This window comes from Candidatus Manganitrophaceae bacterium, assembly GCA_016200325.1.
Lineage (GTDB): Bacteria > Nitrospirota > Nitrospiria > SBBL01 > Manganitrophaceae > Manganitrophus.
This window is the reverse complement of record JACQEZ010000011.1, coordinates 403,298-458,246: the sequence shown is the minus strand read 5'-3', so window position 1 is coordinate 458,246 and position 54,949 is coordinate 403,298. Positions and strand designations below refer to the sequence as shown.

The following is a 54,949-nucleotide window of genomic DNA, read 5'->3' as shown; positions in this document are numbered from 1 at the left end:
CTTTTCTATAAAGAAACATAGAAATCGTGCCGAGAGCATTACCATCCCCTCTTTATCGACTTCTGACATCCATCCGATCCCGCAGCGCCTCCCCCAACAGATTCAACCCCAACACCACGAAGAGAATCGCCAGCCCCGGCACCGCGGTCAGGTGGGGAGCGAGCAGCAGAAAAGATCGGCCGTCGCTCAACATCGCCCCCCAGCTCGGCGTCGGCGGCGCCACACCCAGCCCTAAAAAAGAGAGGCTCGCCTCGGTTACGATCGCGCCGGCGATTCCGAACGTCGCTTCGATTAAAAGCGGGGCGGCGATATTCGGGAAAAGGTGCCGTAAGATAATCCGGAGGGACCCCGCCCCCAACGCCCGCGCCGCCGAGACATAATCGGTCTCACGGACCACCAGGATCTGTCCGCGGACCAGCCGCGCATAGCCGACCCACCCCATCGCGGCCAGCGCAATCACAACATTCCGAAGGCTCGGCCCCAAGATCGCCGCCAACGCGATGGCGAGGAGAATCCCGGGAAAGGCGAGGAAAACATCGACCAGCCGCATGAGCAGCTCATCGACCCAGCCGCCGAAGAAACCGGCGAGCGCCCCGACCAGCGCGCCGATCGAAAGCGAGAGGACGACGGTTGTCATCCCGACAATGAGCGAAATGCGCGCACCGTAAAGAAGGCGGCTGAGAAGATCCCGACCGAGTTTGTCTTGCCCGAGCAGGTGGGCCGCGGAGGGAGGGGCCAGCCCCTCTTTTAACTGCAGCTCGAACGGGTCATTCGGCGCCAGCAGAGAGGCGAAGAGGGCGGCGTTCAAGAAGAGGATCAGAATGCCGACGCCGATTGCAATCCGTTTGTCTCTCATCCCATCCCCTTAGGATTCATACTGGACCCTCGGATCGACCGCGGCATAGAGAAGATCGATGAGGAGATTCACCGCAATGTAGGAGAGGGTAATTGCCAAAATGCATCCTTGGACCAGCGGATAATCCCGGCTCTGGATCGCTTGAATTGTCAGCCGCCCGAGGCCGGGCCAAGAAAAGATCGTCTCGGTGATGATCGAGCCGGTCAACAGTGCGCCGATTTGGAGACCGACGACGGTCAAAAGCGGAATCAGCGCATTTCGAAAGGCATGCTTCACGATCACACGATGCTCCGGAAGCCCCTTCGCCCGAGCCGCCAAGACAAACTCTTTGCGAATCACCTCCAGCAGCGTGGCACGGGTCATTCGGAGCAGGATCGCCGACATGCCGATCCCAAGGGTAAGGGCGGGCAAAACCAAGGAGGAGAGGCCATGACGACCGGAAACGGGAAGCCAATCGAGCTTCAGCGAGAAGAGCAGGATCAACAGCGGACCGAGCCAAAAGGTCGGCAATGAGATTCCGATCAAAGCAAGAAGAAGACCCCCCGTGTCGACGGCGGAGCGGGGACGCAGGGCGGAGAGTATTCCCAGAGGAAGCGCAATCGTCAACGCAAGGGCCAGGGCGGCGGCGGCAAGCTGAAGGGTGGCAGGGTAGCGGGCGAGGATCATCCCGGCGACCGGCCGGTGGGTGGTGAGGGATTGGCCGAAATCACCCTGAGCCACCCCGCCGAGAAAACGGCCGTACTGGGTGAGGATCGGCTCGTCTAAGTGGAGGGCGGTTCGCAACGCGGCGCGGTCGGCCTCCGCCGCGCGCTCCCCCAACAGCACGTCGATCGGGTCTCCCGGGATGAAATGGATTAGAAAAAAGACGAGCGTGAGAACCCCAAGAACAACCGGACAGGCCCAGAGAAGTCGGCGTATCAGGAAATGAGCCATCGTCTTCTCATGAGGGAAGGGGCAAAGCGGCTCGGAGTGCGTTTAAAAAGCGGGACGATCAGTCGCCCTCGGTCCCGATCAGCCGGAAGCCGAAGAAAATCACGATCCCGGTCAGGACGATGATATAGGCGCTGAAAATCCAAAAGATCTTTACCCGCGTCTGAAAAAGCTGATATCCGACGAAAAGGGCTGCGATCGCACCGATGATGCAGGCCATCGTAAAGAAGGCCAGAACAATTTTTCTCCGCTGCGGGGTCATCCCTCCGACTCCGATCCGTTTTTTGAAGGAATTATTCCACAAAGCCTCGGACGTTTCAAGCTCAAAAAATCGTCGCCCTTCCTGCGTCGTACAAATACCAGATCGACATGAGACTTTCTTGACAAAGTGGGATTAAATGATAAATTTTGATCAGTTCAAAACCCTTTTGTTATCCGTAAGGAACGATGTTTCGAAGAGCATTTCTTTTTGCCTCTTTTATTCCCTTCCTTTTGCTTTTTTTCGTCCGTTTTGGATGGGCCAAGGGACCGAGCGATGCGGTCTCTTGGTCGGCATTGGAGGGGGAGACGCTCCAGATACTCAAGCGCTACTCCTCTGATCCGGCGCTGGCCCCTGCCGCTTCCCTGGAACAGCGGATCGGCTTTTATCTCGATGCCGGCCTCTGGTCGTCGGCCGAACAGCTCCTCTCCGGCGCGCCGCAGCGAGAAGCACGGCCGCTGATAATGAAGCTGTATGCCAGACAGGGACGTTTCGGCCTCGTCTATGCCGCCTATAAGAAAGACCCCTCCCCCTTCCTCAATGACCCGGCGCTTTTAGTGATCGCCGGCGAAGGCGCCCTTCAGCAAAAAGCATACGTCGATGTCCTGACGCTGCTGGAGCCGATTCCCGCGTCAAGCCGATATGCCCCTCACCGCTTTTATCTCTCGGCCCTCGCTCTTTTCGCCCTCGGCGACAAAGCAGGCTTTCAAGCGGTGATGGAACGATGGGTTCGATGGGGAGAGGCCCACCCGGAATCCCCCTGGTCGGCCCGCGCCCATCTATTAAATGGATACCATCAGCTCGCTCAGAAATCGTACGACCTCTCCTTCGCCAGCCTCGGCCAGCTTTTTAGCGAGAATGCATACGCCGACCTGGCGATGCTCGGAATCGGCTGGGCCTATTTCGAAATGGGCTCGCCTGAAAATCTTCTCAGCATTTTGGAAGGGGTGGAAGAGGGCGGGACCGAGAGCCGCCACTCCGATCAGATTTTTGAGATCCTCAGCCGCTATCAGCTCCATCAAGGAGATCTCCCCGGAGCGATTGAGACCGGCGAGCGGGCCAAAGCGGGACTGCGACGGCGGATCGCGCAGCTGGAGAACAAGGCCGACCGGATTCGCCGGGATGAGATCCTCCCCTCCCCCGTCTTTCCCCCCGGATCTCTTTTGAAGGCGGCGCTGCTCCGCCTAAAACAGCAAATCGAGCGAGAGCAGCAGGTCGGGGAGCGGCAGGAGGTGACACCGCTTCTGCAGCGGATCAATCTCTCGCTCCGCCAGACGGCCCTCTTTCTCCTACAGGAAGAGGCGCGAGCCGCGCGCAAGCAGGAAGAGAAGCTGACGGCGGAATTGGCCCGCCGCTGCATGGCCCTTCAAAGTGCGGCGAACGCCGAATCCCAGAACCCCGATCCGCTTTATTTGCAGGCCCGTGCCGCTGCCCTTCAAGGGAAAAAACAGGAAGCGGAGGCGGCCTTGAAACAACTTCTTGACGCCGCCCCGACCGGTCCGACCGCTGAAGAGGCGACGTATCGGCTTGGCGAATTTTCTTTTGAGCGGGGAAAGTATGCCGAGGCGATCGCCTATTATCGGCCCCTGGTCGACCGGCCGGGATCCTCTCTTCACCTCCGGTCTCTCTACAAAACCGCCTGGAGCCACTACCGCCTGGGACATCCGAAGGAGGTCATCCCGCTGGCGCTCCAACTCTGGCTCCCCTCCCAATCCCCGGTAGAGTTGGGAGAGACCCCCTGTCGATCGGCGACGACGCCCGAAGAGCGGCAGGAATACCTCCGGCTCCTGGCACTGGCCCTTCGGTCGGACGGCGGCGCGGCCCGGCTGATCCACTGGCTCCGGGGAAACGCGTCCTCCAACGCCTTCTCGCTCGTCTCGGACATGGCGATATATCAGAAAACGGAAGGGGAGAAAAAGGAAGCGCTTCAATTGATCCAGGCCTGGGTGTCGGCCTATCCCCTCTATGCAGAAACCCCGCTTCTTCATCGCACCTTGATCGACCTTTACAATGAGCCGTCGCTTGCTTCAAGCCCTGAAGCGCTCCAGGCCCGCATCTCGTTCATCGAGAATTACCGGCCTGACGCCGCGTGGGCCAAGGAGAACAGCCCGGAGAGAATCGAAGCGGTCAAGCCGCTCCTCAAAGAGCAGATCCGATTTCTAATGACCCACTTCCATGGGGAGGCGAAGAAAGCGCAACGGGCGGCGCTCTATCAAAAGGTCCTCCCCTGGTATGACCTCTATCTGCAACTCTTTCCCGCGGAAAAGGAGACCGGGGAGATCGACTTTCTCTATGCGGAGCTCCTCGGCGAGATGAAAGAAGAGCGGCGCGCGGCGGCGCGCTATCGGGCAAGCGCCTACGTCGATCCGCCGCATCCGCTGGCGGCCGAGGCGGCCTATCGAGAGGTCTTGATCCTAGAGCGGCTCTTTCACTCCACCGATCCCGATCTCTGGGAGGGGTATGCCCGCTTCATCCAGGGCTTTCCATCCGACAGCCGAATATCCCAGATTTACCTGAAACAGGCGGAACGCGCATTTCAGGAAAGGGATTACGACAAAAGCCGGCAGTTCGCGGAGGCGGTCGCGATGGAGGAAGGGGCACACGACTGTGCGAAGGAGACGCAGCGAGACTGCATCGTCTGGATTGCGGCACAAAAGCTGATTGTGCAGGGATATCTCAATGCGAAAGAATATCCTAAAGCGATTAAACAGATCAAAGAGCTGCTCTATCGCTCCACAGAGAAAGAATTGCCGCTCCCCGAAAAGGAGACGACGGCGCTCCAAAACCTCTTGGTCCTCTCGTATTACCAACAGGGAGAGTCGCTCAAACAACAGGGTCGTCTCCTGGAAGCGGCCGGTTCCTTCTCCGACTCCTACCGCGAGAACAATCAAAACGAGCTCTCACCGCTGGCGCTCTTCGAGGCGGCTTCGCTCTGGAAGGCCGGCGGGGAGCAGGCCAAGGCGGAGAAAGCGTTTGCTGCTTTCACGGCCGATTATCCCAAGTCGGCCCTCTATCATCCGGCGCTGCTGCAACTCGCCTCCCTTTACGAAGAGACCGAGCGGCCGGAGGAGGCCGCCGAAATTTATGAGGCGGCGGGGCGGCAGCGCAACGATCCGGCCTTCTCCCTTCAAGCGCTCGATCAAGCGTTGGCCCTCTATGAAAGAATGGAAGCGTGGGAGAAGGTCGCCCTCGTCGCCTCCGAGTGGGTCGAGCGCTCTCAGGGAAATAAAGAGCGGCAGATCGACGGGATGGTGCGCGGGGCCGAGGCCAAATTGAACCTCGGAGACGAAAAGGCCGCCGAGAAGATGTTGGGCGACGCCATCCGGCTCTCCGCACAACGGACCCCCCCGAAGAAGTCGGCCCGCCCGGGTCAAGACGCCCCCTCTTTCTATCTGGCGAAGGCGCACCTTCTCCTCGCCGACATCGAGATCAAGCGCTACGAAGAGATCAACCTCGTCGCCCCGCTTGAGAAAAACCTTCACCGGAAAAAAGTGCTCTTCGACCGGCTGCTCCATGACTACGGCGAGGCCTCCGGCTATCCATCTCCGGTATTGGCCCTGGCGGCGACCCACCGTCTCGGGGAGGTCTTCGAGGAGTTCAGCCGGGCGCTCCTGCAGTCGGAGCGCCCGCGAAAGCTCTCACAAGAAGAGCGGCAGGCCTATGACCGTCTTTTAACCGAACAGGCGCTTCCTTATCTTCAGAAGGCGGAGGAGGCCTATCGGCAAAATATCGATTGGGCGAAAAAGGCGGGGATCGAGAGCGAGTGGGTAGAGAAGAGCCGGGAGCGGTTCCAGCAGATTCACCAGCAGATCGAGTCGTCCCGCTCCGGGGCGCAGGAGGCCCTGTTTCGATGAGAAAGGATCGCTTCCTCCAAAAAATAGTTCCGGTCCTCGTCTCCTGCGTCACTCTCTGGTCCCAGGGGCTCGCGTGGGCGGCCGACCCGCCGCCCGAGAAGACGATTGTTCTCGATGAATCGCGGATCAAGGGGGAGAGCGCTCCGGGCAAAGAAAGCGGCGGGGGAGGCCCCGCCGATGCGCGTCCGGCCCTCTCGACCCATCTGGCATGGGAGGGAGAAGAGGGAGAGGAGACCGACCTCTCCCAAGAGATCCTCCGACAATTAACCCAGCCCGATTCGTTGTTCCTCAGTGGAGAAGGGCTGGAAGAAGGCGACTTGAACAAAGGAGATTGAAATGGAAATCATCGACATGCTGACGGCGATCGCGCGCGGGGGAGGGGTCTTTATCTATCTCATCCTTTTTATTTTGGTCTTCGGAACGGCGATCGTCATCGAACGGACCCTCTTCATCAAACGCTCCAAGGTCAATGGGACCGCCCTCCTCGCCACGGTCCGGGAGGCGCTACAGACCGACCATCGGGAGCAAGCTCTCCTCGCCTGCCGCAACGCAAAAGGGCCGCTCGGCGTCGTCTTCGCGCGGGGCCTCTCTGAGGCGGTCTCGCCGGTTCGAAAGGAGACGGTGCAAGGGGCGGTCGATGAAGCGTTGTTGGAAGTGCTTCCCCAGATTGAAAAGCGGGTCGACTACCTTCCCACCCTCGCAAACATCGCCAACCTCCTTGGGCTGCTCGGAACGATCTTGGGCCTGATCAAATCATTTCAGGCGATCGCGGTCGCCGACCCCGCCCAAAAAGGGGCGCTGCTGGCGCAAGGGATCTCCACCGCCATGTATGCCACCGCCTTCGGATTGATGGTCGCCATCCCGCTGATGTTTTTTTATACCTTAATTCAATCCCAGACCAACCAACTGCTCGATCACCTCGAGGAGTACAGTTACAAATTCGTCAAAGCGGTTTCCGAGCAGGGGTAATCGATGCGTCGTTCGCTCTTCAAGAGGAAAAAAAAGGAGCGCGCCGAGGGGGCGCTCCTGTCGTTCAAGCTCGGGTATATTAACCTGATGATCACACTGGTGCCGTTTTTGTTGAGCATCGCCGTCTTCTCCCGTCTGGCGATCCTTCAGCTGAATCTTCCCAAATTGGATGTTCCCGCGGACGAGGTCTCCCTCCAGGCGCCGGGTGCGCCCCGCTCGACCCCCTTCGCCCCGACCGTCGCAATTGAAGAAGAGGGGATCGTCGTCTCGAATGGAGCGGAGCGGATCGCCTTCGTGAAACATCGGCCGCCCGGCCCCGCCGACGGAGCCGGCGCGCCCGACGTGGCGGCCCTCTCGGCGGTGATGCAGGAGTTGAAGAGAGCCCATCCCGAGGCGAAAGAGGTCGTTCTCTTAAGCCTGCCGAAGACCCTTTATGCCGATCTGGTCGCGGTGATGGATGCCTGCCGGTCGATCAAACCTGGCAAACTTGGCAAACCTAGCAACCCTGGCACAACGGACAACACCGACGCGGGACGGGCGAAGGGCTTTGAGCCGCTCTTCCCCGACGTTTCGCTGGGGGAGGTCTCCTGATGGTTCAGCGGCGGATCCGACGGCGGGAGGTGAAGGTCCCCTATCTCAATCTGATTTCGCTGATGGACATGTTCACCATCTTGGTGATCTTTCTTCTCTTCCAGGCGTCGAGCGACGGAGAGGTCCTCACGATCGCCCAGGGGGTGCTTCTTCCGATTTCCACCGCCTCGCAGTCCCCGCAGCGCTCCCTTACGGTCACCGTGACGCTGAAGGAGATCTTGATCGACGGCCTCCCGATCGCAGATGCGCAGACCGTGCTGCAGGCAAAAGGTCCCCTCATCGAGCCGCTCCGCGCCCGGATTGCGGCAGCGAACGGGAAGAAAGCGACGATCCTGGGGGATCGGACGATTCCATTCTCCCTTCTGAAGAAAGTGATGGTCACCTGCACCGAGGCGGGGATCGAGCAGATCTCGCTCGCCGTCTTGAGCCGGGAGTCATGACGATGACCAACGAGACGCTCCTCTTCGACAGCGATCGCTCCTTCCGGCGCATTTTTGCCGCCTCGCTGGCATTCTATCTTCTGCTGGCAATCTCAATCCATTTTCAAGGGGAAGCGCTCCCGGTGATACTCTCGGCCCCTCGGACGGAGGAGTCCCCTCGGATCGCCCGCCTTCTCGTCGAGCCGCAGAAAGCGGTTCCCCCTCCCAAAATCGAACCGGTCAAGATCGCACCGCCGAAGGTCGATCTACCGAAAGTGGCGAAAGTGGAAAAACCGCTCCCCCCGGTCGAGAGAGCGGAGAAAGGCTCCCCGGCATCGGCCGATATAAAAACATCCGCTTCCGCGGCGCCGCACGAAGAAGCGATGAAGAAGACCGGCTTGCTCGGATTGCTGGGGGGAAGCAAAGGGACCGGATCGGCGATCGGGAAGGGATTTTCGTCATTGAAAGAGATTCCGCCCCCTTCCGGGGAGAAAAAAGTCGCCTCCGCGGCGCCGTCCACTTCTCTTCCGTCGTTTGCTCAAGAGCAGATCGAACAGATCCGACAGCGGACCCTCGCCGATCAGGAGAAAAAGATGACGCAGACGCGGCAGGCGGTCGTCGCCGAAGACCTCTCCCAGGCAAAGATCACGCAGGAGGGGGGCGCGCACAATCAGGAAGCTCTTTCGGAGGTCGTCCATCAGAACCGGGGAAAGCTGCTGGCGCTCTACAACAAACAGCTTCAAAGGAAACCCGATCTGCAGGGATTCCTGACCGTGGAATTCGTCATCTCCGCCCAGGGACAGGTGACGCAGTGTCGCATCGTGACCTCTTCCCTCTCCGACCCGACCTTTGAGCAGTCGGTCCTCCAGGAGATCCTCCGTTGGAAGTTCCCATCGATCGATCGGGGAACGACCACCGTCCTCTATCCCCTCTCTTTCTCCCCCGTCGGATAGGACCGCGCCCGGCGCTTTTATCCCGCGGCGGGTGAATTGACACGAAAAAAAATTAATGGCAGAATAAAACGGCTTTGGGATATCCATGATCGATTTAGATCCGCTCCAGAAAATCTTAAAAGAGACCCTCGGTTTCTCGGTTGACAAACTGATCGCAACCCGGCTCACCGGGGATGCTTCGAATCGAAGTTACTACCGGCTCTCCGGTCTGGCGGGCGGGTCGGCCCCTTCGCTGATCTTGATGGTGCTGGCCGAGCCGGAAGGCTTCAAGGCTTCCGAAGAGGCGGTGAGCGGCACCGGCACCCCGATCACGGAGCTTCCCTTCATCAACATTCAGCGCTACCTGCATGCCCGCAAGGTGGCGGTTCCGGAGATTCTCTTTTACGACACCGCGCGCGGGTGGCTCTTCCTTGAAGATCTCGGCGATATCACCCTGGCCGAAACCATTCAGAATCAGGACGAATCGGTCGTTCGATCCTATTATCAAAAAGCGATCGACACCCTGCTCGACATTCATTTGGAAACGTCGACCGGCGGGGAGGGCTGCATCGCGCACCACCGCGCATTCGACCCGGCGCTCTTCGTCTGGGAGTTCGATCACTTTATTGAATATGGCATCGAAGCCCGGAACAACGGCCCGATTCCGGAGAAGCGGAAAAAAGAGATCCGCGCTTATTTTTCCGACATCGCCCTTCGGCTCGCCTCCCTCCCGCAGGTCTTCACCCATCGCGACTATCACAGCCGAAATTTAATGGTCCAGCCCGATCCCGCCGGCGCCCGGATCCGCGTGATCGATTTTCAGGACGCGTTGATGGGCCCTCCGCAGTACGACCTCGCCTCGTTGCTGCGCGATTCCTACATCGACCTGCCGGAAGCGTCGATCGATGCGCTGGTCCGCTATTACCTGCAGCAACGGGAGGCACGTTCGGGAGAAAAAACGCAGGAAGAGATGTTCCGAGAGTATTTCGACCTGGTCAGCATTCAGCGCAATCTCAAGGCGGCCGGCCGGTTCGTCTACATCGATCGGGTCAAGAAAAACGACCGGTTTCTGCAGTACGTTCCGCCCACCCTCCGCAAGGTCAAACGCAATCTCCAGAAGTACCGTCGGTTGACCCCCCTCCATGAACTTCTTTCCGAATATGTAGAGGAGTTGCAATTGCAATGAAGGCCATGATTTTGGCCGCCGGCTATGGCACGCGGCTTCGCCCTCTGACCGACGACACCCCCAAACCGCTTCTTCCGATCGCACAACGCCCCCTGATCTATTACAGTCTCTTGCTCTTAAAAAAATATGGAATCACCGATGTCTTTATCAATGTCCACTACCTCGGCGATAAGATCATCAAAGAGATCGGAAATGGATCCCGGCTTGGAATGAACATCACCTATTCCGAAGAGTCGCAGATCTTGGGGACCGGCGGCGGAATCAAAAACATCCAGGCGGCGATCGCGCGGGGGACCTTCATCGTCCTGAATGCCGATATCCTCATCGACATCAACCTCGACAAGCTGGTCGAATTCCACCATCGAAAAAAAGGGGGGGCGACGTTGGTTCTTCGTGAAGATCCCGCGGTCGATCAATACGGTCCGATCGACCTCGACCCGAAGGACCAGATTCGAAACATTCTGGGCAAACTCCCCTGGAAGGGGGAGAAGGCGAGACGGATGATGTTTACCGGCGTCCATGTCCTGGAGCCGCGGGTCATGGATTACATTCCCGCACGGACCTTTTATTCGATCACCGATGCCTACGTCGAAATGCTCCGTCGGGATGAAAAACTCTTCGGCTATGTGACGCGGGGATACTGGAATGACATCGGCGAGATCGAGCGCTACAAAAAGGCCGACCGCGATCTGAAACAGGGGAAGGTCCGCCTCGGCCACATCCGATCGGAGACCGCGGTATAAAAGAAGACGATATCCAGAAGTCAGGCGTCAGATTGATCGCTTCCGGATGCGGATGCCCGGCTTCTTCACTGGACGGAACCGATGATTCTCGAAGAAATCGAAGAAAACCCGAATTGCCCGCCGGCCGACATGATGCGCTTTCGGGAGACCGGCCCGGCAAAACGGGTTCTCCAGGTCCGCCTCTATCACGAAGACCCCGACGGCCGGTGGTATCGGGTCACCGGATGGACCGACCATACGGCGGAGCCGACCGCCGAGGCTTTCATCCAGCCGGTCGAAGACTCCGGCAGCGGCGTCGCCTACCTTTTATATAGCGCCGGCAACTGGGGGCTTCGCTTCAAACGCGACCCCGAGGCTCCCTGGAGCCTAACCGACGCAAGCCAATGGGGGGAGCCGTTTTTGTTGTTGGGTGAGATGCAGGATGTGATCGCGGCGCCCTCTTAAATCCTCTCCGGACATTAAAGCGCGTTCAATTGGGTCAGCGGCTTCGCTTTGAGGCGGGTCCGAAGGACAATCTGGACCCCCTTCGCCGACATCGCTTCGTCGGCCCAGACATACCCGATCGCCCCCTCCGACTCCCGCACCGCTTGGAGGACCTCTGGACCGTCTTTTCTTAAGATCGGCCCCTCGGTGCCCCCCATAAAAATCAGATGCATCCAATGCCTCGAATAGTCGGCCTTCGAGATATGGAGCACCTCATGGAGGAACTGCCGCCGAATTTCTTGGTCTTCACTCTGATCGATCGGCTTAAGCCGCCGTCTTCCGACAAATTCCACGTCGCCGAGGTAGATTCTTCTCACCTCTTCCAACGAAAGGACCTCCCCCGCCAGACCGGGATGAACAATGATGGCAATCTCCCGGCTGTTTTCGGCGCCGGCCGGTCTGAAGAAAAGGCTCAACAAAATAATCGATAGGCAAAGCGAAACCCATCGGAGGGCGGGGGTTTTGATCCTCTTTACAATGAAGCGGTTCATTGTAGGACGCATTCCCGAAGGGGGCTCTCATTTTCTTACTTAGTATGTCCGCTGCTCGGTCCGAAAGGCCGCTTCATCTTCGGGGGTATAGCCGAAGAGGCCCGGTGCAAGGGAGGCGACATAGTAGACCGGACGGACGATCAGATAGTCCAGCGCCACCCCGACGGGGTGGAGAACGAAGGCGACCAATCGGAACGGATGGCCATACGAGGTCGCATTGGCCGGCGTGTCCGACGCTTGCGCGACCGGCGCGGTATGAAGGTCGACCGTTCTCTGTTTTCCGGCACATCCGGCCAATAAGAGCGCGCTCAAGAGCCCTCCCACCAAAACCAAGCGAATTCCGAGAGTCCAGTTCAATGTCTTCACCGAAAACCTCCTTAGTCAGAAAAGATCGATCAACGCCCAAAGAACGACCCACGGCGGCCACCGCCACACTATTTGAAAACGATTTTGTTGAAGACAAGCGTGCAAAGCTCAGGCCCGGCTGTAGCAGGAGCACGATCGCTGCCTGGAAATTCATTTTGGGAAAAGCGGCACCCTACTTCACAAAAGTCATTTTATTTTGCATGACCGCCCCTTGTGTTCGTCGAAATGATCTGGTTATAATCCGGTTAACTTTAATCAACGGAGGGATTGCCATGGAACTCTATCAGCGATCGCAAACGGAAACGAATATTCAGGATGATCCAGCGGCCAGGGAGCTGCTTCGGAGCGCATTTGAGAAAACCTCCCGCTGGGGGAAAGACTTTCCCGGTTTCTCAGCCGATCTGGTCGTGAACCAGAACGGAAAGACGACGAAGGGAAAGGTCAAAATCAAATCGCCCAAAGAGACGGAGGTCACCCTCGAAGGCCTTCCCGCCGAGGATGGGCTGGTGAAATGGGCCCAGAACCAGATCGGCATGATGGCGGTTCATCGGGCCCACCGCTCCTTCGACGAATCCGACGGGAAATATACCCTGAGCTTTGCGGAAGCCACAGCGGACCATCCGCTCGGCCGCCAGATCGCCATCAATGGCGATGGAATGAGCTCCCGCTATCGGATTAAAGACGATCGGATCCAGCAGATCTCCCGCGGCATGGGAAAGATGAAGTTTACGATCAATATCGAGGAGGCGATGACCACCTCCGACGGGAAATTCCTCACGACCCATTATGTCGTCTTCTACTTTTCGCCCGAGGGCGCGGTGACCCAGGTCGAGAGCTTTACCGATCGGCCGTTCGAGCTGAAGGGGACCTATCTTCCGGGATACCGCCGAATCATCTCCAACGACGGCGGGGAGGTGGTCGTCCGGGAGCTGCTCTTCAAAAATCATCAGCTTCTATAAGGAAGGACGTTTTCTCGTGACCCGCCTGGAGCGGATGAGGAAGCTGGTCGAGCTCGATCCGAAGAGCGAGATTACCCACTTCGGATTGGGACAGGCCTGTTATGACGAGGGGCTCTTCGAGGAGGGGGCCGCTTCGATGGGCCGGGCGATCGCAATCAAGCCCGACTACACCGCGGCGTATGAAATTTTAGGGCGCTGCCTGGAGAAGATCGGAAAGCTGGAAGAGGCGAGAGCCATTTACGAGAAGGGGATCGAAATCGGAGGTCAAAAAGGGGATATGATTCCGACGGAGAAGATGAAGGCGCGGCTCAATCGGGTCCAGGGGAAGCTGGCCTCGCCCGACGCGCCGACCGGAACATCCTAGGCGCGGGTCTCCCGCTCCATCAGCGCCTTGAGCTCTTCGACATAGGTCCCCTCCTCCAGCGGTCCGCCGCGGCGAACGGAGGTGAAATAAAGCTGCCCCCAAAGGCCGGCGATATGATGGATCGCCTCATGGCGCGGGAGCCCTTTTTCGAGGAGCGCTTTGAAGACCTGCTCCACCTCCTCCGGCTCCTGGTGGAAGAGCTGCTTCTCCACCGACACATGAAGTCCGGTGTGGACCAGCGGATTGACGATGTAATCATCGATCTCTTGGGGTTGGAAAGCGGCCTCTCCCTGGGGCCAGAAGCGGTCGAATTCGGGATGAAGCCGCATCACATCGGCAATCATCTCCGCGTCCCCCGAGAGCTCTTCCCCTTTTTTCGTCCGCTCCCAGATCCGAAAATACATTGAAAGGGCTTCCTTTGAAAAAAGATAATCCATGTCCGTCCCCGTTAAAGAGTAAAGAGAGCCAAATCTTAGCAGAGTCTTCCTCGGATGATCAAGATCGATTTCAAACGACACAACGCCAGGGAATAGACGGAGGAGAGGGATGACGCAGCAGGAGAGGGAAGATTTCGAGCAGTTTGTCTTCCGGCATGCCAACAAGACCTTAATCGACTATGCGCTGGGCCATGACATCTTCGATAAGGTGATTGAGCAGCGGCTGAACCGAATAGAGAAAAAGTATTTTCTCAACCTGGCCGAGGAGGAAGAGGCCGAGCTTCTCGATGCCCGCCCCACCGCCCCAAGCGACGCCACGCGGAGGAAGATCGATCGGCTGCTCGACAACGCAAGAAAAGCCAAGGAGATCCTCGTGAGAGAGATCGCATCGCTCACGGAAAGCGGCGCTCGGTAATGATCCCTTTTCCGGTCCCTTTTGTAAATAGAAGGGGGGCGGAAAAGATCGCTCGGCGATTGAATGAGGGCGTTCTAGGAAAGGAGCATAATGAAACGATTTGGGTTTTTGTGGCCGCTTGGCTTCCTCGCCGGCCTGGCATTGGGAAGCGTTGCAACCCGTTTTGATGGAATCCGCCCGCTTGATGCAGAGGCCGCGGCGCCGGTCAAGGCGGTGCGCGCCGAAGCTTTTGAATTGGTCAACCAACAAGGTCAGCTCCGTGCGAAGCTCCAGGTGGGAGCCGACGGGGAGCCGACCCTGGTCGTTTATGATAAAAATGAGAAGCCGACCGCGGCATACGGTCTGAACGGCGACAACCCCGTGCAAAACTTCCTCGGCGGAATCCTAAAGCGATAGCCCCGCCTCCTCCACCTTCGGTGACCGAAACCGTGACCATTCAAATCAGAAAAGCGCTTCCGGATGAGGCCAACCCGATCGCCTCAATGGTGAAAGCACTCACCGATGAAATCACCGAGGCGATCGGCGAGCAGCAGTTTCATATCGACCGCTCGGAGACCGCGGCGCGATGCCGACGATTCTTGGAGCAGGAGATCTATACGATCTACCAGGCCGTTCAGATCGATTCGACCGATCAGGAAGCGCCGATCGGATTCATCACCCTTTGTGAGAGCCATGCGCTGTATACGGAAGGGGCCTTCGGAATCATCCAAGAGCTCTACGTCAATCCCGCCCACCGCGCCAAAGGAATCGGGAAAGCGCTGTTAGCGGCCGCCGTCCATCACGGCAAGAAAAAGGGATGGACCCGGCTCGAAGTCTGCACCCCGCCCCTTCCCGCCTTTGAGGGAAGCGTCCGGTTTTATGAACGCCAACAGTTCGAGATCACCGGCGGCCGGAAAATGAAGGTGCGGTTGTAAACGTCTTTGACATGGATCGCGGGGCCGTCTGCGCCCCCCTGATCAGCCAACGCAACCGGCGCCTTCACGCTCGTTAACCTCGGGCCGGCGCTCCGTGCATCGGCCGATGGGTCCCATAGACCCGGCTAAAACCGAAATAGAGAAACGCCGCCGCAAGGATCAGGTGAAGCCAATCATCCGCTCTATTCATCACCATAAATCCGAGAGAATGGATTCTCGGCATAAAGAACCCGACCAGGGCGAGCAGGCCGTAGATCACACCAAACACCTTGGAAAATTGTCTCGCCTGGACTTCACCACTCGATGCGAAAACAATGGCCAGGATACCTGAGATCAGATGAATCCAATTGTGCGGAGTATTGACCAGGAACAGCCCCAAGATGGGATTCTGAAAGAATCCCCAAATTCCGATAATGACAAAAATGATTCCGAGCGTCAACACGCTCTTCGATAGGGTTGACATCATTTCCTCCCTCTTTAATGACCGGCCTTTTCCTTTCACAGGAATGAGCCGCATTTACTACCTCATTTTTATTTTATTGCGGATGCAACTCGCATACAATTCCCCCGATCGGGGAAGGCCTTCCTCCTCGGATCGGATAAGGGGGCCGACCGAGGCACAACCGCATCGAAACGTTTGACCCCCTGCGCGATTCGGACTATCATAAATGGAGCCATCGAAGCAGAAAGGAAAGGAGTCGATTGATGAAAAAGAAAGTGACCAAAACCGAAGCAGAGTGGAAAAAGGAGCTCACCCCGGAGCAATACCGGGTGACACGAGAGAAGGGGACCGAGCGGGCGTTTACCGGAGAGTACTACAACAGCAAGGAAGAAGGCGTTTTTCGCTGCGTCTGCTGCGGGAACGCCCTCTTCAGCGCCGAGAAAAAGTATGAATCGGGAACCGGCTGGCCAAGCTTTTGGGAGCCGATTTCGGCGGAAGGAATCCAAACCGAGGAAGACCGCAGCCACGGCATGCGGCGCGTGGAAGTGATGTGCGCCTCCTGCGAAGCGCATCTGGGCCACCTCTTTCCGGACGGTCCTGCGCCGACCGGGCTGCGCTACTGTATTAACTCCGCCGCGTTGAAGCTTGAGAAAGAAGAGAAGAAATGATCGAAGACCTTCTGATTCGGCCCGCAACCGAGCGGGATGCGCCGTCGCTCGTCGCATTTAACCATGCGATGGCGAAGGAGACGGAGGGACGCGAGCTGACGATTGAAGTGCTCTGCGCCGGGGTCGCCTCCCTCTTGAAGCAGCCGCAGTACGGCTTCTACCTCGTCGTCGAAACAGACGGCGTCGTGATCGGCGGCCTGCTGGTGACGTATGAATGGAGTGATTGGAGGAACGGCCTCTTCTGGTGGATCCAGAGCGTCTACGTCTCGCCGCCCCACCGGGGGAAAGGGGTCTACAAAAGGCTCTATGCGGAGGTCCGGCGTCGGGCCGCGGCGCAGGGGAATGTCTGCGGCTTCCGGCTCTATGTCGAGAAGGAAAATCATCGCGCACAGCAGACCTATCGCACGCTTGGGATGAGAGAGACCGATTACCGGATTTTCGAGGCGACGATCGGCGAGGCGGGAGAGGCGCGGGCGCGGTGCGAGGTGGAGGTGATAGACCGGTGATGTCCGGCTTAAAGGGAAAAACCATCGTCATTACCGGCGGGAGCCGCGGGATCGGAAAGGCGATCGGTCTGCGGGCGGCGCGCGATGGTGCAAACATTATCCTTCTGGCGAAAACAGTTGCATCGACCGAGCGGCTTCCCGGCACAGTCTTCAGCGCCGCGGAGGAGATGATCGCCGCCGGCGGACGAGCGCTCGCCTGTCCCACCGACATTCGGTCCGAAGAGCAAGTCGCCTCGGCCATTAAAAAAGGGGTGGAGACTTTCGGCGGAATCGACATCTTGGTCAATAACGCGAGCGCCTTGGGGCTGACCGGGACGTTGCAGACTCCGATGAAGCGTTTCGATCTGATGCAACAGGTGAACGTCCGCGGGACATTTCTCTGCGCACAGGCGGCCCTGCCGCATCTGGTCCGATCGGCCAATCCGCATATCCTCACCCTCGCCCCGCCGTTGAATTTAGATCCGAAATGGTTTGCGCCGCACCTTGCTTACTCCCTCTCTAAATTCGGGATGAGTCTCTGCACCCTGGGGCTGGCCGAGGAGTTCAAAGCAAACGGGGTCGCCGTCAATGCCCTTTGGCCGCGCACCGCCATTGCGACCGCCGCGGTCAAAAACCTGCTGGGAGGGGACGCCGCGCTCCGGGGCTGCCGCTCCCCCGAAATCATGGCCGATGCCGCTCACGTTGTTCTGACGCGACCCAGCCGCGACTACAGCGGGAACTTCTTTGTCGATGAGGATCTGCTCCGTGTGACCGGGATCACCGATTTCGACCGCTATGCAATCTCCCCGGGCGCCCCGCTCCTTCCCGATTTCTTCGTTTAGCTTTCACCCGAGAGATTCGCCGAAGCGCTGCATCGAGGAAAAGGTCGGCATGGTTTCACAGCCTGTCTGTATATTGCCATTATATTGATTGACCTATTTTTTAGTGTTATGATGGCCTCCTTCCATAGAATCATTTACCGTAAGCTATGTCCAGTATATTAGGGTGCTCTGACGATTCATCGGGCACAAGAAACAGGAGAGGCGCTGGGAAGGAATGGACGAGTCGGAACGGCGGGTCAAGGAACGGCCGGAAGAGCTGGTCGACATCACTCAGACACTCCGAGAGAAAAATGCCGAGCGGAGAGCGTCGGAGGAGACGCGCCGACGGTTCGAGTTCTCGATGGAGCATGCGCCGGATGCCGTCTTTTTTATGACCCGCGAGGCCGGCTTTTCCTATGTCAATCGGCAGGCGTGCCGCTCGCTCGGCTATACCCGCGACGAACTGCTCCGTCTAAAGGTCTGGGACATCGATCCGATCTATCCGAGAGAGCGGTGGGAGCGGGTTTGGAAACAAGAACAACAAGAGGAGGTCGATACGGTCCTCCTCGAAACGTTGCATCGCCGAAAAGATGGAACCCTCTTCCCGGTGGAGGTCTCCGCAGAGCACCTCCGTCTTGGAGAATATGAGTTTCATGTCGCTTTCGCCCGCGATATCACGGCACGAAAGCGGGCCGAAGAGGCGTTGCGGGAAGCCGAGACACGGCTTCGGCTGGCCCTCCAGGCGGGGCGAATCGGAATATGGGATTGGAGTATCGCAACCGGTCAGCTCGTCTGGTCCCGCGGCCACGAGGAGTTATGGGGTTTTCCGGCCGGAGCCTTCAAGGGGACCTATGCGGAATTCGAGGAACGCTTACACCCGGAAGACCGCGCGGAGCTGAATCGAGTTCTGGCGGAGGCGATTGCGGCGCGCCGGATGTTTCGTCACGAATTTCGGATCGTCTGGCCCGACGGCAGCGTGCATTGGATCGCCGGCCAAGGAGAACCGTTCTTCGACGACACCGGAAATCCGGTGCGAATGATCGGCGTCGCAAGAGACATCACCGAGCAGCGGCGGGCCGAAGAGGAGGTCCATCTCCTTCGGACCATCTCCCTGGCGGTCAGCGAATCGCCGAACCTCGCCACCGCCCTCTGCGTGATGATGGAGAAAATTTGCGAGGCGACCGGATGGGAGATCGGACAGGCCTGGATCCCGCAGCCCGACGGAAACGCGCTCGCCTGCAGCCCCGTTTGGTATCGGCGGGAGCGAACCGGTCGATTCGAAAAGCTCCGGATCACCAGCAAGGAGACGATTCTTCACCCGGGAGAGGGGCTCCCGGGGGCCGCTTTCTCCTCAAAACAGCCGATCTGGGTGCGGGACCTGTCGAAGGCGGAGCGCTGCCTCCGGGCGCAGATCGCCGGCGAGGCCGGGCTCAAATCGGGATTTGCCGTTCCGGTCTTGGCCGGCGATCAGGTGATGGCGGTCCTGGAATGGTATGTCTCGGCGTCACGCGAAGAAGATGAGCGGCTGATCCGACTCGTCTCCACGCTCGCCTCCCAGTTAGGGGTGGTGATCGGACGAAAGCGATCGGAAGAGGCGCTGGCGGCGGAGAAGACCCGGTTGACGGTGACCCTCCGCTCGATCTGCGACGGGGTCATCACGACCGATACGGCGGGAAAGATCGTTTTAATGAACCAGGTCGCCGAAGGACTCACCGGAACGGCTCAAGAAGAGGCGTTCGGTCAACCGCTCCATCAGGTCTTTTCCACCATCGACGAAAAGAGCAGACAGCCGCTGGAAAATCCGGTGACCCGGGCGCTGGAGACCGGCGCCACGGTCACCCCGCCGAACCCGACGATTTTAATCTCCCGGGACGGAACGGAGCGGATCATTTCCGACAGCGCCGCCCCGATTCGGGATCAACAAGGAGAGATCATCGGCGTGGTGCTGGTCTTCCGGAACATCACCGATGAGAAAAAGAAGGAAGAGGACCTCCTCCGGATCAGCAAGCTCGAGGCGGTCGGTCTGCTCGCCGGCGGCATCGCGCACGACTTCAACAATATTCTGACCGCCATCTTGGGGAATCTCTCCTTAATCAAGATGGAGCTCGATCCGGTCCATCCCCTCTATCGGCGCGTCGAAGATGCCGAGACCGCCTCTTTGCGGGCGCGCGATCTCTCCTACCAGCTGCTGACCTTTTCAAAGGGCGGGACCCCGATCAAGAAGACCCTCGCGATAAAACCCCTTCTGGAACACTCGATTCAATTTGCACTCCGGGGATCGAATGTCCGTCCGGAGTTTTTCATATCAGAAGCGCTCTGGCCGGTCGATATCGATGAAGGGCAGATCAGCCAGGTCCTCAACAATTTGGCCATCAATGCGCAACAGGCGATGCCGGAGGGGGGGCCGCTCCATATTAGAGCCGAGAACTATGTCGCAACCAAAACCCAGAAGCGGCTTCCGATCCCGGCCGGGCGATATATCCATCTCTCCATCCAAGACTTCGGGGTGGGGATTAAGCGCGAGCACCTCGACAAAATCTTCGATCCTTATTTTACAACCAAGCAGCAGGGAAACGGATTCGGCCTCTCCACCTCTTGCTCGATCGTCAAAAAGCATCATGGGCATATGACGGTCCACTCCAAAGTGGGAAAGGGATCGACCTTTTCAATCTATCTGCCGGCCTCCTCAAAAAAGATGGAAGCATCGGCGACGGCGGAGATACCGCGTCGGGGGAAAGGAAAAATCTTGGTCATGGACGATGATGAGGCGATCCGAAAGGTGGCGGGGGAGATGCTGGGATTCCTCGGATATGACGCCGGCTTCGCCGAAGACGAAAAAGAGGCGAACCTTCGCTACCGGGAGGCGATGGAGTCGGGTCGGCCGTTTGATCTGGTCATCATGGATTTGACGATTCCGGGAAAAACGGGAGGGAGAGAGGCGCTTCAGAAGTTACTCGAAATCGACCCCGAGGTCAAAGCGATTGTCTCGAGCGGCTACTCCAACGATCCGATTATGGCCGCCTATACCCGATATGGGTTTAAAGGGGTCATCGCAAAACCGTACAAAATGGAAGATTTGAGCAAAACGCTTCAAAAAGTGATTGCCAATCAATCCAAATAAGATCGCTTTTCTTTAAACATGCCGCGTTGCGCATTTACCGGTTTCAAAAGCAGGAAGCACGTTGGCCAAAAATAAGGCTGGCCCCTTGGACCAAGGGATGCCGTCTGATTCACCCTGGCGGGTCTATATCGTGGAATGCAGCGACGGCTCGCTCTATACCGGAATCACCAACAACCTCGACCGCCGTCTCCGCCAGCACAATACAGGCCGCGCCTCCCGCTACACCCGCAGCCGACTGCCGGTGACCCTTCTTTATGAAGCCTCTTGCACAAGCCGATCCGATGCGTTGATTCAAGAGGGAAAGATCAAAGCGCTGTCTCGGGCCGAAAAAAAAGCGTTGATCGTCGAGAGGAAGCGCCGACGTCCCCTTCGGAAGCCGGAGAGGTAGTTTCGGGACATGGCCGCGTTTCGGATCTTCTTCGCCCGATCTGGTCAGAAACCGGGGCTTCCGAGGGTCACGTCATTCATTTATAATGAGACGGAGCGTCCTTTTCACTCGGCCCAATCCTTTTCCCCCTGGGGTGATTGATGAACCTCTATAGCATCATCATTTTTTTAACCCTTTTGATCGATTATGGGTTAAACCTCCTCGCCGATTTCCTGAACCTCAGGGCGATGCAGACCGAATTGCCGCGGGAGTTTCAAGGGACCTACGATCCGGAGGCCTATCGTCGATCGCAGGAATACACCCGGGTGACGACGCGGTTCGGAATCATCACCGCCACGGTGAACCTGATTGCACTGCTCGCCTTCTGGTTCATCGGCGGGTTCAATCTCCTCGACCGGGCGGTCCGGGCTGCCGGATTCGGCCCGATCTTCACCGGTCTGATCTACATTGGGTTGTTGATTTTGCTGCGCGGACTCCTCTCCCTTCCCTTCCGGGTCTACGGGACCTTTGTGATCGAGGAGCGATTCGGCTTCAATAAGATGACGCCGGCCCTCTTTTTCAAAGATCTCCTGAAGGGGCTGGCGTTGGGGATTGTTTTGGGCGCGCCGCTGCTGGCGGGGCTCCTCGCCTTCTTTCAATATGCGGGAGCGGCCGCCTGGATGTATGCCTGGATTGCAACGACCCTCTTTCTCCTCTTCGTCCAATTTATCGCCCCCACCTGGATCATGCCGATCTTTAACAAGTTCACGCCGCTCGGTGAGGGGGAGCTGCGGGAGCAGATTCTCTCCTACGCCCGGTCGGTTCATTTTCCGGTTGAGCAGATCTTCGTGATCGACGGCTCGCGCCGCTCCAGCAAGGCAAACGCCTTCTTCAGCGGTTTTGGCCGGCATCAGCGAATCGCCCTCTTCGATACCTTGATTGCAAAGCAGACGGTTCCGGAGCTGGTTGCGGTCCTCGCGCATGAGATCGGCCACTACAAGAAACGTCACATCGTTCAGGGGATGGCGCTCGGCATCCTCCAGACGGGGGTGATGCTCTTCCTGCTGTCGATCTTTATCAGCCACACCGGCCTCTATGATGCGTTTTATATGCAGGCGCGGTCGGTCTATGCAGGGCTGGTCTTCTTCGGCCTCCTCTTCACCCCGATCGAGTCGATCCTCTCGGTCTTCGTCCAGGCGTTCTCCCGGAAAAATGAGTATGAGGCCGACCGGTTTGCCGCCGAGACCTTTGAGCAGCCGGAGGCGATGGTCAGCGCGTTAAAGAAGCTTGCGGTCAATCACCTCTCCAACCTGACCCCCCATCCGCTCCATGTGATCCTCAACGACTCTCACCCGCCCATTCTCGATCGGATCAAGGCGATCCGGCAGGCGACGACGTCCCCGGCCGCGGAGAGGCTCACCCGACGCGCCGAGACCTAGCAAGATCGAATGCAACAATCCCCTTCGCACCCCTTCTCCTCTACGGATCGGAATCGCCTAAAAAAGCTTGATCTCCTCCGCCGCTTTCTTTATCCTTAGGCTTTTTTAAAGGAGTCTTATGTTGAAAGCGATTATTTTTGACTGCGACGGGGTGATCGTCGACAGCGAGCCGCACCATATGAGAGCGCTCCAGCAGATCCTGCAGGAAGAGGGGATCTCCCTTTCCCAGGAAGAGTATTATTCAAAATACCTCGCGATGGATGACAAAGGCTGCTTTGAGACCGCCTTCTCCGCGCACCAACGTCCGATCGACAACAAAATCCTCAAAGGTTTAATCATCCGAAAGATGGCCCTCTACCGGACCCTCTCGCAGCAGGCGCTCTATCTCTATCCGGGGGTGGTGGAGTTTGTGAGGAAGGCGGAGGGGGCCTATCGGCTGGCGATCGCCTCCGGGGCGTTTCGCGGCGAGATCAAATTTGCGCTTGATAAAGGCGGAATGCGGTCGGCTTTTCCGGTTATTGTGAGCGCCCAGGATGTCAAAAACGGCAAGCCGCATCCGGAGGCCTTCCTCACCGCCCTGGCAAAACTGAATGAGCGGCCGCCGGTGCCGAATCCGCCGATCGCACCGAGCGAGTGTGTGGTGATCGAAGATTCCTTACATGGGGTGGCGGCGGCCCGCTTGGCCGGGATGCGATGCCTTGCGGTCACCAACTCTTATTCCCGGGAGAAGCTGGAGGGAAAAGCGGATCGGATTGTAATGAGCCTTACAGAGATTGAGCCGAAGGAGCTCGAAAAGTTCTGCCAGGAGTAGTGGCCACTGGTTTTCTTAATACACAGCCGTACGGCGGGCTTATTTTCGTTTCGTTTTGGTATTATGGTTCTGGTTCGGCGGGCGGATCGGGATGACGTCGGCCTGGGTATCGCCCTCGATGTCGAAGCTGAGCCGGACCAGCGGAAAGGGGCGCATCTCTTTCCACTCACGCGCCCTCAGCTTGTTCTCTTCCAGAGCCATCATAAAGCAGGCACGCTTATTTTGATAGTCGATGTCTTTCGTCACCTTCGCAGGAAGCCGCTGCTCTAGTTCGAGAAAAGAGGTAAAGAGGCGGAATGCGTCATTCAGCGAGAGCTCTGCTTTCGCCTGATGGTAGAGATCATCCATTTTGTAATCTCTGAGCAGATCTTTCATCGAAATCTGTCCCATCCGATAATGAAAATCGTCTTTTTTGATTTCCAACTCGAAATTATTGATCGATTCGTGAAGCTCCGGATCGCCGGCCCATTTTTCCTTGATCTCTTCAAAAAATGAATACATATCAATGACGGCGCTGAGAGGGAATTCCACCTTCACATCGCTTGGAGCAGCCCCCTTTTTCTCCATTTTTCTTCCTTTCAAGGTGAACGTCAATAATCGTTTCATACGCGACAGATCCGTTGATGTGTTTTTTATTCTACTTGATATCACACATAAAATACTAGCCCCTCGGTCAAATTCGTTGAGTCGGAGTAGCCCCCCGCCGCCTCATTTCTGTATATTTGATCTTTACAATGTTTTTTCATCTTTTTGGGCTTTAACTAAACCGAGATCTGCGCGTTTCGGTCGCCATCTTATATCTTCCAGTCTCGGCCCCATTGGATCTCTTGCAGCAGCCCTCTCCCTAGGGTTCTTCATTGAACACGCAATGCCCGCGGCGAGGGGCCCCTCTCTACATCGAGCGCTCGGCATCAGGGCCGGACTTGATTTCTCTCGGCTTGCCCTTGACTCCCCTCGGCTTGCCAACGACGCCGAGTTATATTAAGATCACCCGATTATTCACGCTGACACAAGGAGGTTTGAATGCAGCTGCTTCTCTGGACATTTGGTTTTGTCATTATCGGTCTTTCCCTGATTCCCTCCGCTTCCGCCGAGGAGAAGAAGCTCCCTGCTGGCGTTTATGCCGTGGTGGAGACATCGCAAGGAACGATGACGATACAGCTCTTCGAGAAGGAGGCGCCGAAGACGGTCGCCAATTTCGTCGGGCTGGCCGAGGGGACGAAAGAGTGGACCGATCCGAAGACGAAGCAAAAGGTCAAACGGCCGCTCTATGACGGCCTTGTTTTCCATCGGGTGATTCCCGGCTTCATGATCCAGGGAGGCGATCCGCTGGGGAATGGAACAGGCGGCCCCGGCTATAAATTTGAGGACGAATTCTCGCCGAATTTAAAATTCGATCAGCCGGGCCGGCTGGCGATGGCGAATTCCGGACCGAGCACCAACGGAAGTCAGTTCTTCATTACCGATGGGACAACCGATTGGCTCAACAACCGCCATACGATCTTCGGCCAAGTGATTGAAGGGCAGGATGTGGTCAAGAAGATCGCCAACACCGCGCGCGATGAGCGGGACCGCCCCAAAACCGACGTCGTCATCAAGAAAATTCAGATCGTCCGATCGAAATAATGAAAGCGGCCGGGGAGGCACGGGATCGAACCTGTGATTTCTCCCCGGCTCCCTCTTTTTCACCGTTCTAGAATTGATATTCCTTTGGAACCACGACGATCCCCCCTTCCGAGAGGGTGAAGCCTCGGCTGCGGTCACGATCCTGGTCGCAGCCGATCGTTTCTCCCGATGGAATCCGGACCCCTTTGTCGATGATACAGCGCCTCAGCCGCGCCCCTTCTCCGACATGGACCCCTTCAAAGAGGATTGCATCCTCAATGATCGTCCGTGATTCCACCCAGACGTTCGGCGAGAGGATGGAGTGGATCACCTTGGCGCCGATGATGACATCCCCGCCGCCGAGCATGGTGTTGACAACCGAGCCGACCTCCCCGGACGAACCGGGGGCCATCCGGGCGGCGGGGTACTGACCATGATAGGTTCGAATCCCCCAGTCTTGCTGATAAAGGTCGATCGGGGGGACCGGATCGAGCAGATCCATGTTGGCCTGGTAGTAGGCATCGAGCGTTCCGACATCGCGCCAGTAGCCGTCGCGGGTCACCCGCCCCTCCTTGCCACCGAAGCCGTAGGCGCCGACGGTGAGCGTATTGATGATCCGCGGCAGGATGTTTTTTCCGAAGTCATGGCCCGAGGAGACATCTCCGTTATCTTGGGCCAAGACCTTGAGAAGAACGGGGAGACTAAAAACGTAAACGCCCATGGAAGCGAGCGCCCGCTGGGAATCGCCCGGCATGGTGGGGGGGGCCGCCGATTTTTCGACAAAATGCCGGATGCGCAGGTCGTCATCGACCTCCATCACTCCGAACGCGTGCGCTTCGGAGATCGGCACCGGCATGCAGGCGACGGTCACATCTAATTTACGGCGCACATGCTCTTCGAGCATCCAGGCGTAATCCATTCGATAAATATGATCGCCGGCGAGTACTAGGACATATTCGGCGCCGCTTCGCTCCAATAAAAAGCGATTTTGATTGATCGCGTCGGCCGTTCCGGCATACCATCCCTCTCCCATCCGCATCTGAGCCGGGACGGCGGTGATGAACTCGCCGATCTCCGGAATAAAGATCGACCAGCCGTCCCGCAGATGCTTATGGAGCGAGTGCGATTTGTACTGGGTGAGGATCAAGATCCGGCGCAGGCCGGCGTGAAGACAATTTGAGAGGGTAAAATCGATAATCCGGTAGATTCCGCCGAACGGAACCGCCGGTTTTGCCCGGTCGGCGGTAAGTGGGTGAAGACGCGAGCCAACCCCGCCGGCCAGGACGATCGACAATGTCTTGTTGACAATCTGCATGGCGCCTCAATCTGCGTTTGAGGAGAAGTAGGGGTTACCGCCAGAGTCTATGCGAAATGAATGAAAATTTCAATCGGAAAAAGAAATTCACCGCCGCTCGCTTGGATCATTGACACCACCGGACCACCTCCTGTATGTTCAAGGCGAGGAGAAGTGATGCTGGAAGATACCTTCGCCGACATTATCGGCAAAGCCCGTTTTGGGAAGGAGAGGTCTCTTGCAGTCGTGGCCCGGCAAGCGGCACTTTCCGAGGAGCGCTTGACTGCGTTGGAAGGAGGGGCTTCGCCGACGGAAGAGGAGGTCGCGCAGCTCTCTTCCGCGTTGTCGCTCGATTCCCGAAAGCTCGGCGTCCTCGCCCGGTCCGAGTGGGAGCCGCAGCCGCAGCCGCCGATCCCGATGATCCGATGGATCGACGGACGGATCGGTAATTATCCTGTAAACGGTTATCTTTTTGTCGATCCGGTCCGGCGTGAGGCCGCTCTTTTCGACACCGGCTACAGCCCGGATCAGCTCCTTGCCCTTTTGGAGCGGGAAGGGGTGCGCCTGGTCGCCCTCTGTATTACGCATACCCATGCCGACCATATCGGCGGCGCCGATGTCATCCACGAAGCGACGGGGGCGCCGATCTATCTTCATCCGGATGAATTTCCTGCGGGGAAACGCCCGCCGAAAGGCGTTCTCTTTCTGGAGGAGAAGAGGGAGATCCCGGTCGGCCGATTCCAGATCGGCCATCGAAGCAGCCCGGGGCATACCCCGGGAGGAACCACCTTTTTCATCGAAGGGGGGGAAGGACTAAACGGACCGATTGCGTTTGTCGGCGACGCCCTCTTTGCCGGATCGCTCGGCCGCGCAGAATCTCCCCGAACCTATCCACTCTTGCTTCAATCGGTTCAGAAGGCGATTCTCTCGCTCCCGAAGGAGACCCGCCTCTTTCCCGGCCATGGACCGGCGACCACGGTGGAAGAGGAGCGGCAGCACAACCCGTTCTTCTCTTAAGACGGATGATTCGAAATGAAAATATGGGGAGTTCTACCGGGTTGTTCAAGCGTCGGGATCAGACCCCATCGCAACCGTCTTTCTTTCAGGGGAATGAATCAGTTACAATTAGCTTGATTATTATGAACTTTTTTCTTAGAATCCATCCGACGTCCCGAATCTCCATCCTGGTATCACTCGTCGTGCCACATGTCACTTAGGAGAATTCTCAAATGGATGCGAAAAGTATCGAGCGGGCTTATACTGTCTTTTCCGGCTTCTATGATCTTGTCTTTGGAAAATGGTTTCACCAATCGCGTGCGGACGCCATTCAGCTTTTAAATATCCGGGGAAGCGATGCCATTCTGGAAGTCGGCGTCGGGACCGGACTCTCCCTTCCTTTTTATCCGAGGAACTGCAGGGTCACCGGGATCGACTTCTGCGAGCCGATGCTGGAGAAAGGGCGCCAGCGCGTGCGCCAATACCAGCTGAACCACATTCAACTGCTGAAAATGGACGCGATGAAGATGTCCTTTCCGGACAATTCGTTCGACGCCGTCTTCGCCGCCTATGTAATCACGGCGGTCCCCGATCCGCACCAGGTCATCTCCGAGATGATCCGCGTCTGCAAAGCGGGCGGAAAGATCGTTCTCCTCAACCACTTTAAGAACGGAAATCCGTTCATCTCCACCTGCGAAAAGGTGATTTCCCCCCTGACGAAAAAACTCGGTTTTCAGGCCGATCTGGACCTCACCACCCTGTTGAATGGGAAGCCTCTGGCAGTGGACAAAAAAAGAAGTGTCAAACCGCTGAACTACTGGAAGGTGGTTCAGTGCACCAACCGGAAGAGCGTCAACGGAAACGGAAACGGCAATGGGAATGTAAACGGAAACGGCGTCCACCCACCGGCTTATTCGGTGCTGAAAAGAGGATAGCTGAGGAGAGATTACTTATCGGAGAACTCTTGAAATAGAGCTGTTATAGAGAAGTCCTACTTCCTTCTGGTCAAAAATTCCATAGGCAAAAAGTTCGAATAAAAATGCCGCTTGGAAACTATAGGCCCCCTCCGGACCGTCGTCGCAGGCAGGCTCTTCTTCCAAATCGAGATCCGGCTGCGTCGCTGAAATCGTCCTAAACCCCTTCGGACATTTGACATGCGGATATCCCTTTCCATCGGAATGCCGCGCCTCATGGATTAGAAGATAGAGCCGCTCCAATGTGCCGAGCTTCGTAAAGAAGATATCACCAACCATGAAATCTCCCCCTCTCTGGTTCACGGCGACGGTCCAGCTATTGCCATACGAAACTTTTCGCATTCGGGTCAATAACCACTCTGCGATTTCTCTGCCGTGAAAGGAGATCCCAAATAATTCCTTGAAACGACTCAGCCGCCGATAGACCTTTTTATCAATCTTCAACTCGGACGACTCTAATGTTTTTAATTGATTAATAGTTAACTCCAGCGTCTGCTGTTGCTCCTCCGTGAGGTCCGATAATGTGATATGATGCTCCTCCCAATACGACTCTTTCGCATCGATAGAATTTGAATTGAGACAGAAGAATACGATCAGTAACAAAAGGGACCGGCTTAACATTTGGCTCTCACTAAATGAAGAGAACTTCTCGTTGCAAATATCATGAACTAGAAATAATAACTCACCATCACCACCCCCTCCCTCCAGCCGCTTGTCAGATTGAATTCAGCCCTGAGCTCTAAATTCTGGTTCAGCGCATATCTTTGGTTGACCGAAACAGCATAATAATCCGATCGGTCTCCCAGCGGGAAATTTAGATAGCTTCCGCTGATCTGAGCCCTCCAAGCTTCGGTGATGTCAATTAATGTCCCGACCGTCGGACCACCACCAAACCGGTAATCTTGATCGAGATGTCTCGATAGTTCCAATTCGACATCAATGAATGAATAGAGAAGAATCGACGAGAAAGGATTGGGACGATAAGTGATTCCGAGCCCATACTTCCCTTCGTATGTATTACAGTAACCGCAATGAAGGTCTTTGGGGGTATCCACTCCGAGACTCAGTCGCCATGAGATCTTTTTGAACAATGGATCATAAGGGGTTAATGAAACAATATCCAGCAGCTTAAAGCGCTCGAGCTTGGTTTTGTCTGATTCATTGTAATATCGAACCGTTGTCTCCAAGAACAAGATTTGAGAATCTTTACCAAAACCGACATCTTTGGCCAGAAGGTCATGATAAGCGGGTCTGATTGAGATCTCCTCGAACGTCTCTTTTTTATTCGCACCCTCTCCAAATCGAACCTGAGCGCTTCCATGTCCGAGCTCGGGCGGAGTAGAAAACGGAACGAGCTCGGGGGGATCGGTCCGGCGATAATCCAGTTTACTTCGTTCCAATAAGATCTTTCTTGTCTCTTTGTCGATCGATTCAGCCGTCCTTGTCTTTTTCATATTCTGGTATTGTGCATAATCTAAATAGGCGTCCAAGACCAAGGCCTTCGATGACACGCTGAGATTCCGGTAGTCTTCCTTATCAATCTGAGACGGATCTTTCGCCAGTCGATAAAACACCTCTTTCTCTTGTTCGGTCATTTGGAGACGCTTGTTATTCATTTGACTCAAGAGAGAAGGCCGGTATACCCTCTTTGCAATCAATGTATCGTAGGGGATCAATGCCTTGACCGTATCTCCTGGAATGACCTGGAAAAGGAACTGATCCGTTAAATGAAGATCGGGGTTTGCTACCTCTAATAATGAAAGAAGGTGATAGGAGCAGTTCTCTTGAAAATAATAATAATTGAAATAATTCCCGCCCAACTCCCAGAGATGGAGCAAAAGTGAGTTTATCTGATCTTCCGTGAAATTCAATTCATATTCCCAGAGGTCTCGACTCTCCAAATTGCTGTACTGCTGAACCTTGTAGTAGTAGGGAAAGACGGAGAAGGTCCCCTTGAATCCGCCGAAGACCCCTTTCAGCATATACATTAAAGCGTTCGTCGTGTCTGCGTTTGCGGCATAATTCACGCCGTAATTGAGGAGTTTCTGGTCCGCACCGATCCGTTTCCGATCGATTCGGAGGAGCGTATGGCCAAACATGGATGCCGGGTTGTTCATAAAATAGGTGGAGAAGACCAGGGTGATTCTTTCCGGATTGAGGTCTTTGAGCCACGTCTCCAATTGTTCGCATCGCTGTTCCGGAAGTTTCGCGGGATCAAATGAGAGTTGGGACTTCAGCCATTTGTAACGGGCGGCGAAATCACACTGAGGGTGTGACTGATTTGACCCGATTGTTTCCGACGTTTTAAAGAACGATTCCAAAGTCGCAATAAGCTCCGCCTGGGGATCGGATTTGCCGTACGGCGAATTGAAAAAGGCCGGAGCATCTTCTTGACTTTCAATCTTTCCGAAAGTGGTCTTTTTATAGTGGAGTAAAAGATGCCAGTATCGGTCTTGAGGGAGATTTTTTTGGAGGGCTTCTTTAATCAGAGTATTGAGATACGCATTTTGATCAGGACTCGCGCCGAAGATATTGGAGGCGAAGAGCCAGACGAGAATCATCAGCTGAATCACGATTATCTGTTTTGACATGCGCTTGCGCTATCTCCGAATCATGCAACGTGTAAAGGGATATCTTCTGATCGGAAATGGACAAAAAAAGGGATACGATCTCTCTTGGACATACCAAACAAAGCGATCGTATCCCCCTTTGAAGATAATAGCGGCTTAGTGGCTGCTACATGCAGTGGACAGTTCCTGATCCCGTGCGACCACCGCTTTTACAGCCGTTAACATTTCAGTCGGGCTGGTCGTGTCGCTGGCGTAAATTGCCCCATAATTTCGTTGTGCAGTGGCGTTAAATTGAGTCTGCTTGACGGAAGGACAACCGAGCATTCCCGCAAGGGTAGCGAGTTGTTCTCCCTCTCCCGTCGCCATTTCTTTGGCCAGACCAGAGAAATTGTGCGCCACAAACTTCTCCTGCTCTACCTGTGATACGTCAAACCCCTTTGCGTCACAGTTCGAAGTACCTGATGTAATTCCGAACCCTTGCGAATAAGTAGAGGCATTTGTCGTGGCGGCAAAAATCTGAACAAAACCAGGTGTGCTCCCGAAAATTAACGAGCCAAGCCCACAACCGGCCTCACCATATCCAGCGGCAAACACAGTCGGAGAAAACATTAAAATACCAACAATAGCCAACATCAACTTTTTCATTTGACACTCCTATACGATTCGGTTGTCAGACCAATTATGAAATCCAGGATGCTGAAGAGGCTTTCCTAGGATATTCCCCCTCATATATTTCAAATTTTTTGACAAGATGTGGCAAGTACCGGATCGTTGGACAAACCTTCTTTTAAGGAGGCCAACATTTCGGAAGGGGTATTTTGTTCACTCTTAAAAATAGAGTCGTAATTCTGCTTGGTAAAAGAGGCAAAGTTTTTTGTCTGCTCTGCCGAGCAACCCAACAATCCTGCCAGTGTATAGATATTTTCTCCCTCGCCGGACGCCATTTCTTTTGCGAGACCCTGATAATTGCTTTCTACGAACTGGGTCTGTTCCGCTTCAGCCATCACGATCCCAAGTTTCGAACATCCGGAAGTGCCCGAGGTCATTGCGAAGGTTTGATTCGAAGAGACGCCATTAAGAAGCCAGGCACCGAGCTGAGACAACTGATCATTCTGCTTAATTACTTTTCCACCCCATCCGCACCCTGCCGCTCCATAGCCAGCAGCAAGGGCAGAGGAAACAACTGTCAACGCAAGGACCATTGCAACCGCTATTACGGGAAGCTTTCTCATCAGTAACCTCCTCGATTATTATTCATCTTTGTGTCGCCAGATTTTTCGATCTTGGTCTCTGTATTCTGTAGGAAAGGTGGTTCCACCGGTATATACAGTAGGTGTCAATAGTTGTCAATATAAATCCATCATTATCAATGCATTCAGCAACGTTACTGCATCGGAAACGTAGTTCTATACGCCGTGCGCGAAATCGAAATATCATTCATCTAGAAGTAGCTCAGTAGAAATAAACGCGGCTTGGACTAAAAATCTGTTTTTGGAGAAGATGACCAAACACTAATCTCGCCGAACGCATTGCAATACGGCATTAGACGGTAAATTCTAAAAGAAGATATCCCTTTAATCGTTTAGCTATGGCAGTTTTGCTGGCTATCTTGACACTGCCAATAAGCAAATGCTAGCCTTTTTAAGTGAACCTATTGCGAGCACGGATCGTTTGTTCCCGATCCAGATCTGACCAATACCAAATCGTAACATTCACCAAACTTAATAAGGAGAATCGATAATGAAGAAATTGATCTATGCGGCAGTTGTGTTCGCTTTGATTCCTGTTTCTCACAGCTTCGCTTCGGATACGGGGCCTGGCTGCGGCTTTGGGACCATGATCTTCAAGGGGCAGAAAGGTATTGTTCCGCAAGTGTTGGCTTCAACCACAAATGCGTCATTCGGGAGCCAAACGTTTGGGATTTCAACTGGAACCTTGGGCTGTATGCAAGATGGTGTTGTAAAAAATGATCAGAAATTAGATGCTTTCGCCAGCGCCAATATGGAGAACCTTTCACAAGAAATGGCGCAGGGTCGGGGAGAGCATCTTACCTCGCTGGCCTCCTTGCTCGGCGTTCCGGCAGAACACCGGAGTGAATTTTACACGCTGACCCAAGAGAAATATACGGCAATCTTCCCCACCGCACAGACCACCTCTGGGGAGATGCTGGTCGCGCTTAATCAGGAAATGTCGGCACACCCGGCACTCTCTGACTTCGTTTCCAGCCACTAATCTGTTCCTGCCCCCCCGGGCCGCCGCGGCCGGGGGTCTTTTTGCCTATGTCGGTCTTTTTTCAATTCTCTTTTTTGACTGCGGAAAACACCATTTTAGAACTAATGGTTTTCATTATATGCTGAGATGGAGTACGATCTTTCTCCTTCTATGGCTTCTTCTCGGTGCAACACCACTTCTCGCAGCGGAAAACCCTGATTATCTCCAGGAATTGATTAACGTCGCCCGCCAAAAAGGACTCTCCCAGAATCGCTACTGGCTTTTATTGATCCACTATCACACCACCTTTTTCGGCGGCTTTACCAGTGATGCAAGTGACAACAGCTTCTTTTTAGCGCCCGATGGGAAGACAAACCCTGAATCGGAATTAGAAACGACATTGGCAAAGTTCTTTTCCGATGAACTCGTCGGCACGTCAAAGCAGCCGGCTCAATGCGCTTTTATCGCGCGCTATCATTGGCTGAAGGAGGCCCTCGGCTTTGACCCGAAGCGTCTTCCTGAACAAACATGCGAGCGCTTTAAGGCCTGGTATGCCGCGCTAAATGCAAAATCGATTAGTTTGATCTTTCCATCAGCTTACATGAATAATCCTTCATCGATGTTTGGCCATACCCTTTTTCGAATCAATCAGAAAGACCAGACCGAACAAACTGAAATTCTTGATTATACAATTAACTATGCGGCCACCGTCACGACCGACAATGGCGTTCTCTTTGCGGTTTGGGGGATTACCGGTGGCTTTAAGGGAAACTTCTCCACCGTCCCTTATTATCTTCAGGTGCGAAGGTACAGCGACATGGAGAGTCGCGATATCTGGGAATACCGGTTGAACCTCTCCGAGGAGGAGATCACCCGGATGTTGATGCATGCCTGGGAGCTAGGGAACACCACCTTCACCTACTATTTCTTTACCCAAAACTGCTCGTATCAGCTTCTGCCGCTGCTGGAGGTGGCCCGGCCGACGCTCCACCTCGCCGACGCTTTTCGATATTGGACGATCCCCGCCGACACGGTCCGCAGCATCGCGTCGGTTTCGGGGTTGGTGGAAGAGATGACCTATCGCCCCTCCCGCGGGACTCAAATTCGTCAAAAACGGGCCCTCCTCTCACCCGAGGAGCGGCGGGTTCTCTCGGAGATCGACCGGGGGACAACGATGACCCCGGAGCTCTTCGACGGCCTTCCGGTCGATCGCCAGGCGCTGCTTCTCGACATTGCTTACGATTACACCCGCTATCGAACGGCCAAGGAAGAGGTCGATTTGGATGAGATTAAAAGAAAGCAGCGGCTGCTCCTTCAGCAGCGAAGCGCGCTGCGGGTGCAGAGCCCTCCGGTCACATTTACGCCGGTGACGGCCCCTCCAGAAACGGGACACGACACGGCGCGCGTCGGCCTCGGGCTCGGCTGGCGGGAGGGAGATCCGTTTGAAGAACTTGCGATCCGTCCCGCCTACCAGGACCTGCTTGATGACGACATCGGATATACCTCCGGCGCGCAGATCGAGCTGATGAATGCCCGGATTCGATATTACAACCAGCAGGAGCGGGTCACCCTCCACTCCCTCGCATTCGCCGATATCATTTCGCTCGTTCCGCTCGATCCGCTCTTTAAAAAACCCTCTTGGAAGATCAGCGCGAGTCTGGAGACACTTCCAAGTAACCGCTGCCACGACTGCCGCTATTTCGATCTCAATATGGGGACGGGAAGTGCGCTCGAGGGGCATCTGCTTCGGCGGGAGCTGATCTATTTTTTAATTGAGCTCGACGGGAACTACGGCGGATTTTTCGATCCCGACTACCGGGCCGGCGTCGGCGGAACCGTCGGGCTGCTGGCCGACCTCGCGGCGCGGTGGAAGCTCCACCTTTTTTCAACTTATCTGACCTATCCGCTGGGAGAACATTCTCACGATTTAAAGATGTCGCTGCAGCAGCGGGTAACGCTGCTGCAAGATCTGTCGTTGCGGCTGGAATTAAACCGGCGGCAGGAGCTCAACCGACGGGATTTTCAAAACGAGGGGTTGGTCACCCTCCAGGTTTATTTTTAAAATGATTAAAAGTGATAGATAAAATCGACCTCAAGTGAGGTTGTGTCTCCCGAGATTTTCGGGCTGAGATTCGCCTTTCTTCCCAGGAAGTCAATTTTTCTGTATTCGATAAACCTTCGGCTGACGCCGGCGCCGATCGAGAAGTGAGGAGCGACATAATAATCGACCCCTCCGCCGAGATCGAACCCCGATCCGGTCAGCTTTAAATCCCCCCGCGGATCTTTGACGATGAAGGCATATCCTCCAATACCGGCCCGCAGGAACGGCTGAAGCGGTTGGTGAGAGAGAAAGTTGTATTTTAATGCGAGAATGAACGCCCCCAGCCCCGCATCGGAAGGGGTTGCCCCGCGGACGACCTCGGCGGTATGGACAGACGCATTCCAATCAATTTCAAGTGAGAATCCCGGGGTCAAGCCATAGCCAAGGATGAGGCCGATTCCGCCGCCGTTGTCGGAGTCCGGTCCCTTCGTTCCATCGAAGTCCCCGTCAATGCTGTTGTAGAGAAGCTCCCCGCCGAGATAAAATCCCTCTTTTGCCTCCGCCAGGTTCACCCCGGCGAGCAACGCAATAACTAAAAGGACGCATACCGTTCCAACGATCGGTCGTCTTCGCATCTTCCCTCCTGTTTTGGCTCGCATCGGCGCACCGAATTCAGAATCGGTATTCGGTATCATACCGGATCGGTAGATGTCAAGAAATTTTCAGGAGAGCAAAGCGTATCGGATCAGATCTTCTGTGGGGAAAGAAATAAGGGCGATCGATCTTATAGCGGGAGCGATTCGTTGGTTTTGGCGAGCTCGGCCGGCTCGTCGGACGTTCGGGCGGAGAGAGTGACTTTACGGCCGCTGCCGGCCCAGAAGATCAACACCGCCAGCAACCAGAAGATGGCGACATTCAGCAGCACCATGCCGACGGCGTAGGTAATGCTGGGGGTCTGGGCCCAGGGGGTGACATCTTGCATCACTTCGGTGATGTGCCAGTTGAGTCGGACCGAAGAGCGGATATACCCCATCAACGACATCGTCATGGTGATGAAGACGGCCAGGAAAAAGAGGGCCAAGGCGCCTCCCAGGGGAAGCCGGCCCCACCGGATCGGTCCGAGCGATTCGGCTCCCCGGAGCATCGCCAGGTTGAGAAAATACCCGCCGATCAATCCGGTCATCGCCGCCATGAATTGTGGAAAGGCGAGACCGACCCGAACACTCGCCGGAACATAGAAGCCATAGATACCAAGATAGAGAACGATCACCTCAGCCGCGCCGAAGAGGACGATCAGCGCGGCATTCCCCCAGCGGCTCCAAGCGACGGTGATCCGTTTGTTGCAGCGTTGGAAGAGGATAAAACAGAGGCCGAAGGTTAAGATCATCGTGTTGATCGCGGTATTCTTCGCCGCCATCGTTCCATAATAGCCGACGATCGGGTGCTGTGACCCTCCCATCTCTTTAAATTCGCTCTGGCTGGCCGGAAGGGTGTGAGGGGTCGTCCAGATCAAGAAGGAGATCGTCAGGATGACCAGGAGATATTTGACGTAAGGGGTATACCGGTCGGCGCCGTTCATCCGGGCGGTTCCCTTCCAGAGATAGAAGGTAACCGTCATAAAAATCAGACCGATCAGCATCGCCTGGATCACGAACGGCCAGCTCAACTGCCCCCCCATCAAAGTCACCCCCATCCGCTGACGGAAGATAAAAATGACCTTGGCAAACCAGTAGCCGGCGAAGGGGAGGAGGAAGAGGTTGACGATCGCAATCATCATCGTCACATGCCCCATCCAGTCATAATGGGCCCGCTTGGCCGGATCACGCGTGGTGAGTGTTCGATAGGCGGCATAAGCGGCGATGACCGCCCCGCTGAACATGATGCTCGCCAAAATGCGATGGACATTAAGCGGGTTCCAGAGCGGGGTGTGAATGATCTTCCAGACATCGCCGAGGTAGCGCCCCTCGGCATCAATCCCCGCCGGGGACATCATAAAGGCCATCCAGGCGTTGGCCAAACAGACGATGATCACCCCGTTGGTGCAGGTCAGCGCCCCGAGGCTGAGGTGAAACCATTTCTTGTCCCCGCGCGTCCAACGGCCCCAGGTCAGGGTATAACTATAAAGGAGCAGGCTCTCCAGGACGAAGCAGATCGCATAAAGGTAGACGACCGGCCGGAAGAGCCCCGCCATGTATTTAAAAAATTGATTGTAAAGAAAAAGAAAGGCGCCCAGAAGGGCGACGCCGAAGAAGATCGAGATCGGATAAAACGGCATCCCGATCTCCATAATGTCCCGGGCCAAGCGATCTTGTTTTTCCGATTGCTCCGGATAACGCCGTCGCCGCAGGTGACTGAAGAGCTCAATCATCCAGGCGATCATCGGAACGCCGAGGATGAAGCTGCCGAGAAAGAAGTGCTGTTGGATGAAAATCCAGAGGAGCGACCGGCTATCGATCAGCCCTTCCCGACCGTAGGTTTCAGGATAGGACATTTTGGGGGCCGGCGGTCCGGAGACCGGCCCATCGGTTTGATAATAAATATCTTTTGAAACCTCCGGCGAGGCCGCTGAGGAGGAATCGCTCTCTATCGCGAAAGCCGGTGGGGTGTTGAAGTGGAAGAGGTTCAGAAGGATGAAAAAGAGGAAAAAAGTCTGTAAAAAACGGGTCCCATTCATGGCTTGCCTTTGCCTTGAGAATGAGGGGATCATACCGATCCAAGGGGGAGGTGTCAAGCGTTTATTCTACAAGGTTAATCGACGGACCTTCCGAGAATCTTTACTCCAAAGGGATTAGTCCTTTCGGAGAATCGACAGCCAGCCCTTCCAAAAGATATCTTGAATAGGTAAGGCATCGCTCGATGGAGAAGATCCAAGAGATAGGAGGCATTCATGAAGAAACAACGAGACAAGGTTGAGGGAATTAAAGTAGAAAAGAGTATTATCATTCGAAAGCCCCCAACCGTCCTGTATCATTTCTGGAGGAACTTCGAGAATTTGCCCCAAATTATGAATCACCTCAAATCGGTCACTGTGCTCAATGCAAGCAAGTCGCGCTGGGTTGCAAAGGCCCCGGCGGGAACCAGCGTCGAATGGGATGCGGAGATCATTAAAGACAAGGTCAACGAGTTGATTTCGTGGCGTTCGGTAGAGGGAGATGTCGACCACACCGGGTCGGTTCATTTTGATCCCGTCCCCGAAGGAACGCAGGTTCGGGTCATGGTTCAATACCATCCTCCCGGCGGCAAGATTGGTGCAGCAGTGGCAAAGCTCTTTGGAGAAGAGCCCTCGCAGCAGATCGAAGACGATTTAAATCGCTTCAAAGCCTTTATGGAGGGGACGGAGACCCCCCCAGCCGAACAGCAGATCTTGGAGCCGAGGGTCGCTTAAGCCCCTCCTCTCAGTCATATTCAAAGAAAAGGGGCGGTCATCGCCCCTTTTTAATTTCTTGACACCACCTTCGGAAGGTGATATTTGACCCGAAGGACCTTCTTCTCTATTTTTATTCTTCTTATTCTTCTCGAATCAAGGAGCCATTGACCCTCCGATGGATCAATCCCCTTCCCTGACACCGGACGAGCAGCGCCTGATTCAAGACACCCACTTCTATCCAGCCAAGGCGGTCATCACCCTCAAGGTGAAAAGGATGCTGGAAGAGCTCCACGCAGCCCTCAAAGAAGAGATAGACGGGACCTCTTTCGTGGCGCCGGAAGGGGTCGATGTGACGGTCGGCCAGTTTGTGAAGGGAGAACACCTCCACGATTTTCCCTATCAATATCTCGATTTCCCAAAATATTTCACCAACGACGAAAAATTTACCTTCCGCTCCCTCTTTTGGTGGGGGCATCATTTTATCTTTGCCTGGATCCTGGAAGGGCTTCATCTTAATCGGTACAAACAAAACCTGCTGTACGCTTATGATCACCTCTCCGATCGAAACCTTTTTCTCTCGATGGCACCCACCCTCTGGGCCTGGGAGAAGCGGCCGGAGTTGATTCTGGAAATTCGAAAGGATACCCGCCGTCAGGTAGAAATGGCGCTGCCGACCCGGCCCTTTCTTAAAATTCAGCGGTTTGTTGATTTGAACGATCCGATCTTCGAGAAAGGCGAGCTGGCGCAAGCCGGTGGAGAGACCTTCCGACTGCTTAAGCCGCTGGTGACGAAGTGAGCAGGATGATTGCAGGATATATCGAATGACCGAAAAATCGGCTTGGCAGACGCTCGCTCCGCTTCAGACGGTCCGCTCTCATTGCGGCGCCGCCGCAATCGGCGGAAAGATTTACATTTTCGGCGGGGGAGGACCGGAATTTAAAAGCCTGCAGACGGTTGAGGTCTACGATCCAAAAGAGGATCGATGGATGTTCGGTCCGGAGATGCCGACGCTCCGCTCCGGCGTGGTCGCCGTGAATGTAAAGGATCGGGCTTATGTGATGGGGGGAGGGTTTCGGCGCCCGGATGGAACATTCAACTTTCTCACCGTGGTCGAATTATTTGATCCGGCGCGCGGTTGGACGAAAGGGCCCGACCTGCTGCAGCGGCACGATGCGCCGGCCGCGACCGTTTTGGACGAGACGGTTTATCTCTTCGGCGGACATCATCCGGAGGCGACCGGCGGTCCGATGACCGATCCGGCCTTTTCGTTCTCGGAGCGGCTCGATTCCAGCGACGGGCCGTGGCGGGAGATCGCCCCGATGCCGACCCCTCGGTTCTCATTGGCAGTGGCGCCGTTTGAAGGGACCATTCTTGCGATGGGGGGAGCCGGGTTTCGAGCGGGAACTTTCTACAATTACGATCTGGTCGAGCGGTATGATCCGATCAAAAACCGCTGGTCGGTCGATCCGAAACTCCATTTGCCCTGGCGCGCAGCCGGGGTGGGGAGTCTGGTCGTGGAAGGACAGCTCTATCTCTTCGGCGGGCACAGCGGCGATCGGGTTCAGGATCGGGCCGCTTTTTTTGATGTTAAAACAAACAGGTGGGTTGAGCTTCCGCCGATGCCCGATGCACGGGTGGCGATGGCAACCGTTTACCTCGATGGGAAGATCTATCTGATCGGCGGGCGGGGCCCCGACGGACGAACGCCGACGAACCGCGTGACGGCCCTCTTCCTTTAGAGCGCGGGACTGTTGATGTAGCGCCCCTCGGCGAAGCTCCGTTCGTAATATTTCTCGTCGTAGGTAAAGGTGTGGGTCGCCTCGTCGTACGCTTTGATCTTCGGCAACGGCAGATGCCGGTCTTTCAGACAGCCGTACTCCAGATGCTCGACGATATCGTCCGGAAAGTTATAAAAGATGCTGCTGACGTCGATTCCGGTTTCAGTCACCAGGTAACATCGCCCGGAACCTTTGGTGTGAAGACAGTCTTCGAGGATCGCGAAGACATCCTCCTCCGTCGCCTTTCCCTCCTCCAACAACCCCAGCCGATAGGCAATCCGACCGGTTCCGGTTTTACACGACGCACACTGCCCGCACGATTCAATTGCCAGAAAGCGGGCGAAATTCAGCCCCGCTTTTACGATACAGGCGGTATCGTCGTAGACGATGAAGCCGCCGGAGCCGATGCCGGAAGGGATCTTCCGCATTGAGCCGAAATCGAGCGGGGTGTCGAGCTTGTCGGCCGGGATGACGGCGTTGGTCGGGCCGGAGAAGACCGCTTTGATGTGGCGGTCGATTTTAGCCCCACCGCCGTAGACTTCAATCAGGGTCCGAAGCGGGGTCCCCATCGGCAGCTCATAGAGGCCGGGTCGATTCACATCCCCGGTTAACGTAAAGATCATCGTTCCGGCGGTATCGGCCGTCCCGATCGATTTGAACCAGTCGGCCCCTCGAAGGAGGATGTGCGGAACGGTCGAAAGGGTCTCGACGTTGTTCACGGCGGTCGGCTGGCCGAAGAGCCCATATTCGACCGGGATCATCCCCTTCGCGCGCGGCCAAGCCGGTTTTCCTTCGAGGACCTCTAATTGGGCCCGGTCTTCTCCCAAAAGATAAGAATCGGGTCCATAACCGAGCTCGAGCGGAAGGTTTCGTCCCGTTCCCATGACATTGTCGCCGATATATCCGGCATCGGCGCACTCTTTGAGCGCGCGCTGCAGGATGGCGATCTCTTTCGTAAAAATCTCTTTAATACAGATGATCGCCTTGTAAGTGCCGATCGCATACGAGGCGATCATCATCCCTTCGATCAGGCTATAAGGATTCTTCTGGATGAGGAAGCGGTCTTTGTAGGTCCCCGGCTCCCCTTCGGAGCCGTTGCAAACGAGGTATTTGGTCGGAACCATCCCGAGGATGTCTGCCTGTTTCTTGTAGACCCCTTCCCACTTGATTCCGGTTGGAAACCCGGCGCCGCCGCGGCCCCGAAGGCTCGACCGTTTGATCTCGTCGATCACCTGCATCTGCGTCATGCCGAGCGCCTTTTTGAGCGCCTGAAACCCGCTCCGGGCGAGATAATCATCGAGCGTTTTAAGCGGCTCGTCGTGTGCCAGAAGGATCCGCTGCTGCTCTATCGTTTTCTGTGCCGACATGGTTCCACTCCCCCAAAGAAAGTTCACCGAATTATATCCAAACGAAAGAAGAAAGGCAACCGGTTTGTCGGCGGCCGAACAAGACCGGATCGCCATGAGGCTCGGCCGACCTTACCACGACACACGGATGAATGACCTGTTCTTTTCTCAGGACGATCGGCCGACGAAGGCGGCTACATTTTTCTTGACAGAATTGAATTTTTCTTGACAGGAGGACCGCGATTCTGTTACCAAACTCGATACGTCTCTGCGCGCGGGAGCGATCCCTTTAAGCTCGGTGATGGAAAGGCATTCTCGATCTTCTCACAATACATTAAGGACGGCACTGCACCCAGAGGAGCATCCCTCTCTGTGAGGCGAACTTCTTGCCGGCGTCGTGCGGCGCACGCTCTTTCAGCCAAGGAAGATCTGTCCTTGACCTGATGTAATCACCAAAGCGGCTGGGCCAACTGCAATCATTTTACAAACATGGAGGTTTAGTTATGAACCGATGGAATCGGGTATTCGTTGCATCGACTTTCGTTTTTTCGCTCTTGGGTTCGGCCACACATGTCCTGGCCGAAGGAAGCCATCCCCCTCACTGGGAATACATTGGAAAAGAGGGGCCGGAGCATTGGGGAGAGATCGATCCTCAGTTTGAGAAGTGTAAAACGGGACACAATCAATCCCCTATCGATATCACCTCCGCCAAACCGGAGAAGCTCAGCCCGATTCAGTTCGACTATAAAGCGGCTCCCGTCGCCCTCATCAACAACGGCCATACCATTCAGGTGAATGTTCCCAAAGGGAATACGATCACAGTCAACGGCAAGAAATACGAGCTGCTTCAATTCCATTTCCACAGCCCCAGCGAGCACAAGATCAGCGGCAAATCAGGTGAGATGGAAGTCCATCTGGTCCATAAGAGCGCGGAGGGAGAGCTGGCGGTCGTCGGCGTCTTCATCAATTCCGGAAAAGAAAATGGGGTGGTGAAGACCCTGTGGGAGAACCTCCCCGCGGAGGTCGGCAAGGAAAAGCCGCTCGCCCAAGCGAACATTAATCCGGCCGATTTCCTCCCTGCAAAGCGGACCTATTCGAACTACCCCGGCTCCTTGACGACGCCTCCCTGCTCCGAAGGGGTCAACTGGCTGGTCATGAAAGACTCCATCGAGGTCTCCAAGCCCCAGGTGGAAAAGTTTACCTCGATCTTCCCGATGACCGCCCGACCGGTTCAACCGCTGCATGAACGGACCGTCAAAGCGGCCGAATAGTCAGAATCGACACCCTAAGAAACAAAAAAGCCTCCCGCTGGAGATCCATCAAGGGGAGGCTCTTTTGTTTAGGCTTGCGTTGCGATTCTATGTCCGGACCGGCCGCGCCGAGCGCTCGCCCGGGGAAGAACGATCAGTGAGGGCGCGCTCTAGGACTGAACGGCCAGAAGGGTGAGGGCGTTCACGATCGCCGCCGCCACGGGGCTCCCCCCCTTCGGTCCGCGACACGCAATAAAAGGGGTCGAGAGTCCGAGCAGCGCCTCTTTTGAATCGGCGGCATCGATAAATCCGACCGGCACGCCGATGATCAATGACGGCTTCGCCTTTCCCTCTTTCACGAGGCGAATCAGTTCAAGAAGGGCGGTCGGGGCATTCCCGATCACATAAATCGATCCGTCGCTTGTCTCCGCCGCCTTCTGCATGGAGACAGCGGCGCGGGGGAGACTTTCACTTTTTGCTTTTTTAACCACATCGTCGTCGGTGATAAAACACCAGACCGTCCCGCCGTATTTTCTCAGACGGTCTTTCACGATCCCCACCTCCACCGTCGGCGCATCGGCGACAATGTCGGCGCCGAACCGGATCGCCGCCAATCCCGCTTCGACCGCCGCGGGATGGAAGACCATCTCCCGGGCAAAATCGAAATCGGCGGTCGCGTGGATGACCTGCCGGACGACGGCCCACTGCCCCGGAGTAAAAGAGTGCGCTCCAACGTTTTGATCAATAAAGGTAAGTCCCGCCTCTTCAACCGCCTGAGAATTTTGCAGCATCGACAACTCCTTGTTTGAAGTTGGGAACCGACCGGGCCGGCGGAAAAACAGTTCTTGCCCAACCCTCTCCCGGCCTTCGCTTTTGTTTAATGATGCGGTTTCGGCGCCATGAAGACCAGGACGACCAGCCGCTCGGAGGAGCGATTGGTGACCCCATGGTCGACGCCGGCCGGCGCCAAGACCGCCGAGTAGGCTTTCACCGTCTGCTCCTCCGTGCCGATACGGAAAGCGCCTTCCCCCTCCAGCACAAAGTAGACCTTGTCCTCTCCCTCATGCGCATGCGGCTTCTGGGCCTGTCCCGCCTCAAAACAGTAAAGATCGAAAAAGAGATTCTTCGTATCAAAGAGGTTGGTTTTTTTCATCTTCTCCGGCGAGAAAGCCTTCATTTTTTCAACACTCACCACCTGCATTCATTTCCTCCGTTGTAAGGTGGGGTCCGGCAGAGGAGTGGAGACCGCGCAGACCCTCACAAAAACGCCACATTGACCAGCAGAAAGAATCGGGAGAAGATCTCCCCGATGATCACCATCATCATTGCGATATAGAGCAGGCCGGTCGCCGACATCGTCGCCCGCTCCTTCACCGTTTGAAGAATCATCGGAGCGATAATCATCGGGCCGCCGATGCCGATCAGCAATCGAATCCAAAGATAGAGCCCTTCAAATGTATTGAGTAAAAGGGCGTTGCGCAGCCGTTCCGACTCGGAGGTCACCAAAAGACTCAGCAACGCCACCCCTCCTTCTACGAAAACAAGCCACATAAAGAGCCGTGCCAGCTGCCGGAGGGGAACGATGGAGAGGGACGGCCGTGTGAGATAACCATGCCCCAACAGCATGGCCAAAACCCCCGCCCCCAACAATACGCTGGAGACAAGAAAATAGAGGAGAAGGGAGAGGGCGCGTATCGCTCCCGCCGCGGGAAGGTAGTAGCCGACGCTGGTGACGATGGCCGCGACGCCGGCGCCGGTCGCGGCCCAAAGAAGCGGCCGGCTATGGTGTGGATGGCGAAACCAGAGCCGAAGATTGTAAATAAAGAGAAGCAACGCAAAGAGGGAGAAGAAGAGGTAAACCACGCTGCTTCCTCCAAAGCCCATGGCTGAAAAAGGAATTGGAAAGAGAAAAAGGCCGAGGAGGACGATCACGAGAAAGACCATCCCATTGGTCCGAAAGAAACCGAGCCCGACCGTTTCCAAGGAGGGAAGCAAGAGGAGGAACGCCCCGCCGACGGCGAGCTGCCCGAAAACCAAAAATGCAATTTCCTGAATGCGTCCCATTTGATTTTATTTGCGTGACTTTAATAATGTCAAAATAAAAGAGGCAGGCGTTCGGAAAAAGTCCGGCGCGCTGCCGCTGAGCTCATTCTAAAAAGCGCCTAGCCCATCTCCTCCGGAGGGGTCTCTTCATCAATCATCGGCAGCCCCGGATTCTCACTCTCCTCTTGCTCCTCATCCTCGTCCTCTTCGCGCTCCTCGACCGCCAAGAGGGGAGAGCCGTGATGATGGATCAGGAGCCAGCGTCCCTCCCGCTTCTCGAAGATGTTGGTCGAGAGCACCCGCCCTTCAACCCACCTTCCTTGGTCCTGCGTTGAGATGAGCTCGAGACAGACGACCCAGGCCCAATCCGACCGGATCACAATGTCGATCAGATTAACTGAAAATTTAATCTCATAGGTGTGATTGAAAATCAGGACCCAGCTGTCACGCACTTCTTGCCAGCCGATGCGGACCTCCCAGCCGGGATGAATGCATTTAATATAATCCTCTTTAATCCAGAGGGCATCCATCTCCTGAATGTCCAATTTCTCGAATGCCTGATAGAAGGTCTCGTTCGCCCTTCGAACCGCTTCGATCTCGCTTTCCACCTACTCCACCTCCGCCTGATAGTCTTCGATCTCTTTCTGAACGCGGTCCTGATTCCAACGAAGCTCTTGTCCCATTTGTTCCGCAACCTGCCTGATCAGCGTCGCATCCCGCTTGTAAGCGCCGAGCGCCAGGGGGGTCCGGCGCCGCATGAAGTCTGAGAGCCGCTTCGCCATTTCCACCCGGACGGCATAGACAACCTCTGCCGCAAAAGGATATCCCAATGGGGTGAGCGGCTTGAGCAGTCCTTTGTCGGAGCGTCCGACGGCCAAGACGGCATGGAATTTTGTTCCATAGGCGCCGATTAAATAACGAAGCCCCTCTTCGCTGATTCGGTAACGGTCCCGCGCTTCGGGGAGTTGCTCCTTTATATATTCCACCAGCGACGTCATCTCCCCCCCATGGAGCGACGGCTCACCGGGCGGCTGCGGCTGTGCCTTCAGGCTCGGCACTTGGGTCATAATCGCATTCATCGCCTTCCGGGCCGTCGCGCGAAAAAGGGTGTACTTTCCGCCCACAAGGACCAACATTCCGCCGGCGGTCCACTCCATCCGCCCTTCCCGGGAGAGATCGGAGGCGGTCCCCGCCGGATCATAGACCAACGGCCGGACCCCCGCATATTTAGCGATGATCGCCGCTGCCGTGAGTCGGCCTTTCGGAAAGAGACGGGCCGTCTCGCGCAGGAGCCAGCCGACCTCTTCTTCATCGGCCCGGACATCGTCCAGATCGCCGGTGAAATCGGTGTCGGTGGTGCCGATGAGACTCTTCCCCATCCATGGGATTACGAAAAAAATGCGCCGCTTCTGCTCACTGGAGACCACCACCGCATGGGCCTTCGTCAGCCTGGGAAAGAGCAGATGAATTCCCTTTGTCGGTCGAATCCGTTGGGCCGTGTCTCCTTCCATCCGGCAGATCCGATCGACCCAGGGCCCGGCGGCGTTCACCACAACGCGTGCATAGATGTCATATCGCGCCCCGGTGAGAACCTCTTGGACCTGAACTCCCGACACCCGCTCCCCATCGCGGAGCAGACCGACGACAGAGACATAATTAAAAAGCGACGCCCCCCACTCCTGCGCCGAGAGCAGAACAGCGAGGCAGAGCCGCGCATCATTCATTCGGCAGTCGTAAAAACGGGCGGCTCCGATCAAGCCCTCCGATCCGAGCTGAGGCTCCTCCGCAAGGGTCTCGGCGGCGCTCAACATTCGATGCGGGCCGATTCTTTTCGATCCGGCGAGAAAATCGTAGAGCATCATCCCGGCCCGGATTTTCCACCGTCCCCGCTCTCCCCCGCGATAGATTGGAAAAAGAAACGGAAGGGGTCGGACGAGATGAGGCGCAAGTCGAGAGAGGGTGTGGCGCTCCTGCACCGCTTCGCGAACCAGGCTGAGCGCTCCTTGCTCAAGATATCGGATGCCGCCGTGGATGAGGTGGGAGGTCCGGCTGGAGGTTCCTCCTGCGAAATCTCCCTTTTCGAAAAGAGCGACCGACAGCCCCCGCAGGGCGGCTTCCCGAGCAAGTCCCGCCCCTTGGATGCCGCCGCCGATAATCGCCAGATCGACCGGAGCCGTCTGTAATCGGTCGAGACCGGATGCCATCCGCATATTTATATCCTACTTTCTAAAAGAGGTCAAATTGAGGGTTGACGATGAAAGGGTGACCCGTTTATGATGAGTCCTGAAAAGATAATTTCTACTTTATGGAAGAGAAAATGAGCTACCAAATTTCTCCGGAAGAGTTAAAACAGCGACAGGGAACCGGGGATTCTTTATTGCTTCTCGATGTTCGGGAGCCGATGGAATTTGAATTCGCACGGATCCCGGACTCGGTCTTGATTCCCTTAGCGCAGCTCCCTTCCCGGTTGGGAGAGCTCGACCCCGAGGCGGAGATCATCACCATCTGTCACCACGGGGTTCGAAGCTTAACCGCGCTGAACATTTTAATTAAAAACGGATTCGCCAACGTCAAAAACCTCACCGGCGGAATCGACGCCTATTCTCGGATGGCCGATCCGACGATTCCGAGATATCGGTAAGTGAACACCCTCTTTCCTCCCTCAGTCCTTTAATTCGGTACTGCCCAAACGGTCCGGCACATGCGTATCCCATATACCGCTGATCTTCTGCTTGACAGCCTGGCCGCCTTTTTTCGATGATGACATAAGGAGGTAAGGCCATGAACCCTAAAAAATCAACCACGAACAGGACGACGGCCGCGCGGCAGGTTGGAAAAGAGGATCCGGATGAGGTCGGGGCGCTGATCCACCTTTTAGAAGAGGTCAATCATCACCTTTCCACATTGAACCGGGCCTATGAGCAATCGAAACAGGCATTTCAAGAAGCGATCGAGCGCGTGAGCCATTTGGAAGACCGTTTCAGCCGGCTCGACGCGGTGCTTTCCCGATTGGAGCTTCTCGAATCAGAGGTCCATGATTTGACCCGGGGGTATCTGGAGCGGCTGGAAGCGATGGAGCGGAGACAGGCTGCGATTGAGTCGACGGGGCAAGACCGCGCGGCTTGACGGCCCGGAGAAATCTTTTCCTCCCTGATTTTGCTCGTTGACTTTCTCTTTCTGCTTTTATTACAATCCGGTATCCGACCGATTTTTCATCAATCATCAATAAGGTTTATTTCAATATCAGGCAGGAGGGGGGATGGGCTCGGAGAAAGAAATTACCTCTGTTTTGAACGAGCGTCGCCTTTTTAAACCGAAGAAGGAGTTTAGCGCCCAGGCGCAGATCTCCAGCCTGGAGGCGTACAAACGTCTTTATCGAAAAGCGGAGAAAGATCCGGAAGCCTTTTGGGCCGGGCTGGCGAAGGAGCTCACCTGGTTTAAGCCGTGGAAGAAAGTCCTCGAATGGAAACCCCCCTTCGCGAAATGGTTCGTCGGCGGAAAAATCAACATCGCTTATAATTGCCTCGACCGCCATCTGGAAACGTGGCGAAAGAACAAAGCGGCGATTATCTGGGAGGGAGAGCCGGGCGATTCGCGTGTTTTAACCTACCAAGATCTCCACCGGGAAGTCTGCCGGTTTGCCAATGTTCTAAAGGGGCAAGGGGTTGTCAAGGGAGATCGGGTGGCAATCTACATGCCGATGATTCCGGAGTTGGCGATTGCGATGCTCGCCTGCGCCCGGATCGGCGCCACCCACTCCATCATCTTCGGCGGCTTCTCGGCCACGGCGCTGCGGGATCGGATCAATGACGCCGAGGCAAAATGGGTCGTCACTGCCGACGGCGGCTACCGAAAAGGGGAAGTCGTCACGCTGAAAGAGAAGGTCGATGAGGCGCTGAAGGAGACCCCGGGCGTCGAGAAAACCATCGTCGTCCGGCGAACCCAGACCCCGGTCCAGATGCAGGCCGACCGCGACTTCTGGTGGCATGACCTCATGAAGGGCGCCTCCGATCAGTGCCCCGCCGAGGCGCTCGATTCGGAGCACCCCCTTTTTATCCTCTACACCAGCGGAACAACCGGTAAGCCGAAGGGGGTGGTCCACACGACCGCCGGGTACCTTCTCGGGACCACCGTCACCGCGCGCTGGATCTTCGACCTCAAGGAGACCGACACCTACTGGTGCACCGCCGATATCGGTTGGGTCACCGGCCACTCCTATGTCATTTACGGCATCCTCTCGAACGGCGTTACGACGGTGATGTACGAAGGGACGCCGACCTATCCGCAGCCCGACCGGCTCTGGGAAATTATCGATAAATATAAGGTGAACATTCTCTACACCGCGCCGACGGCGATCCGTGCCCTGATCAAGATGGGGGAGTCGTGGCCGAAGCGCCATGACCTCGGCAGCCTTCGACTGCTCGGAACTGTCGGAGAGCCGATCAATCCGGAGGCCTGGATGTGGTACCACCAGGTCATCGGCAAGGGACGCTGCCCCATCGTCGACACCTGGTGGCAGACGGAGACCGGCGCCATCATGATTACGCCGCTGCCGGGGGCCATTCCGACCAAGCCCGGCTCCGCAACCCTTCCGTTCCCCGGAATTGCCGTGGATGTCGTCAACCGTGAAGGGGAGTCGGTCCCAGCCAATGTCGGCGGCTATCTCGTCATTAAACGTCCCTGGCCGTCGATGCTTCGGACCGTCTGGAAAGATCCGGAGCGGTACAAAAAACAATACTGGTCCGACATTCCGGGGGTCTACTTCACCGGAGACGGCGCCCGGCGGGACAAAGACGGCTATTTCTGGGTGATGGGACGGGTCGATGACGTTATCAATGTCGCCGGGCATCGCCTCGGCACGATGGAGATCGAATCAGCGCTCGTCTCCCATACCGCGGTGGCCGAGGCGGCTGTGGTCGGTCGGCCCGATGATTTAAAGGGCACTGCGATCGCCGCCTTCGTCACCCTCGAAAACGGCAATGCGCCGACCGACAAGCTCAAAGAGGCGTTGCGCGCCCATGTGGTGAAAGAAATCGGCGCCATCGCCCGGCCGGATGAGATCCGGTTTACTGAAAACCTCCCTAAAACACGAAGCGGCAAGATCATGCGGCGACTGCTTCGGGATATTGCGGCGAGGCGGGAGACGGTGGGCGATACGACCACGCTGGAAGATTACACCGTGCTCGCCAAGCTGCGCCAGGAAGAAGAGTAATTGAGACGGTGGCCGCAGAAACCTCAGATTTCTCAGGGAAAACCGGAAAAAAGCTTGACCTTTTAATTTATTCCTGATACAATTTTTAATACCTATAAAGGATATATCCATGAAGCGCATATGGCAGCCTCTCTTTATTTTCGCCCTTTTGATTTCGATGCCGGCCTGCACAGGCATCCTCTCCGAACAGGTCCGCTCGACCGCCGACGAAGAAACTCTCTTTGAAGAAATCTTTGAAGATCCCACCCAACATAAAGGGAAAATCTTTATCCTCGGCGGTGAGATCATCCATCTGCAGTATGTCGGTCAAAAAACCGAAGTGGAGTTTGCAGAAATCCCGCTTTATCGGGGGGGGCATCCCGCCCTCGGTTTTGATCCGGGCGAGCACTTCTTTGTCGTCTTTCCCGACCGTGTCGATGAAACCCTCCTCAAAAGAGGAAAGGTGATGACGATCGCCGGACGGGTTATCGGGACGCGTCAGGTCCGCGGCTTTGACTATCCGCTTTTTTCCTATGAGGAGTCGTATGTTTGGGACAAGCTTCATCAAGATCGCTTCCCCTCCTACGGCGCCTTCCTCGGTCAGTCTTAACTCAATCTCTCACACGCTTTTACTCTAAATGTCGAGCACCACGGTCGCCTTCCAGCCGTCCGCATCGGAGGCGACCTCGAATTTGTGCATCGTCACCGCTTTCACATCGATGAGCAGCGCATGCCGCTTCGGGTCGATCGGCTCGCCATAGCCGGTCCCGGTGAGAAGATACCCTCCTTCCTCTTTAATCGAAAGATCAAAAGCATTGAAGAGGAGTAGATCGACATCCTTCCAGTAGACCAACTCCTGAAGGAAGTCGAAAAGGAGCCGATCGATGGCCCGATGGGTGAGATGAAACGGGCGGGATTCCTTCGGCTGAAGTATGCTGAGCTCCTCGATTTGAGTCGCTGTCACAGCCAGGCCGGCCGAAGAGAAGAGCTCTTCCAATGTTCCGCCGCGGGCCTCAAAAGCGATATCGGCGACGGTCAGGCCTTCGATGAAACGATAGGGCATCGGCAACGCCTCTAGTGAGGGTCCGGCGCTGCCGCGCAGGCGGCGAGGTCGGTTGTAATCATTGACTCTAAATCAAGGACCTTCTCTCCAATGAAGACCAAACCCAGGACTCCCGATATCTTAGGAAAAGCGATCAGCTCCGACCGGCCCGCGACAAAATTGAATAAAAAGATCCCCTCTTCAAAAGGAATAAATCCCTTCGCGCGGTAAACCGTGTCGGGAAGTCGGACGACGAACGCCTCGAAGCAAATCCGGTCGAGCGGACGATCCATCCGCAGCTCGAACGACTGCATCGGCGGTCGATGCGCCTCCGGTCGCTTCCGGCGCTCCCATTGAAAGCCGGTTCGAAGCGGCCTTCCCAGGATCAGTCCCGGGTCGACCTGGCAATGGACCGTCTCCAACAAAAGGGCGGCCGGTTGGATCGCCCTCACCCGTTCGCGCACCTCTCGATGTTGCGTCTCGTCGATGAGATCGATCTTGTTCAGGAGGATCAGATCGGCCGCTTCAATCTGGATCCGGCCGGTCTGGCCGATCGAGGGGAAGCGGAGGGTGGCATCGGCATCGACGACCGCCACGACGGCATGGAGCGACAAGGCGGGGAGGTTCTCCTCGATCTCGGCGATCAGCCCATCGGGCTCGGCGAGGCCGGTCGTCTCGAGGAGAATCTCATCGGGCCGAACGGTCTCGATCAGCTCTTTTACCGCTGCGTCGAAATCGCCGAGCAGCGAGCAGCAGACACAGCCCCCCTCCAACTCGGCAATCCGAATCTTCTCTCCGGCGACGACTTGGGAATCGACCGCAAGCGCGCCGAATTCATTCATCACAATTGCAAGCCGCCGGTCGGCAAGATCGACCACTCTCCGGAGGAGCGTCGTCTTTCCACTGCCAAGATAGCCGGTGAGGATAACAATCGGGGTTTGGGGGGTCACGATCCTCCGATAGGGCGAACTGCGGATTTTGAAATGCAACCGCTTCTACGCGCTTTCAGTCTGTTCCACAATCTGAACTGCCGTTCATCATCCTTTGATGTTTCCGATCGGGGCAAACTTGACGACCGGCTTGGAGATCCCGGCAAGCGCGCACGCCTCGATGACCTCGTCGATCTCTTTGTAAGAGGAGCCCGCCTCCTCGGCGAGACCGGCGTAAGAGGCCGACCGGACATAGATTCCCCGGGCGAGCATCTCTTTCTGAAGCTGATCTCCGCGAAACATCTTTCGTGCTTGGGTCCGGCTCATTGTCCGGCCGGAGCCGTGCGCCGTGCTCCCGAAGGTCTCGGTCATCGCCCGCTGCGTGCCGACCAAAAGATAGCTCCCGGTCTCCATGCTTCCCCCGATGATGACCGGCTGGCCGTAGGGGCGATACTGCGGCGGGAGCGCTTGCTCTCCCGGCCCGAAAGCCCGCGTCGCCCCCTTGCGGTGGACCAAGACCTCCCGCCATTTTCCATTGATTTGATAGCGCTCCAACTTCGCCGTATTGTGCGCCACGTCATAGATCATTTCTAAACCGAGCGTCTCCGCCTTCTTTTCAAAGACCTGCGCGAAGCACTCTCGAATCCGATGAAGGATCGTCTGCCGATTGGCGAAGGACATGTTGAGCCCGCACTTCATCGCCGCGAAATAGTCGCGCCCTTCGGGAGAACGAAACGGCGCGCAGGCGAGCTCGCGGTCGAGCACCTTGATTCCGTACTTCGGCTCCATCACATCGAGGAAGCGCTGAAGATAGTCGGTCGCCACCTGATGGCCAAAACCGCGCGAGCCGCAGTGAAACATCACCACCACCTGGCCCGGGAAAAGACCGAACCCCTCGGCGAGTTTCCGGTCGAAAATATTCGCCTCTCGCACCACCTGTATTTCGAGATAATGATTGCCGGAGCCAAGGGTTCCGATCTGGCCCAAGCCCCGCTCGATCGCCTTTTTGCTGATCTTCTCCGGATCGGCCCCCGCGATGCAGCCCGCTTCTTCGGTGAACTCCAGGTCTTCCGGCCACGCGTACCCCTGCTCCAGACACCAGCGGGCGCCACCGGCGATGACCGCTTTGAATTCCTTGGGGGTCAGCTTGACGAAGCCTTTGCTTCCGACCCCGGCCGGGACCCGTTCATAGAGAAGATCGACCAGCGCTTTGATCTTCGGCGCCACCTCCGCTTCGGTGAGGCGGGTCCGGACCAGCCGCATCCCGCAGTTGATGTCGAAGCCGATCCCGCCGGGGCTGATGACCCCCTCTTCGGCATCCATCGCCGCCACCCCGCCGATCGGAAAACCGTAGCCGGAATGTCCGTCGGGCATGCAGTAGGCATAACGGAGCAGACCGGGTAGGGTGGCGACGTTCGTCAGCTGCTCAATGACCGTCTCATCCATCTCGCGGATCAGCTTTCCGGTCGCATAGATCCGCGCCGGAACCTGCATCCCCGGTTTATACGACCGGTCGATCTCCCAAACTGTCGGACCGACCTGTTTGATCTTTTCACTCAGCAGCATGACCGTCCGTCAAAAGGCTCTTTTTCTGATCAGCGGGCCGGCGCACCGCCGCAACGTTGAAGGGGTCGGGATCAGCCTGCTTCGGGGACAAAGGTCACCACCACTTCCCAAGCGTCCCCCGTGCGTGCAATTCGAAACGGGATCGCCCGCGCCTCGCCGATTCGATCCCGGATCGGATGGCGGGTCGGGTCGATCAATTCTCCCATCGCGACCCCTCGGATTCTGTGACGCTGGCTCCGCTCAATGCTGACTTCAAACGCGCCGAAGAACAGCCCCTCCAACTCCTTCAGGCGGATCAGCTCCAGAAGCCATTGATCGAGAAGCTGGTCGATGCTGTCGGCCGAGAGGGTGATCTCTTTCCCCACCTGCGGCTGAACAGCGTCGGTGTCGACCATTGTTTCGAAAAGTCCGCGCGCCGCCGCCCGGAAGAGCGCTTCGAGCGAATCGCCCCGCGCCATCAACATCAGGCCGCCGCTTTCTTCCTCCTCCATAATTCGAAACGCTTCCAAGGGGCTCCCTTCTGTTTGGTGCTGCTTATTTCGATCTTTCTGCAACCAGCTGGACGATCCACCGCTCTTCTTTCAATCCCTCAAAGTAGAAGAGGATCTGGAAATCGAGAAAATGGCGGAGGAGCTCATTATGCTCCCAGCAGAACTCCCGTCGGCCCGGCTTGCCGAATTGCGTGTGTTGATCGATTAAAAAGGTTTCATAGACGAGGTGCCCTCCGGGGCGGACAGCTTTCTTTAGATCGGGGAGGAGCGTGCGGTCGAGATAATAAAAGCAGGTCACCAGGGCATAGGGGCCGTCGGGGAGGGGATGTGGCTGTTCGAGATCGACTTCTTGGAGGGTCAGCGCCACCCCCAACCGGCTCGCCTCGGCCTTGCAGAATGCGATCGCCTCCGGATCGCGATCGATGCCGACCACATCGAACCCCTGCGACGCCAGGTAAAGCGCGTTTCGACCCCGTCCGCAGGCGACGTCGAGCGCCGGCCCTTTCTGAAAACGGGCGAGAGGGTCGATCAGCAACGCCGAGGGGGCCTGAGCGCGATGGGGTTCGTCGACTTTGGAGGAATCAGAGGAGGCCATGAGAGGTACGTTATCGTGTTCGGAGGAGGGGAGTCAAGACCGATCTAGGGATGACGGGATGGTTTCATGATCGCTTCGGTTTCGATGATCTTTCCTTCCCGGAGGAGCTTCACCTTGACCCGATCGCCCGGTGATTTCTGGCCGACGGCATAGGTGAGGTCAAATGGCTCCTGCATCTCCTCGTTGTCGAAGGAAATCACGATGTCGCCGTTTTGGATTCCCGCGGCCTCGGCGGGAGAGTTGGGGGTGACTTCGACAATCCGGACCCCGGCCTGGAATGGCTCGACCTGAACCCCCAACCGGACCTTCTTCGGCGTATCGACCTCCTTATAGCCGAC

General features: G+C 56.3%; 61 protein-coding genes (1 of these 61 only partly in view). 34 read left to right on the top strand and 27 right to left on the bottom strand.

Annotated elements, in window-relative coordinates:
- Positions 1-52: 52 nt before the first annotated feature.
- From HY282_10085 to HY282_10075, 3 genes are read right to left on the bottom strand one after another with little or no spacing between them, the layout of a single operon-like run.
- Positions 53-856 carry an ABC transporter permease gene (locus HY282_10085; GenBank protein ID MBI3804096.1) on the bottom strand — a complete coding sequence of 268 codons (804 nt, stop codon included), beginning with the start codon at positions 854-856 and terminating at the stop codon, positions 53-55.
- A 9-nt stretch (positions 857-865) separates the two neighbouring features.
- Positions 866-1,789 (bottom strand): ABC transporter permease, encoded by a 924-nt coding sequence (locus HY282_10080; protein MBI3804095.1) that lies wholly within the window; start codon positions 1,787-1,789, stop codon positions 866-868.
- 58 nt (positions 1,790-1,847) lie between these two features.
- Positions 1,848-2,048 (bottom strand): hypothetical protein, encoded by a 201-nt coding sequence (locus tag HY282_10075; GenBank protein MBI3804094.1) that lies wholly within the window; start codon positions 2,046-2,048, stop codon positions 1,848-1,850.
- Positions 2,049-2,233: 185 nt separating this feature from the next.
- Between HY282_10075 and HY282_10070 the strand changes: the two genes are divergently transcribed.
- From HY282_10070 to HY282_10030, 9 genes are all read left to right on the top strand, one after another.
- Positions 2,234-5,899: a tetratricopeptide repeat protein gene (locus tag HY282_10070; protein ID MBI3804093.1), complete on the top strand. Its 3,666-nt coding sequence runs from the start codon at positions 2,234-2,236 to the stop codon at positions 5,897-5,899.
- Positions 5,896-6,234 (top strand): hypothetical protein, encoded by a 339-nt coding sequence (locus tag HY282_10065; protein ID MBI3804092.1) that lies wholly within the window; start codon positions 5,896-5,898, stop codon positions 6,232-6,234. The genes HY282_10070 and HY282_10065 overlap by 4 nt, the downstream gene beginning before the upstream one ends.
- Position 6,235: 1 nt before the next feature.
- Positions 6,236-6,868, top strand: coding sequence for a MotA/TolQ/ExbB proton channel family protein (locus tag HY282_10060; GenBank protein MBI3804091.1), 633 nt, complete (start codon positions 6,236-6,238; stop codon positions 6,866-6,868).
- 3 nt (positions 6,869-6,871) lie between these two features.
- Entirely contained in the window at positions 6,872-7,459 is a 588-nt protein-coding gene (locus HY282_10055; GenBank protein ID MBI3804090.1) for a hypothetical protein, read from the top strand.
- On the top strand, positions 7,459-7,899 hold the full coding sequence (locus HY282_10050; protein MBI3804089.1) for a biopolymer transporter ExbD: 441 nt from the start codon (positions 7,459-7,461) through the stop codon (positions 7,897-7,899). The genes HY282_10055 and HY282_10050 overlap by 1 nt, the downstream gene beginning before the upstream one ends.
- 2 nt (positions 7,900-7,901) lie before the next feature.
- The gene (locus HY282_10045; GenBank protein ID MBI3804088.1) at positions 7,902-8,831 is read left to right on the top strand and encodes a TonB family protein; all 930 of its coding nucleotides are present in this window, start codon (positions 7,902-7,904) and stop codon (positions 8,829-8,831) included.
- Between the two features lie 85 nt (positions 8,832-8,916).
- Positions 8,917-9,996, top strand: a complete 1,080-nt coding sequence (locus tag HY282_10040) for a phosphotransferase (GenBank protein ID MBI3804087.1) — start codon at positions 8,917-8,919, stop codon at positions 9,994-9,996.
- The gene (locus tag HY282_10035) at positions 9,993-10,739 is read left to right on the top strand and encodes a nucleotidyltransferase family protein (GenBank protein MBI3804086.1); all 747 of its coding nucleotides are present in this window, start codon (positions 9,993-9,995) and stop codon (positions 10,737-10,739) included. Before HY282_10040 ends, HY282_10035 begins: the two co-directional genes overlap by 4 nt.
- 84 nt (positions 10,740-10,823) lie before the next feature.
- Positions 10,824-11,183 (top strand): hypothetical protein, encoded by a 360-nt coding sequence (locus HY282_10030; protein MBI3804085.1) that lies wholly within the window; start codon positions 10,824-10,826, stop codon positions 11,181-11,183.
- A gap of 14 nt (positions 11,184-11,197) precedes the next feature.
- Here the strand turns inward: HY282_10030 and HY282_10025 are convergent, their stop codons facing one another.
- Positions 11,198-11,725 carry a hypothetical protein gene (locus HY282_10025; GenBank protein MBI3804084.1) on the bottom strand — a complete coding sequence of 176 codons (528 nt, stop codon included), beginning with the start codon at positions 11,723-11,725 and terminating at the stop codon, positions 11,198-11,200.
- Between the two features lie 27 nt (positions 11,726-11,752).
- A complete protein-coding gene (locus HY282_10020; GenBank protein MBI3804083.1) occupies positions 11,753-12,079 on the bottom strand; it encodes a hypothetical protein in 327 nt (108 codons plus the stop codon).
- Positions 12,080-12,351: 272 nt separating this feature from the next.
- On the opposite strand from HY282_10020, the gene HY282_10015 reads away from it, so the two are divergent.
- Both HY282_10015 and HY282_10010 read left to right on the top strand, forming a co-directional pair.
- Positions 12,352-13,038 carry a DUF3386 family protein gene (locus HY282_10015; GenBank protein MBI3804082.1) on the top strand — a complete coding sequence of 229 codons (687 nt, stop codon included), beginning with the start codon at positions 12,352-12,354 and terminating at the stop codon, positions 13,036-13,038.
- Between the two features lie 34 nt (positions 13,039-13,072).
- The gene (locus tag HY282_10010) at positions 13,073-13,402 is read left to right on the top strand and encodes a tetratricopeptide repeat protein (protein ID MBI3804081.1); all 330 of its coding nucleotides are present in this window, start codon (positions 13,073-13,075) and stop codon (positions 13,400-13,402) included.
- Here the strand turns inward: HY282_10010 and HY282_10005 are convergent.
- Entirely contained in the window at positions 13,399-13,806 is a 408-nt protein-coding gene (locus HY282_10005) for a DUF1841 family protein (protein MBI3804080.1), read from the bottom strand. The two genes, HY282_10010 and HY282_10005, sit on opposite strands and share 4 nt — an antisense overlap.
- Before the next feature lie 142 nt (positions 13,807-13,948).
- Between HY282_10005 and HY282_10000 the strand changes: the two genes are divergently transcribed.
- From HY282_10000 to HY282_09990, 3 genes are all read left to right on the top strand, one after another.
- Positions 13,949-14,254: a hypothetical protein gene (locus HY282_10000; GenBank protein MBI3804079.1), complete on the top strand. Its 306-nt coding sequence runs from the start codon at positions 13,949-13,951 to the stop codon at positions 14,252-14,254.
- A 90-nt stretch (positions 14,255-14,344) separates the two neighbouring features.
- Complete coding sequence (locus HY282_09995) at positions 14,345-14,650, top strand: hypothetical protein (GenBank protein ID MBI3804078.1); 306 nt, start codon at positions 14,345-14,347, stop codon at positions 14,648-14,650.
- Between the two features lie 86 nt (positions 14,651-14,736).
- A complete protein-coding gene (locus tag HY282_09990; GenBank protein MBI3804077.1) occupies positions 14,737-15,168 on the top strand; it encodes a GNAT family N-acetyltransferase in 432 nt (143 codons plus the stop codon).
- A 73-nt stretch (positions 15,169-15,241) separates the two neighbouring features.
- On the opposite strand, the gene HY282_09985 is transcribed toward HY282_09990, so the two are convergent.
- Positions 15,242-15,634, bottom strand: a complete 393-nt coding sequence (locus HY282_09985) for a DUF4383 domain-containing protein (protein ID MBI3804076.1) — start codon at positions 15,632-15,634, stop codon at positions 15,242-15,244.
- Between the two features lie 239 nt (positions 15,635-15,873).
- Here HY282_09985 and msrB point away from each other — a divergent pair, with 239 nt between their 5' ends.
- The 7 genes from msrB to HY282_09950 all read left to right on the top strand — a co-directional run bounded on the left by msrB (position 15,874) and on the right by HY282_09950 (position 23,322).
- Entirely contained in the window at positions 15,874-16,278 is a 405-nt protein-coding gene (gene msrB, locus HY282_09980) for a peptide-methionine (R)-S-oxide reductase MsrB (GenBank protein MBI3804075.1), read from the top strand.
- Entirely contained in the window at positions 16,275-16,784 is a 510-nt protein-coding gene (locus HY282_09975; protein ID MBI3804074.1) for a GNAT family N-acetyltransferase, read from the top strand. The genes msrB and HY282_09975 overlap by 4 nt, the downstream gene beginning before the upstream one ends.
- Entirely contained in the window at positions 16,784-17,605 is an 822-nt protein-coding gene (locus HY282_09970) for an NAD(P)-dependent oxidoreductase (GenBank protein ID MBI3804073.1), read from the top strand. The genes HY282_09975 and HY282_09970 overlap by 1 nt, the downstream gene beginning before the upstream one ends.
- Before the next feature lie 214 nt (positions 17,606-17,819).
- Positions 17,820-20,705 (top strand): PAS domain S-box protein, encoded by a 2,886-nt coding sequence (locus HY282_09965; GenBank protein ID MBI3804072.1) that lies wholly within the window; start codon positions 17,820-17,822, stop codon positions 20,703-20,705.
- A gap of 97 nt (positions 20,706-20,802) precedes the next feature.
- Entirely contained in the window at positions 20,803-21,093 is a 291-nt protein-coding gene (locus HY282_09960) for a GIY-YIG nuclease family protein (protein ID MBI3804071.1), read from the top strand.
- A gap of 140 nt (positions 21,094-21,233) precedes the next feature.
- Positions 21,234-22,511: a M48 family metallopeptidase gene (locus HY282_09955; protein ID MBI3804070.1), complete on the top strand. Its 1,278-nt coding sequence runs from the start codon at positions 21,234-21,236 to the stop codon at positions 22,509-22,511.
- 118 nt (positions 22,512-22,629) lie between these two features.
- A complete protein-coding gene (locus HY282_09950) occupies positions 22,630-23,322 on the top strand; it encodes an HAD family phosphatase (GenBank protein ID MBI3804069.1) in 693 nt (230 codons plus the stop codon).
- Positions 23,323-23,361: 39 nt separating this feature from the next.
- Here HY282_09950 and HY282_09945 read toward each other — a convergent pair whose 3' ends face one another.
- The gene (locus tag HY282_09945; protein ID MBI3804068.1) at positions 23,362-23,928 is read right to left on the bottom strand and encodes a hypothetical protein; all 567 of its coding nucleotides are present in this window, start codon (positions 23,926-23,928) and stop codon (positions 23,362-23,364) included.
- Positions 23,929-24,345: 417 nt separating this feature from the next.
- On the opposite strand from HY282_09945, the gene HY282_09940 reads away from it, so the two are divergent.
- Entirely contained in the window at positions 24,346-24,948 is a 603-nt protein-coding gene (locus HY282_09940) for a peptidylprolyl isomerase (GenBank protein MBI3804067.1), read from the top strand.
- A gap of 67 nt (positions 24,949-25,015) precedes the next feature.
- On the opposite strand, the gene glgC is transcribed toward HY282_09940, so the two are convergent.
- Positions 25,016-26,242: a glucose-1-phosphate adenylyltransferase gene (gene glgC / locus HY282_09935; GenBank protein ID MBI3804066.1), complete on the bottom strand. Its 1,227-nt coding sequence runs from the start codon at positions 26,240-26,242 to the stop codon at positions 25,016-25,018.
- A 156-nt stretch (positions 26,243-26,398) separates the two neighbouring features.
- On the opposite strand from glgC, the gene HY282_09930 reads away from it, so the two are divergent.
- Together HY282_09930 and HY282_09925 are read left to right on the top strand one after the other, a co-directional pair.
- On the top strand, positions 26,399-27,238 hold the full coding sequence (locus tag HY282_09930; GenBank protein ID MBI3804065.1) for an MBL fold metallo-hydrolase: 840 nt from the start codon (positions 26,399-26,401) through the stop codon (positions 27,236-27,238).
- 212 nt (positions 27,239-27,450) lie between these two features.
- On the top strand, positions 27,451-28,152 hold the full coding sequence (locus HY282_09925) for a methyltransferase domain-containing protein (GenBank protein ID MBI3804064.1): 702 nt from the start codon (positions 27,451-27,453) through the stop codon (positions 28,150-28,152).
- Between the two features lie 15 nt (positions 28,153-28,167).
- On the opposite strand, the gene HY282_09920 is transcribed toward HY282_09925, so the two are convergent.
- The 4 genes from HY282_09920 to HY282_09905 all read right to left on the bottom strand — a co-directional run bounded on the left by HY282_09920 (position 28,168) and on the right by HY282_09905 (position 31,993).
- On the bottom strand, positions 28,168-28,812 hold the full coding sequence (locus HY282_09920; protein ID MBI3804063.1) for a hypothetical protein: 645 nt from the start codon (positions 28,810-28,812) through the stop codon (positions 28,168-28,170).
- 47 nt (positions 28,813-28,859) lie between these two features.
- Entirely contained in the window at positions 28,860-30,752 is a 1,893-nt protein-coding gene (locus HY282_09915) for a DUF4105 domain-containing protein (GenBank protein ID MBI3804062.1), read from the bottom strand.
- A gap of 165 nt (positions 30,753-30,917) precedes the next feature.
- Positions 30,918-31,406, bottom strand: a complete 489-nt coding sequence (locus HY282_09910) for a DUF3015 family protein (protein MBI3804061.1) — start codon at positions 31,404-31,406, stop codon at positions 30,918-30,920.
- An 89-nt stretch (positions 31,407-31,495) separates the two neighbouring features.
- Positions 31,496-31,993 carry a DUF3015 family protein gene (locus HY282_09905; GenBank protein ID MBI3804060.1) on the bottom strand — a complete coding sequence of 166 codons (498 nt, stop codon included), beginning with the start codon at positions 31,991-31,993 and terminating at the stop codon, positions 31,496-31,498.
- 508 nt (positions 31,994-32,501) lie between these two features.
- Between HY282_09905 and HY282_09900 the strand changes: the two genes are divergently transcribed.
- Together HY282_09900 and HY282_09895 are read left to right on the top strand one after the other, a co-directional pair.
- Positions 32,502-32,993: a DUF3015 domain-containing protein gene (locus tag HY282_09900; protein MBI3804059.1), complete on the top strand. Its 492-nt coding sequence runs from the start codon at positions 32,502-32,504 to the stop codon at positions 32,991-32,993.
- A 118-nt stretch (positions 32,994-33,111) separates the two neighbouring features.
- A complete protein-coding gene (locus HY282_09895; protein ID MBI3804058.1) occupies positions 33,112-35,034 on the top strand; it encodes a DUF4105 domain-containing protein in 1,923 nt (640 codons plus the stop codon).
- A 5-nt stretch (positions 35,035-35,039) separates the two neighbouring features.
- Here the strand turns inward: HY282_09895 and HY282_09890 are convergent, their stop codons facing one another.
- Positions 35,040-35,648: a porin family protein gene (locus HY282_09890; GenBank protein MBI3804057.1), complete on the bottom strand. Its 609-nt coding sequence runs from the start codon at positions 35,646-35,648 to the stop codon at positions 35,040-35,042.
- Positions 35,649-35,797: 149 nt separating this feature from the next.
- Positions 35,798-37,687: a cytochrome ubiquinol oxidase subunit I gene (locus tag HY282_09885; GenBank protein MBI3804056.1), complete on the bottom strand. Its 1,890-nt coding sequence runs from the start codon at positions 37,685-37,687 to the stop codon at positions 35,798-35,800.
- A gap of 213 nt (positions 37,688-37,900) precedes the next feature.
- Between HY282_09885 and HY282_09880 the strand changes: the two genes are divergently transcribed.
- From HY282_09880 to HY282_09870, 3 genes are all read left to right on the top strand, one after another.
- A complete protein-coding gene (locus HY282_09880) occupies positions 37,901-38,398 on the top strand; it encodes an SRPBCC family protein (protein MBI3804055.1) in 498 nt (165 codons plus the stop codon).
- Between the two features lie 157 nt (positions 38,399-38,555).
- The gene (locus tag HY282_09875) at positions 38,556-39,176 is read left to right on the top strand and encodes a hypothetical protein (GenBank protein ID MBI3804054.1); all 621 of its coding nucleotides are present in this window, start codon (positions 38,556-38,558) and stop codon (positions 39,174-39,176) included.
- A gap of 25 nt (positions 39,177-39,201) precedes the next feature.
- Entirely contained in the window at positions 39,202-40,119 is a 918-nt protein-coding gene (locus HY282_09870; protein MBI3804053.1) for a hypothetical protein, read from the top strand.
- Here the strand turns inward: HY282_09870 and HY282_09865 are convergent.
- Positions 40,116-41,525: an SLBB domain-containing protein gene (locus HY282_09865; protein ID MBI3804052.1), complete on the bottom strand. Its 1,410-nt coding sequence runs from the start codon at positions 41,523-41,525 to the stop codon at positions 40,116-40,118. The genes HY282_09870 and HY282_09865 overlap by 4 nt on opposite strands.
- Before the next feature lie 482 nt (positions 41,526-42,007).
- Here HY282_09865 and HY282_09860 point away from each other — a divergent pair, with 482 nt between their 5' ends.
- Positions 42,008-42,775, top strand: a complete 768-nt coding sequence (locus tag HY282_09860; protein ID MBI3804051.1) for a carbonic anhydrase family protein — start codon at positions 42,008-42,010, stop codon at positions 42,773-42,775.
- Positions 42,776-42,924: 149 nt separating this feature from the next.
- Here HY282_09860 and HY282_09855 read toward each other — a convergent pair whose 3' ends face one another.
- From HY282_09855 to HY282_09835, 5 genes are all read right to left on the bottom strand, one after another.
- Positions 42,925-43,545 carry a precorrin-8X methylmutase gene (locus HY282_09855; GenBank protein MBI3804050.1) on the bottom strand — a complete coding sequence of 207 codons (621 nt, stop codon included), beginning with the start codon at positions 43,543-43,545 and terminating at the stop codon, positions 42,925-42,927.
- Between the two features lie 86 nt (positions 43,546-43,631).
- A complete protein-coding gene (locus tag HY282_09850) occupies positions 43,632-43,955 on the bottom strand; it encodes a cupin domain-containing protein (protein ID MBI3804049.1) in 324 nt (107 codons plus the stop codon).
- A 56-nt stretch (positions 43,956-44,011) separates the two neighbouring features.
- Positions 44,012-44,818: a hypothetical protein gene (locus HY282_09845; GenBank protein ID MBI3804048.1), complete on the bottom strand. Its 807-nt coding sequence runs from the start codon at positions 44,816-44,818 to the stop codon at positions 44,012-44,014.
- A gap of 98 nt (positions 44,819-44,916) precedes the next feature.
- Positions 44,917-45,405, bottom strand: a complete 489-nt coding sequence (locus HY282_09840) for a nuclear transport factor 2 family protein (protein MBI3804047.1) — start codon at positions 45,403-45,405, stop codon at positions 44,917-44,919.
- Positions 45,406-47,007 (bottom strand): glycerol-3-phosphate dehydrogenase/oxidase, encoded by a 1,602-nt coding sequence (locus tag HY282_09835; protein ID MBI3804046.1) that lies wholly within the window; start codon positions 47,005-47,007, stop codon positions 45,406-45,408.
- Between the two features lie 107 nt (positions 47,008-47,114).
- Here HY282_09835 and HY282_09830 point away from each other — a divergent pair, with 107 nt between their 5' ends.
- From HY282_09830 to HY282_09815, 4 genes are all read left to right on the top strand, one after another.
- A complete protein-coding gene (locus HY282_09830; GenBank protein ID MBI3804045.1) occupies positions 47,115-47,438 on the top strand; it encodes a rhodanese in 324 nt (107 codons plus the stop codon).
- 140 nt (positions 47,439-47,578) lie between these two features.
- A complete protein-coding gene (locus HY282_09825) occupies positions 47,579-47,923 on the top strand; it encodes a hypothetical protein (protein ID MBI3804044.1) in 345 nt (114 codons plus the stop codon).
- A 133-nt stretch (positions 47,924-48,056) separates the two neighbouring features.
- Positions 48,057-50,009 carry an acetate--CoA ligase gene (acs, locus tag HY282_09820; protein ID MBI3804043.1) on the top strand — a complete coding sequence of 651 codons (1,953 nt, stop codon included), beginning with the start codon at positions 48,057-48,059 and terminating at the stop codon, positions 50,007-50,009.
- A gap of 109 nt (positions 50,010-50,118) precedes the next feature.
- Positions 50,119-50,598, top strand: coding sequence for a Slp family lipoprotein (locus HY282_09815; GenBank protein MBI3804042.1), 480 nt, complete (start codon positions 50,119-50,121; stop codon positions 50,596-50,598).
- A gap of 24 nt (positions 50,599-50,622) precedes the next feature.
- On the opposite strand, the gene HY282_09810 is transcribed toward HY282_09815, so the two are convergent.
- The 6 genes from HY282_09810 to HY282_09785 all read right to left on the bottom strand — a co-directional run.
- Positions 50,623-51,051 carry an archease gene (locus HY282_09810; GenBank protein MBI3804041.1) on the bottom strand — a complete coding sequence of 143 codons (429 nt, stop codon included), beginning with the start codon at positions 51,049-51,051 and terminating at the stop codon, positions 50,623-50,625.
- An 11-nt stretch (positions 51,052-51,062) separates the two neighbouring features.
- Complete coding sequence (locus HY282_09805; protein MBI3804040.1) at positions 51,063-51,980, bottom strand: GTP-binding protein; 918 nt, start codon at positions 51,978-51,980, stop codon at positions 51,063-51,065.
- Positions 51,981-52,067: 87 nt separating this feature from the next.
- The gene (locus HY282_09800) at positions 52,068-53,525 is read right to left on the bottom strand and encodes an RtcB family protein (GenBank protein MBI3804039.1); all 1,458 of its coding nucleotides are present in this window, start codon (positions 53,523-53,525) and stop codon (positions 52,068-52,070) included.
- A gap of 71 nt (positions 53,526-53,596) precedes the next feature.
- Entirely contained in the window at positions 53,597-54,034 is a 438-nt protein-coding gene (locus HY282_09795) for an archease (protein ID MBI3804038.1), read from the bottom strand.
- A gap of 25 nt (positions 54,035-54,059) precedes the next feature.
- A complete protein-coding gene (locus HY282_09790) occupies positions 54,060-54,611 on the bottom strand; it encodes a class I SAM-dependent methyltransferase (protein ID MBI3804037.1) in 552 nt (183 codons plus the stop codon).
- Positions 54,612-54,655: 44 nt separating this feature from the next.
- On the bottom strand, positions 54,656-54,949 hold the 3' portion of the coding sequence (locus tag HY282_09785; protein ID MBI3804036.1) for a ChaN family lipoprotein. Its footprint extends 1,071 nt past the window's final position; the window shows 294 of its 1,365 coding nt (coding positions 1,072-1,365); its start codon lies beyond the right edge, outside the window; it ends in the stop codon at positions 54,656-54,658.

Excerpts from the sequence above, each read along its gene's own strand:
- HY282_09915 (MBI3804062.1), bottom strand. The coding sequence starts at position 30,752 with ATGATTCTCGTCTGGCTCTTCGCCTCCAATATCTTCGGCGCGAGTCCT.
- HY282_10055 (MBI3804090.1), top strand. The coding sequence starts at position 6,872 with ATGCGTCGTTCGCTCTTCAAGAGGAAAAAAAAGGAGCGCGCCGAGGGG.
- HY282_09995 (MBI3804078.1), top strand. The coding sequence starts at position 14,345 with ATGAAACGATTTGGGTTTTTGTGGCCGCTTGGCTTCCTCGCCGGCCTG.
- HY282_09860 (MBI3804051.1), top strand. The coding sequence starts at position 42,008 with ATGAACCGATGGAATCGGGTATTCGTTGCATCGACTTTCGTTTTTTCG.
- HY282_09920 (MBI3804063.1), bottom strand. The coding sequence starts at position 28,812 with ATGTTAAGCCGGTCCCTTTTGTTACTGATCGTATTCTTCTGTCTCAAT.
- glgC (MBI3804066.1), bottom strand. The coding sequence starts at position 26,242 with ATGCAGATTGTCAACAAGACATTGTCGATCGTCCTGGCCGGCGGGGTT.
- HY282_10015 (MBI3804082.1), top strand. The coding sequence starts at position 12,352 with ATGGAACTCTATCAGCGATCGCAAACGGAAACGAATATTCAGGATGAT.
- HY282_10065 (MBI3804092.1), top strand. The coding sequence starts at position 5,896 with ATGAGAAAGGATCGCTTCCTCCAAAAAATAGTTCCGGTCCTCGTCTCC.
- HY282_09940 (MBI3804067.1), top strand. The coding sequence starts at position 24,346 with ATGCAGCTGCTTCTCTGGACATTTGGTTTTGTCATTATCGGTCTTTCC.
- HY282_10080 (MBI3804095.1), bottom strand. The coding sequence starts at position 1,789 with ATGGCTCATTTCCTGATACGCCGACTTCTCTGGGCCTGTCCGGTTGTT.
- HY282_09930 (MBI3804065.1), top strand. The coding sequence starts at position 26,399 with ATGCTGGAAGATACCTTCGCCGACATTATCGGCAAAGCCCGTTTTGGG.
- HY282_10075 (MBI3804094.1), bottom strand. The coding sequence starts at position 2,048 with ATGACCCCGCAGCGGAGAAAAATTGTTCTGGCCTTCTTTACGATGGCC.
- HY282_09865 (MBI3804052.1), bottom strand. The coding sequence starts at position 41,525 with ATGTCGGCACAGAAAACGATAGAGCAGCAGCGGATCCTTCTGGCACAC.
- HY282_09965 (MBI3804072.1), top strand. The coding sequence starts at position 17,820 with ATGGACGAGTCGGAACGGCGGGTCAAGGAACGGCCGGAAGAGCTGGTC.
- HY282_10070 (MBI3804093.1), top strand. The coding sequence starts at position 2,234 with ATGTTTCGAAGAGCATTTCTTTTTGCCTCTTTTATTCCCTTCCTTTTG.
- HY282_09845 (MBI3804048.1), bottom strand. The coding sequence starts at position 44,818 with ATGGGACGCATTCAGGAAATTGCATTTTTGGTTTTCGGGCAGCTCGCC.
- HY282_09970 (MBI3804073.1), top strand. The coding sequence starts at position 16,784 with ATGTCCGGCTTAAAGGGAAAAACCATCGTCATTACCGGCGGGAGCCGC.
- HY282_09985 (MBI3804076.1), bottom strand. The coding sequence starts at position 15,634 with ATGATGTCAACCCTATCGAAGAGCGTGTTGACGCTCGGAATCATTTTT.
- HY282_09955 (MBI3804070.1), top strand. The coding sequence starts at position 21,234 with ATGAACCTCTATAGCATCATCATTTTTTTAACCCTTTTGATCGATTAT.
- acs (MBI3804043.1), top strand. The coding sequence starts at position 48,057 with ATGGGCTCGGAGAAAGAAATTACCTCTGTTTTGAACGAGCGTCGCCTT.
- HY282_09975 (MBI3804074.1), top strand. The coding sequence starts at position 16,275 with ATGATCGAAGACCTTCTGATTCGGCCCGCAACCGAGCGGGATGCGCCG.
- HY282_09990 (MBI3804077.1), top strand. The coding sequence starts at position 14,737 with ATGGTGAAAGCACTCACCGATGAAATCACCGAGGCGATCGGCGAGCAG.
- HY282_09880 (MBI3804055.1), top strand. The coding sequence starts at position 37,901 with ATGAAGAAACAACGAGACAAGGTTGAGGGAATTAAAGTAGAAAAGAGT.
- HY282_10050 (MBI3804089.1), top strand. The coding sequence starts at position 7,459 with ATGGTTCAGCGGCGGATCCGACGGCGGGAGGTGAAGGTCCCCTATCTC.
- HY282_09885 (MBI3804056.1), bottom strand. The coding sequence starts at position 37,687 with ATGAATGGGACCCGTTTTTTACAGACTTTTTTCCTCTTTTTCATCCTT.
- HY282_09855 (MBI3804050.1), bottom strand. The coding sequence starts at position 43,545 with ATGCTGCAAAATTCTCAGGCGGTTGAAGAGGCGGGACTTACCTTTATT.
- HY282_10045 (MBI3804088.1), top strand. The coding sequence starts at position 7,902 with ATGACCAACGAGACGCTCCTCTTCGACAGCGATCGCTCCTTCCGGCGC.
- HY282_10035 (MBI3804086.1), top strand. The coding sequence starts at position 9,993 with ATGAAGGCCATGATTTTGGCCGCCGGCTATGGCACGCGGCTTCGCCCT.
- HY282_09890 (MBI3804057.1), bottom strand. The coding sequence starts at position 35,648 with ATGCGAAGACGACCGATCGTTGGAACGGTATGCGTCCTTTTAGTTATT.
- HY282_09925 (MBI3804064.1), top strand. The coding sequence starts at position 27,451 with ATGGATGCGAAAAGTATCGAGCGGGCTTATACTGTCTTTTCCGGCTTC.
- HY282_09900 (MBI3804059.1), top strand. The coding sequence starts at position 32,502 with ATGAAGAAATTGATCTATGCGGCAGTTGTGTTCGCTTTGATTCCTGTT.
- HY282_09790 (MBI3804037.1), bottom strand. The coding sequence starts at position 54,611 with ATGGCCTCCTCTGATTCCTCCAAAGTCGACGAACCCCATCGCGCTCAG.
- HY282_09910 (MBI3804061.1), bottom strand. The coding sequence starts at position 31,406 with ATGAAAAAGTTGATGTTGGCTATTGTTGGTATTTTAATGTTTTCTCCG.
- HY282_10085 (MBI3804096.1), bottom strand. The coding sequence starts at position 856 with ATGAGAGACAAACGGATTGCAATCGGCGTCGGCATTCTGATCCTCTTC.
- HY282_09895 (MBI3804058.1), top strand. The coding sequence starts at position 33,112 with ATGCTGAGATGGAGTACGATCTTTCTCCTTCTATGGCTTCTTCTCGGT.
- HY282_09870 (MBI3804053.1), top strand. The coding sequence starts at position 39,202 with ATGACCGAAAAATCGGCTTGGCAGACGCTCGCTCCGCTTCAGACGGTC.
- HY282_10025 (MBI3804084.1), bottom strand. The coding sequence starts at position 11,725 with ATGCGTCCTACAATGAACCGCTTCATTGTAAAGAGGATCAAAACCCCC.
- HY282_10000 (MBI3804079.1), top strand. The coding sequence starts at position 13,949 with ATGACGCAGCAGGAGAGGGAAGATTTCGAGCAGTTTGTCTTCCGGCAT.
- HY282_09905 (MBI3804060.1), bottom strand. The coding sequence starts at position 31,993 with ATGAGAAAGCTTCCCGTAATAGCGGTTGCAATGGTCCTTGCGTTGACA.
- HY282_09815 (MBI3804042.1), top strand. The coding sequence starts at position 50,119 with ATGAAGCGCATATGGCAGCCTCTCTTTATTTTCGCCCTTTTGATTTCG.
- HY282_09825 (MBI3804044.1), top strand. The coding sequence starts at position 47,579 with ATGAACCCTAAAAAATCAACCACGAACAGGACGACGGCCGCGCGGCAG.
- HY282_10040 (MBI3804087.1), top strand. The coding sequence starts at position 8,917 with ATGATCGATTTAGATCCGCTCCAGAAAATCTTAAAAGAGACCCTCGGT.
- HY282_10010 (MBI3804081.1), top strand. The coding sequence starts at position 13,073 with ATGAGGAAGCTGGTCGAGCTCGATCCGAAGAGCGAGATTACCCACTTC.
- HY282_09800 (MBI3804039.1), bottom strand. The coding sequence starts at position 53,525 with ATGCTGCTGAGTGAAAAGATCAAACAGGTCGGTCCGACAGTTTGGGAG.
- HY282_10060 (MBI3804091.1), top strand. The coding sequence starts at position 6,236 with ATGGAAATCATCGACATGCTGACGGCGATCGCGCGCGGGGGAGGGGTC.
- HY282_09950 (MBI3804069.1), top strand. The coding sequence starts at position 22,630 with ATGTTGAAAGCGATTATTTTTGACTGCGACGGGGTGATCGTCGACAGC.
- HY282_09960 (MBI3804071.1), top strand. The coding sequence starts at position 20,803 with ATGCCGTCTGATTCACCCTGGCGGGTCTATATCGTGGAATGCAGCGAC.
- msrB (MBI3804075.1), top strand. The coding sequence starts at position 15,874 with ATGAAAAAGAAAGTGACCAAAACCGAAGCAGAGTGGAAAAAGGAGCTC.
- HY282_09945 (MBI3804068.1), bottom strand. The coding sequence starts at position 23,928 with ATGAAACGATTATTGACGTTCACCTTGAAAGGAAGAAAAATGGAGAAA.
- HY282_10005 (MBI3804080.1), bottom strand. The coding sequence starts at position 13,806 with ATGTATTTTCGGATCTGGGAGCGGACGAAAAAAGGGGAAGAGCTCTCG.
- HY282_09830 (MBI3804045.1), top strand. The coding sequence starts at position 47,115 with ATGAGCTACCAAATTTCTCCGGAAGAGTTAAAACAGCGACAGGGAACC.
- HY282_09835 (MBI3804046.1), bottom strand. The coding sequence starts at position 47,007 with ATGCGGATGGCATCCGGTCTCGACCGATTACAGACGGCTCCGGTCGAT.
- HY282_09875 (MBI3804054.1), top strand. The coding sequence starts at position 38,556 with ATGGATCAATCCCCTTCCCTGACACCGGACGAGCAGCGCCTGATTCAA.
- HY282_09850 (MBI3804049.1), bottom strand. The coding sequence starts at position 43,955 with ATGCAGGTGGTGAGTGTTGAAAAAATGAAGGCTTTCTCGCCGGAGAAG.
- HY282_09810 (MBI3804041.1), bottom strand. The coding sequence starts at position 51,051 with ATGCCCTATCGTTTCATCGAAGGCCTGACCGTCGCCGATATCGCTTTT.